Here is a 57671-nt window from a genome sequence, read left to right on the forward strand (position 1 = left end):
GTTGTAGGGAGGGAGATTCTTTCTTATATTACCTTAATGACAATAAGAATCATCCTACTTTGAAGTTCAAAAAGTCTCAGATGGTCTAATTTATAAGAACAGTCATTGTGTATTAATAGATTCCATTAGTACGAAGAAGACGAAAGACTATAATGTTTATGTTTATTATTATGATGTTAAAGATGTTGACGACGAAGAAGAATATTTGTTTTATAGAGATGATGTTGGGCTTTTAGCCATCTATAGTTTTAATTGGGATTTCTATTTTTTAATAAGCCAGAAAAATAAGCCAAGACTTTTCGACAATGAAATAATAGACTATATTAATAAAATGAATGAGGTCCCCATCCCGTAAAATAGTTTTTCATTCAGAAAAAAGTAATAAGTGCAAAACTGTCTAACTGTTTTTCTTTGATAAAAGTCCGGGCTTTTATGGAATCAGTTTAATAAGCTCCATGACTTCTTTATCGGTAAGATTTTCGATATCTGATTTGTCGTAAATAGATAACAGGTAAACGGTATCATCCTTAATAACCACGTGTGTTATAATTCGGGCGCCACCGGATTTGCCTTTTCCTTTGCTGGCAATGGCAAGACGTATTTTATAGCAATTGTGGCCAATAGAAGTGCCGTTTTGGGGTTCTTCCTTTAGGTTATTGATAAGTCCTTGGATTTCCTTTTTGAGAGAAGGGAATTTTTTAATCAGACGTTTGGCCTGTCGTTCAAAAACGGATATGGTTTTAATCCTAAAGCTCATTGAGGAAATCTTCAGCGTTACGGGCTTGTATTTTACCTTCCTTAATCAGCTTCATTTCTTCAACAGCTTCGGCTAACTCGGTCATGAACTGTTTTTTATTCCTTAAACGCTCCAGTTCCCCAAGGTCCTTTTGAATCTGTTCCCAATCTTTCAAGGGAAGTTGTACGGCACTTTTATGACCTTTTGTGTCCGTAATATAATGCAAGTTCATCGTGTAAGTTTTTATTCGGTTGCGTATGCCTGTCAATGCAACAAGTATTTACCTCAAAAATATCAAAAACAAGCACTATTAGCAAGTAGTTAAGTCCTCAATCGATTTTCGTAATGTGCTCATTGCGTTCGTCACGTTCGATTTCGCCATCGCGCAGGCGCAGGATGCGGTGGGCGTGCTGGGCGATGTCTTCTTCGTGGGTCACCAAGATGATGGTGTTGCCGCCGGCATGTATTTCATTGAAGAGGCGCATGATGTCGACGGAGGTTTTGGAGTCGAGGTTACCGGTAGGTTCATCTGCCAGAATGATGGAGGGGTTGTTGATCAGGGCGCGGGCGACAGCCACGCGTTGGCGTTGACCCCCAGAGAGTTCATTGGGTTTGTGGGTCATGCGGTCGGTCAATCCCACCTTGTCCAGAGCCATTTTTCCCCGTTCGTAGCGCTCTGCTTTTTGAACGCCGCCATAAACCAGCGGTAATACCACATTCTCTAAGGCTGAATACTGATGCAACAGGTTGAATGTCTGGAATACAAAACCAATTTCTTTGTTTCGGATTTCTGCCAGACGGTCGTCTGTCAGTCGGCTGACATCGGTGCCGTTGAGCACATAGGTACCGGCGGATGGTGTGTCCAGGGCGCCAATGATATTCATGAGGGTGGACTTTCCGGAACCTGAGGGTCCCATGATGGCCACGTAATCGCCTCGTATAATATTAGTCGTTACACCCCGCAGTGCTCTTACTACTTGGTTTCCTACCTGGTAATTTTTCTCTATGCGCTCAATTTCTATGACGTTTTTCGACATGCTTTTTTGTATTCAGATGAATCAATTGTTGGGTTAGACAGGCAAGGGGTGTTTTGGTTTAATATTTTATCACAAAATGTTCTTTTGGACTCTCTTTTCTGAAAAATACGATTCCCAGTCGCAACAAATCCACTGATACGGTGACTTGCGGATGCTGGATGATGGCCTTCCAGGCACGCTCCATACCGGGTGACCAGTGAATGTCGTCCAGCACAAACAGCGTGTCGTTGTGGATGTAGGGCAGGCATTGATGAAAATAGGCCAGCGTGCTTTCTTCCCGGTGATCGCCGTCGAAATAGACCAGATCGACCGATGGCAAGCGTTTCAGGGCTTCAGGCAAGTGATCCTGAAAGGAGCCTTGCAGCAATTCGATATGCCGGGCATTGAGCTGGTCAAAAGTGGCCTGGGCCACTTTGGCTGACTCGGGACAGCCTTCAATGGTGATGGTTGTTCCTTTTTTATGGGGCAGGGCCAAATATAGGGTGCTGATGCCCGTCGAGGTGCCCAACTCCAAAATGTTTTTCGCCTTGAAGCGCGTGACCAGTCTGTAAAGCAATTGGCCATATTTGCGGGGTAAGGCGCCGCTTCTGACAAGGTCGGCAATTTTGCGCTTTCGGGCCGGTGTTTTCACGGAGCCGGCTCCCAGGTCGGTCAGCTCAATGACCTGCCGACTGCGAAGCAGGGCCTGACGCCAGCCTTCAATGCGCTCAAAGTCGTAATAGGCATGCTTTTCCCGCATGAGGTGGCCTGCCAAATCAAAAACAAAGGGGGATTGTATGCCAAAGCCCTTCCAGTGGTTGGGGCGGGTGTAGTATTGAATGTAGCGTTTTGCCAGAAACCAGTTCACAGATTGTTGTTTTGCCAACAAATATAGTAATTATTGGCACTTGCTTCATCCAATCCTTTCTGCTATTTTTGGCCTTCAATCATGTCAGAGTTATCTACCTTAAATATTATGTATCTGCCGGGAGTCGGCCCCAAGCGGGCTGAGATTCTGAAGCAGGAACTTCGTGTGGTCTCCTACGAAGATTTGATTTACTATTTTCCCTATCGGTATGTGGACCGCAGCCGCATTTATACCATTAGTGAGATGCAGCCCGATATGCAGCACATTCAACTCAAGGGACACATTGCTTCTTTGCGCACGGTGGGAGAGGGCAGGGGGAAGCGTATGAGTGCTGTTTTTACCGATGGCACCGGCCAGGTAGAGTTGGTATGGTTCAAAGGGCTAAAGTTCGTTAAAGGAAGCATTCAGGCCAATGCCACCTATCTTGTTTTTGGTAAGCCTTCTGTTTTTAACGGCGCCATTAATATGGTACATCCGGAGCTGGAACTCTACGATGAGAACAAATCCCGTATCCAGTCGGGCCTGCAACCTCAATACAATACATCTGAGAAAATGAAAAGTCATTTTCTCAATTCCAAAGCCATTCAAAAGCTGGTTTTTAATCTTTTTCAAAGTTATCAGGGAAAGATTCCGGAGTCGCTGCCGGCCTGGATCATTGAGAAATACCGTTTGACGATATTGAATGATGCTTTGCGCACCATTCATTTCCCAAAGGATACCCAGTTATTGGAAAAAGCCCGGTTCAGGTTAAAACTGGAGGAGCTGTTTTATATTCAACTGAATATTTTGCGGCTAAAAAATCAGCGAACCTTCCATATCAAAGGGCATATTTTTAATACCGTTGGGTCTTACCTGAATCTCTTTTACAAGGAGCACATTCCCTTTGAACTGACCAATGCGCAAAAGCGGGTGATTCGTGAAATGCGACAGGATATGGGGAGTGGTCGACAAATGAATCGGCTTCTGCAGGGGGATGTGGGAAGCGGAAAAACCTTGGTGGCGCTGATGGTGATGCTGATTGCGCTGGACAATAGCTACCAGACTTGTCTGATGGCACCTACGGAGATTCTGGCGGGCCAGCATTTTGAAACCATTGCCGAACAGGTGGCTTCATTGGGCATTCAGGTGGCGCTGTTGACGGGGTCGACCAAAAAAGCGGAGCGTGAGCGCATCCATGCTGCCTTGCGCAATGGGGAGATGCAAATCCTGATTGGCACACACGCACTGATTGAAGATACGGTGGTGTTTAAGAATCTGGGACTGGTGGTTATTGACGAGCAGCACCGCTTTGGGGTTCAGCAGCGGGCGCGACTGTGGAAGAAAAATCTGAATCCGCCCCACGTATTGGTGATGACGGCCACGCCCATTCCACGTACCTTGGCCATGACGGTTTACGGCGATTTGGAGGTGTCGGTGATAGATGAGTTGCCCCCGGGGCGCAAGCCCATTCAGACGATGCATTACTTTCACAACCGCCGCAACCAACTCAACCGCTTTTTGCAGGAGGAGATGGATAAGGGGCGGCAGATCTATGTGGTCTATCCATTGATTGATGAGTCGGAGAAGCTGGATTTTAAAAACCTGACCGAAGGGTATGAATATATGCAAAAGTCCTTTCCCCACGCTCAGGTGGTCATGGTGCACGGCCGCATGAAGTCGGCCGAGAAAGAAGCCGCCATGCACATCTTTGCCTCGGGCCAGGCGCAAATAATGGTGGCCACGACGGTTATTGAAGTCGGCGTCAATGTACCCAACGCCTCGGTGATGGTCATTGAAAGCGCCGAGCGCTTTGGTTTGTCGCAGTTGCACCAGTTGCGCGGCAGAGTTGGACGGGGTGCTGAGCAAAGCCATTGTGTATTGATGACCTCCTTTAAACTGGCCGAAGAAACCCGCAAGCGCATGGAAATCATGACCCGCACCAACGATGGCTTTGAAATTGCTGAGGCGGATATGAAAATGCGTGGTCCGGGTGACTTGGAAGGTACGCAGCAGTCGGGCCTGCCCTTCGACCTTAAAATTGCGAATCTCACGCGCGACAGTCAGATACTGCAATTGGGGCGTGACATCGCGATGAACGTACTGGAGCAGGATCCCCTTTTGGAACAAGCCCCTAATCAAATACTGGTACGCCAGCTCAGGAAGCTGGCCCGGGCCAAAATCAATTGGGGCATGATTAGTTAAAAGCTAGCTATGAAAATTTATGTATATCGAACACAGTGACTTTTGCCTGAGAAGCATTACCAGCAATGATGCGGAGGCCTATTACCAAATATACAGTCACCCGGAAGTGGCCAGGTACGATGATTTTAAGCCCATTTCACGGGAAGACTTAGCAGTTGATATGGCGCGCATTGCGCTTTATACGACTGCCAGTGCCTACCGTGAACTGGCAGTGGCCACCACGGCCGATAATAAGATGATAGGTGTTCTTACCATTGATAAGAAAAAGCACTATGTCTATTTAGGTTATCACTTTCACCCCGATTATCAGCGAAAAGGCTATGCTTTTCGCTCCGTCAGTGCACTCCTGGAATGTTTTAGTCCACAGGAGCGCCATGTTTTGAGACTGGTTTCACATCCCGACAATCGGGCATCTATAGCCCTGGCCAGGAAGTTGGGTTTTGTCTTTGTGGCCCGCCGATACCAGAAGGGTGTCCGGGAGGAGGTGTTTCGTTTTGACGCGGAACAGTGGGCGTCCCGAGAGGCTCAATAATATGTCAGTTTTTATTTTGCCCAAAAATGCTTTTGGGGCATGTTTCGCAAAGTCTCTATTCGCTGATCCAGATTTTTTCAGCGACAAATACCTTGTTTTTCCACAGTTTTAAGATGTAATAGCCTGACGGTAGGGATGATGTGCTGATACTGTTGGTGTTTTCAACTGCTTGCAGCAACTGTCCCTGCATATTATACAACTGCATGCCATCGAATAGCTCACTGGTTCGAAGTTGCTTTTTATCCGTGTCCAGCCAGGCGTGCGACTGGTCTGAATGGACATCGACGATGGGTGTGGAGGCGGCTTTTAGATAAAAGGCATTCCTTTTAATCAGGGTTTTGTCGGTGATTAAAGTGGCATCAAAGGTGTCATTGATAATGGACAGAATATAATCGCCTGTCGGGTGGCCGTAGGATATGGTGAAATTGGCCATAAGAACTGTTTCTGATTGGGCTTCTGACGAATTCATCAGAATGGTGGTATCGTCCTGGGTTAATTTTACCAGGTTCGTTCCCTGGGAAAAGTCAATGTTTTCTCCGGTTATTTCCACATCGAGGGTGGCCCCCAGCATCAGAATATTGGGTGAAACAGAGCTTATATTTGGAATATTTTCTCCTTCTTCTACAGTAAATGCATCAGATAGCCAATTGGTGCCATCATAGGCATTGTAAAGATAGAGCGTGTAAAGACCCTTTGGATGGCCGTAGTCCAGATCAAATAAAGCAGAAATGGTGGTGTTGTCAACAACATCGGTTTGTATAGGGGTAATGGTTGTTCCATCCCTGAACAAATAGATTTTATTTTTTACGTCGTTTTTATTGAAATGGGTATTGACTCCATATATGGTGATTGAAACCTGTTCGCCCCGCTTTCCATGGACGGGTGTGCTTGACGCCAGAGATGGCGTGCTGGCTCCTGCTTCCAGAGTCAGGGCTCCTGAGCGGCTTAGTTCAATTCCCGTTTCATGTCTGAAAAGCAAGTCATATACCCCCGTAGGATAGTCGATGTTGAAGGAAAAGTTGGCATTAACCGTGTTAGGGTCAACGACGGTGTAGGAATTGCTTTCAATGATTGAATTTTCATGGGCCAGCCAAATGAGGTTGGTTCCCTGATACAAATCAATGCTATTGGTGGTGATTTCAATATCAATGGTTTCTCCCTGGCTTACGGTGGCGGGACTTGCCGAAACAATTTCCGGAGGGGTGTCTCCCGCCAGCAGGGTGAAAGCATCCGGTAAATATATCCAGCCATCGATCGCATTGAATAGCTTCAATGTGTATAAACCCGTTTCGTGGGCATAGTTAAACCTGAATTGCGCCACCAGTTCCTCATTTGTGTTGGTGGTGACCTGATGGGCGGATATGGTTTTGCCGGAATGATTACTGACGAGGGATACCATGGAGGATCCACTCATGAATTGGGTGTTGCTGCCGGTAATGGTCATGCTTACGTCCCCTCCCTGAGAAGCTTCTTCTATTGAAACCCCTGAGAGTTGAGGGCTGTTTTCCCTGGTTGTAATGGTAATGGCATCGTAACTCCAAAGTTCGGATGCATGGGCATCCATGGTCAATACAAGATCATAAGCACCGGTTGGGGCGGAGGCCGCTATATTAAAATTGGCTATGAGGGTATTCGTGCTGAACGAATGGGTTTGGTAACTGTAAATTTGGGTTGAACCCTGGCTGAGCCGGACCATATTGGTTCCCTGCGAAAAGTCAACATCGCTTGCGGTAATGGTGATGTCCAGATTTTTCCCCTGTTCTACGGTGCAGGTGAAACAGAGTTGATTTGCTGCGCTGCCAGCTCAAAAGACATGAGTGAAAGGACCAGAAGGCATAAATGAAACGTTTTCATAAGTTACGGTTAAAGGTTGTTATTAATCAGGCCATCCAGAAAAGTACCGGTATCGGCCTTGTGGTGCTGAAACTTTAATATCAGTGTTTTGTAAAAATAGGGATTTTCTTTGTTCTTTTGAAATTGCCGGCTGAAATTGTTGTCAGGAGAGACCTTGTTGTCAGACAGATACTGTTGGATGAATTGAGCAGCGACTATTTGCAAGGTTTGTTGGTATCTGTCCGACTCTTCATCTGGCTCTGTGTTGGCCATGATTTCAAAGGCCTTTGTGAGCCTGTTTTGGTTAAAATAAAGGGCGCAAAGATTGAGTCTGGAATCCAGATGCCCGGGGGCCAGCGCAATTACTTCCAGATATTTTTGAATGGCCTCATTGGTTTGGCCATTTTTAAATAGACTCCCGGCATAATCATTGGTCACAAATAGATGATAAGGGTTTAAACGGTAGGCCTTTTCGAAATGCCTCTCTGCTTTTTTGTGGTCTTTGAGCTGAAACCAGGCAGCGCCGGCATACCAGTCTATCGGTGTTGAAGTGGCATCTACATTGTAGAATGCTGATTGGGCCTTGTTAATGTGTCGGATGCAATCATGGGGTTGGTTGGTCTTCCGGTATTTCAGGGCCTTTTTGGTGTGGATTTCTCCATAAAGCCTGAAACTTCCGGAGATAAGCGCTACCGCCAAAAGGGTTAAAACCAGAAAATGGGCGGGTTTCACTTGTGCGGGATGGTTTGATGAAGGTTGGATGTTCCTATTTATTAACGCTCCGGTCATTGAAAAAAGCAGGATGTTGTGAAAAATAATTTCCTTTGGAAAACTTAGCATCGAAAAACAAGCATACAGCACCATGGTTGCGCCAACTACCAGAGCCAGATACCGGTCCTCCTTATTGGATGATCTGATATAGGTGACAAAAGCCAATACAAGCAGAGAGAGGAAGAAAAGAAGGTACAAACTGCCACCTATAATTCCTTGTTCAGCCAGGACCCACAGAAAATCGTTGTGCGGTCTTTGATAAAATACTTCGCCCTTTACAGCCTCATAATCTTTTGATCCGAATTTCAGCATTTCAATTTTCCATGTGTCCAGTCCATGCCCGAAAATTGGTTTTTCCGCGATTAGTTTCACACTTCTGTCCCACAACTTAAGCCGGTCTTTGGTGGATCCTTCCCCGGGATTGAACGAGGTGCTTATGTGGTGAATTAAAGAAGTTTTATCCGCGAAATAATAGGCCGTGGCACTGCCTGCAGCGACAGATATCAGGAGAACCATGGAGAGTTGTTTAAAACCTTTGGTTTTAAACAGGAAACGACGCTTGATGGCCATTAATGACACAATGGTCAGGGCTGCAGCGATAACAGCCAGCCAGGATGTTCGGTTCGAAAGGAGAATCAGCAAGATAAAAGTCAGGGAGAGGTTGATGGTGGTACCTGCTTTTAGCCATGATTTTTGCGTGGTGAAAAATTGATAAACCAGAAATGGCAGGGAAAAAGCGAGCGTTTCTGCCAACAGGTTTCTATGGGCAAAAATGGCCGTCAGATGGTAGGTGGAGTGAGGGATGGAAAGTTGTCCGTTTTTCAATAACGTGAGAACCTGAATGTAGCCTGTCACTAAAATGACAGATGATAGCAGATACCATACGATTGATATGTTTTTTAAAGTGTTGGGTCCTTTAATGCGCCAGGCAAAGGTGAGCAAAAGCACGAAATAGAGGCCTGTTTTAATGAAGACATAAAAGGCATCTGCGAGGTTGCCGGCCATAGCCACCGATACCATGGAATAGAGGAGGTAGCCTGAGAGACTAAGCAGCAGAATTTTGCTTACACGGTTGTTGAATGAGAAGCGAAGTTGTGGTTTGTTGAAAATCAGCCAATAGACAAAGAGGCCGGCACTTAAAAAGGTGAACTGCAAGTGTTGGGATGGGTCAAAGGTCAGTTTTGTTTGAAGGAGAGGTATTACCCCAAAAAGAAAGGCTGCCAAAAGCATCTCCTTAAGTGAGGCCAGTCGGTTCAAAACGGATTTTTGGGGTGCAGGTCTTTTCACAACAAAATGGTTCCAATGATACTTAGTTGCAATGGCGCGTTCTTTCTTACTGTTTAAATAGAAAAAAAATCAGAAATGGCAAATTGCAAAAAAGACAGCATCCAGTCAAGTAGAATCTATCTAAATAACCGGATGCTGTTGTTCTGGAATGCTTTTGTACGGACTATTGGACCACTATTTTTTGTGTGAAGGTGTTGGTGGCGGAGGCTACCTGTAAAAGGTACAGGCCGGGTGTCAGTTGGGTGTTGATTTCATTTTCGCCGGAAGAAATGGCTGCCTCAAAGACTTTTTGCCCCTGAAAGTTGAAGATATTTGCCGTGGCCTGGTTTTCATCAGAATGAATGGTAAAGGATCCATGCGAGGGATTGGGATACACCATCGTTTCGGAGGCCGTTTGGGTCTCCAGTCCGGTAGCCGAAAAATCAACCAGTCGGAAGGTTTGTTGCGGCGCAGTTTCAAAGCAGCCCCATTGCAGAATGTTGGTGCCATCGGCATTGGAGGCGTTGGCGACATCCAGACAGCGGTTGCTGTTTCTGTTGATGAGCGATAGCCTCCGCCTGGCGCTACCATAAATGAGAATTGCTGGGCATTGCCCCAATACTCCCAGAGGTTGATGTTGGCGCCATTTTCGGTTGATACTTCAAATACATCAAAGGAGAGGTTGGTGTTATTGGCAGGTTTGATCGAATGCCAGATGCCCTCTTCATTGGTGATGATGAATTTTTGCGTTTCGTCGCCCACATAGGTGTTCTGCATGATGTTGGTGCCATTCACTGGTGGGGTTGCGGCCATGGTGACGGCCTTGTCGCTATGAGAAGCAATGAGGGCATACTGGCCGTTGATCTCCGCCATTTCAACCCCCGTTGGTCCGGCCACCGGCCAGCCATCGACAAATTCAAGGGTGGTGGTGAATAATCTGGGATAGCCGTTGCTGAAACCATCGTAGTAGTGGTAGGACATCACCCCTTCGCCATAGCCAATGTGTCCCGGTCCCACAATATTACCTGTCTGAACCGGCAAAAATTCACGAACGCCGGAATAGGGACCAGTGATGCTGGTCGAACGGGATACTTCTACATAATAGGTGCTGTTCAACAGTTGACAGCAGCGTCCCCGATTGATAAAGAGGTAGTAGTAGCTGCCGTTTTTAAGGATGAAGGGTGCTTCGTAATCGCGGTGACTGCCACCGGCAATTTTGGTCAGGCTGCCCAGTGTTTTACCTGTGGAAGGGTCGATCTCTATGACGCCGATACCTCCAAAGTAAGAACCATACGACATCCATATTTTGCCATCCGTGTCGCGCATCAAGGCAGGGTCAATGGCATTGATGGCCGTGTTGCTGCCATTGGAAGAGACCACCAGTCCCTGATCCTCCCAGGTGGGGTTGGCCAAAGAGGGGGTTCGGGTAACCCCGATAACCGATCGGGAGGTCCCAAAACTGGAGGCGGAGTAGTAGAGGTAGTAATACCCTTCCATATAAATGAGGTCAGGCGCCCAAAAGTTTCCGCCAAAATCCGTTACATAGCTATCAATCCATGTGGGATGATTGTTGGGGTCAAGTGGTGTGGGCTCTTCCTGATGGTTGGTGAATTGCGGGTTGGACGACGAAAGGCCATAAATGCCATCCCCTGTGGAAAACACGTAATAGCGGTCATCATCCCCTTTTACGATGGTGGATGGATCGTGAACCGGTCCCTGAGCTGCCAGCTTCATAAAAACTGCTGCCAGAAAAAACAGACACAACAGGCCTGCTTTTAATAAACGACTGGTACTTTTTATACTTTTTCCGGTAGAGCTTGCTTGCATATCTTTCATGTTTTAGATGGATGATGATTTTTACCCTGCAAAGATGTCAATTACAAGCAACTATCGGGTGGACAGATGTTGATACTTGGTGGACAAAAAACACACCTCGCTTAACTGAACTCAGGCTCCTGAGATAAAAACTGACCCGTATAGCTCTTTTTGATTTTGGTGATTTGTTCCGGCGTGCCACAACCTACCAGTTCGCCACCGAGGCTGCCGCCTTCTGGCCCAATATCAATGATATAGTCTGCGGCTTTAACCACGTCCAGATTGTGCTCAATTACAATGACGGTGTTGCCTCTGTCCACCAGTTTGTTGAGCACCTCGAGTAAAACCCGTATGTCCTCGAAATGCAGACCTGTGGTGGGTTCATCCAGAATGTAAATGGTTTTGCCGGTATCTTTTTTAGCCAGTTCAGACGATAGTTTAACGCGTTGTGACTCACCCCCTGATAAGGTGGTGGAGGATTGTCCCAATTTGATATAGCCCAGACCTACCTGCTGCAGCATTTTAATTTTATGTTGCAGGTTGGGGATGTTTTCAAAAAATTCAACCGCCTGATTGATGGTCATATCCAACACATCGCTGATCGATTTGCCTTTGAAGCGAACCTCCAGCGTCTCACGGTTATAGCGCTTGCCACTACAATCGGGACATTCGACCATGACATCTGGTAGGAAGTTCATTTCAATGACTTGGACACCGCCTCCTTTGCATGTTTCACAACGACCGCCCACTACGTTGAAGGAGAAGCGACCGGGCTTGTAGGCACGAATTTTGGCTTCGGGCAGATCTGCGTATAGCTTGCGAATTTCGTCGAACATTTTGGTGTAGGTGGCGGGGTTCGATCGGGGCGTGCGACCCAGTGGCGATTGGTCCACATCAACAACCTTATCTACATGTTCGAGGCCCTTTACTTTTTTGTAGGGAAGGGGTTCTTTGACCCCTTTGTAAACGTGCTGATTCAATATGGGGTAGAGGGTCTCATTGACGAGGGTGGATTTACCACTGCCGGAAACCCCTGTCACGCAAATCAGTTTTCCCAAGGGAAATTTGACGGATATGTTTTTCAGGTTGTTGCCTGTGGCCCCAACCACTTCCACAATGTTTCCATTGCCTTCACGCCGCTTGGCCGGCATGGGAATGGATTTTTTGCCGGTCAGGTAGTCGGCCGTCAGCGACTGTGAATTCAATATCTGCTTTGGGGTTCCCTGGTTCACTACCTGGCCGCCAAAACGGCCGGCCAACGGCCCCATGTCAATCACATGGTCGGCAGCCATCATCATGTCCCGGTCGTGCTCCACCACCAGCACGGAGTTACCCGTATCACGCAGTTGCTTGAGCGATTCTATCAATCGGTGATTGTCGCGTTGGTGCAGGCCAATGGAGGGTTCATCTAATATGTAGAGCACATTGACCAATTGCGAGCCAATTTGAGTGGCCAGTCGGATGCGCTGACTCTCCCCGCCAGAGAGGGTCATGGCGCCCCGGTCCAGCGCCAGATAATTCAGCCCTACATCCACCATAAAGCCGAGCCGCGAACGGATTTCTTTCAATATTTCGGCCGCAATCAGGTTTTGCTTATCGCTCAATCGCTCCTCCAGATTAACGAACCACTGGCGCAGAACGGTCAGGTCCATTTGCGAAAGCTCAGCAATGTTTTTTCCATCCAATTTAAAGTGAAGCGCTTCTTTGTTGAGGCGCTGGCCGTTACATTCGGGGCACTTGGTGTCGGTTATGTATTGGTTGGCCCAACGGTTGGCTTTGGCCCCTGCTTCACTGTGCTGCTGGTCAATAATGTATTTTATCACACCATTAAAGCTCAAAAAGTAGTTGGAGTTGGTCCCCAGTGGTGTGTTTTTGAGGGTTAACGGCTCACTGGTCCCGTGAAGAATGGCTTCGAGGCCCTCTTCGGGAATGTTTTCAATACTGGTTTTAAGGGTAAAACCGAATTTTTCTGCCAGAGATTCCAGCTGCCAGAATATGAGTATGTTTCGGTATTTGCCCAAAGGGGCAATGCCGCCTCTGTAGATGCTGAGCTTGGGATCAGGAATGATTTTTTCCATATCCACCTCATCCATATTGCCCAGTCCCTTGCATTTGGGACAGGCCCCTGCGGGGAATTGAAGGAGAAGGAGTGAGGGGCCGGCTCGTTGTAGGATATGCCGGTGGTGGGACACATCAGCAGGCGGCTGAAATAGCGGGGTTCCTCTTCCTTGCCTTTTTCAATGATCATGATGGTATTATGGCCCTGTTTCATGGCTACTTTGACCGATTCTTCCAGGCGCTTCCGGTCCTTAGCTTCCACTTTAAGCTTGTCTACCACCACCTCTATGAAGTGGTTTTTGTAACGGTCGACCTTCATGTTGTGGCGAATTTCTTTGATTTCGCCATCAACCTTACATGGATGAAGCCTTTTTTTCTAATCTGCTCGAATAATTCTTTGTAATGGCCTTTACGGCCTTTGATCATGGGGGATAAAATGTAAACACTCTTGCCTTCAAATTTGGACAGTATCAAATCCAATATTTGGGCGTCGGTGTATTTGACCATTTTCTCACCCGACAGGTAGGAATAGGCATCAGCGGCACGGGCGTAAAGCAGGCGCAGAAAATCGTATATTTCGGTGATGGTGCCAACAGTGGAACGGGGATTTTTTCCGGTGGTTTTTTGCTCGATGGAAATCACCGGGCTCAGACCGGTGATTTTGTCCACATCCGGCCGCTCCATGCCACCTAAAAACTGGCGGGCATAGGCCGAAAAAGTCTCGATGTACCGACGTTGTCCTTCCGCATAAATGGTGTCGAAGGCCAAAGAGGATTTGCCGCTGCCGCTTAAGCCGGTAATCACTACTAGTTGGTTCCGGGGGATGGTGACGTCTATATTTTGAAGATTGTGAACCCGGGCACCCAGTACCTCTATTTGTGCCGTTTCGTTAATGTCTGATGGTATGTTGGATGTGACCTTCTCTTGCATAGTGCTCTTTCCGTAAAAATGTAATTCGCAAAGATAAAAAAAGAATATGAGTATAGTTTGTAATGGGATAATCAATTCGTTGAGAACAAGGTTGGATTAAAACGCTTAACTTTGTGGGATGCTTACAGAGATAACCATACAGGAATATTATCAAACAAAGGAATCGTGGCCGCTGATTGATGTCCGTTCGCCCGGAGAATTTGAAAAGGGACACATTCCTGGTGCCATAAATATTCCATTGTTTTCCAATGAGGAACGGGCCCATGTGGGCACGGTGTACAAACAACGCTCCAAAGAAAAAGCCCTTGAGCTGGGATATGTCTATGTGACGCCTAAGTTGCAATGGTTTTTGGATGAAGCGCGGAAGCATGCACCGGATGGACAAGCCATTGTTCACTGCTGGCGGGGTGGTATGCGCAGCCAGTCGTTCGCTCAGCATTTGCGCGACAACGGATTTCAACAGGTTTTAACCATTGTTGGTGGCTATAAATCCTATCGGCGTTTTTTGCTTGGTGCCATGTCGCAATCCTGCCAACTGCAAATCATTGGGGGTTATACCGGAAGCGGAAAAACCCATGTGATTGAACAGTTGATGGCTGGCGGACATCAGGCCATTGATCTGGAAGGCCTGGCCAACCACAAAGGCTCGGCCTTTGGGGCCATTGGACAAAAACAACAACCCACCTCCGAACAGTTTGAAAACAATTTATTTGAGCAGTGGCGACGCTTTGATCGGGACCAACCCATTTGGCTGGAAGATGAGAGTTGCAACATTGGCAAAGTGAATCTGCCCCTGGCTTTGTTTCAGAAAATGCGTCAATCAACGGTTTTTTTTCTGAATATTCCGCGTGAAAAGCGGGCCGAATTGTTGGCCCGTGAATATGCCTTTGAGGATGTTGGCCCCCTGCAAATGGCCGTTCAACGCATTTCAAAAAGATTGGGCGGATTGGTCACCCAGCAGTGTCTGGATTTTTTGGAACAGCGTCAGTTTTATGAAGTCGCCTTGCTGACCTTGCACTACTATGACAAGACTTATTTAAAAGGCCTGAGTTTTAGAGATCAGGAAAAAGTCCGTATCATTGAGGGCAGCGATACAGATGCTGAGCACAACACCCTTTTGCTGCTTAACGCCGCAAAAGAGTGTTTAATTCCATAGGGTTTTCTTTCCACCTCAAGGAAACGATCGTTCTTTGATACCTTAAAAGGAAAATAATGAAATCAAAAATTTTCGTTTAAAAAATCAAGTTGATTATCGTTAAAAAATCCGGGCTGTTTGAGTGTAGCGAGTTCCCGGAAGATTTGTTCTGTTTTTTTAAAATAACAAAAAATTATGACACCTATACAATTAACCAAATACAGCCATGGAGCAGGCTGTGGATGCAAAATATCTCCCAAAGTATTATCCACTATTCTGCAAAGCAGCATTCAGCCCATGGTTGATCCGCTCTTATTGGTCGGTAATGACAGTCGCGATGATGCCGCTGTTTATGACATGGGCAATGGGGAGGCGATTATCAGCACGACCGATTTTTTTATGCCCATTGTGGATGATCCCTTTACTTTTGGGCGCATTGCGGCGGTCAATGCCATCAGTGATGTTTATGCCATGGGGGGAAGCCCTTTTCTGGCCATCGCTATTTTGGGTTGGCCGCTCGATAAACTGGCTCCGGAAGTGGCACAACAGGTATTGGAGGGGGGGCGTCAGGCCTGCAAAGAGGCAGGTATTCTGTTGGCCGGTGGCCACAGTATTGACAACCCGGAACCCATTTTTGGTCTGGCCGTTACCGGTCGCGTACCCATTGAAAAACTGAAGCGCAACGATACCGCCACGGAGGGTTGTCGGCTCTATTTAACCAAGCCCCTGGGGGTTGGTGTGTTGAGTACGGCCCAAAAACAGGGGAAATTGAAGCCCGAACATGCGCATATAGCATCCGATTCGATGTCGCAGCTCAATAAAATAGGGGAAGATATGGCTGCTGTGACAGGGGTCAGAGCCATGACGGATGTGACCGGGTTCGGATTGCTGGGGCATTTGACGGAGATGTGCGATGGCAGTCGCTTGTCGGCACAAGTGTACCGCGATAAACTGCCCAAGTTTCCTGAAGTGGATGAATATATTGCGCTTGACTGCATTCCGGGTGGCACCCATCGCAACTGGGACAGCTACGGGGAACATATTGACCTGAAATCTGAAAGCGACAAACTCTTGTTGTGTGACCCGCAGACCAGCGGGGGCCTGCTTATTGCCGTGGATGCCTCAGGTATTGATGAGGTAGAGCGCCTTCTGGCGAGCCATGGTTTTTCCACCGAACCCATTGGCGTTCTTGTTGCGCAAAAGGATCGCCTGATTCAGGTGGTTTGATTATTTAACTTCAAAAGCGCCTGGCTTTGGTATTTTGATGGTATAGGTTTTTTGGGATGGATTCAATAAGAAGGTTTCCCGCAGCCAGGGGTTTAAGTCTTTTAGCTCGCGGTAAGTGGTGCCGTGCTCCAGAGCGAAGTCTGCAAAGTCGGCTATTGCACCGGTAACCACCAAATCATTGGTGGGGATAACCGGATACAGGTCGTCTTCGCCCAAATGAAAACCAAATTTTTGCGGATCCGCCATGATAGATTTAATGGCCAATATGCGGAATACATACCTGCCGGTTTCTTCGTTTAAAAGCAGATCATAGTAGGAGGTGATTTTCTGGCGGTCAACCTGGCGCTCCATTCCTCTGGGGCCTGCGTTGTAAGCAGCAGCGGCCATGGTCCATGAGCCAAAGCGCTCATAGGCTTTTTTGAGATAGCGACAGGCGGCAACGGTGCTTTTTTCGATGTGGTAGCGCTCATCTACTTCCTTGTTAACTTCCAGGTTGTAATCCTTGGCAGCACCTTCCAGAAACTGCCAGACTCCTGCGGCACCTGCAGGTGATACTACGCGTTCCTGAAAACCGCTTTCAATAAGGGGTAAAAACTTAAAATCCGATGGGACGCCTTCTGCTTCCAGTATGGGTTCAATTATCGGGAAATAACGATTGGCCCGTTTGATCAACAACAGGGTTTGTGATTGCCAGTAGGTGTTGACCAGCAATTCGCGGTCGTAGCTCTCACGTACATAAGTTTTGTTCATGGGTACCGCTTCACCGGCAAAGTTCAGCTCAGACGGCATGGGTAAGGCATGAATGCTGTAGTTTTGCTGAAACAGGCTGAGTTCAGCCGGGTCCTCTTCTGGCGTCGGTTCAGGGACAGAGGAATGGACAAACAAATTAAATACCAAAACAATGGCTATAATGGACGTGGCTACGGAAAGGATCTTTACAACGGGAAATGAATGATTGTGCTTCATAAGTTATTGGAGATGAAAAGGGGGTGAATGATTTTTTAGGTTGTTTAGGTCAATAGGTCATTAGGTTATTAGGTCAATAGGTCATTAGGTTATTGGGTTGATGGGGTTGATGGGGTTGATGGGGTATTAGGTTAAGAGGTTATTGGGTTGATAGGGGTATTGGGTGTTTGTTATGGTGGTACGTTGAATGTCCGGGGATGTTACAAAAAACCATGGCTTCTCAGAAATGTTTCAGGGGATAATGCGTAGATTTGTAAACAAATGTAAGGAAGATTCTACGATTAATAAAGGTTTAAATGGAGAAAGAAGAATTCGTTCGGATAAATAAATATTTGAGTGAGGCCGGCTTTTGTTCACGCGAAAGGCCGATGAGTTGATTGAGGCGGGGAAGGTGACCATTAATGGAAAATTTCCTGAAAAGGGAACCAAAATTACGGCCAGTGATGAGGTGCGGGTCAATGGGCGCTTAATTAAGGAGCCAAAGGAGCAACCGGTTTATCTGGCCTTTAACAAACCCATTGGCATTGTTTGTACAACGGATACCAAACGAGAGAAGGATAACATCATCGATTATATAAAATATCCCAGACGCATTTTTCCCATCGGTCGACTGGACAAGCCCAGTGAAGGTCTGATTTTGCTGACGAGCGATGGGGATATTGTCAATAAAGTGCTGAGAGCACGTAATAACCATGAAAAGGAATATATTGTAACGGTGAACAAGCCCATTACCAGGGAGTTTATCCGAAGAATGGGCGATGGCGTTCCCGTTTTGGACACCGTTTCACGCAAATGTCTGGTAGAGCAAATGGACCGGGCTACTTTTCGAATTATTTTGACCCAGGGACTGAACCGTCAGATTCGCCGGATGTGCGAATACCTGGGCTATGAAGTGGTGGCGCTTAAGCGCATCCGTATCATGAATATTCTTCTGGATATTCCGGTAGGCAAATGGCGTCACCTGACCGATGCTGAATTGTCTGAGCTAAATAAACTGGTCGCTTCTTCTGCCAAAACGTATGACGCTTAAGTGGGGGTTGGAATATTAAGCAGGGGTTGGAATATCAATTGTTTTGCCTGCTTTTGATACGGGCGGTGCGCAGCTTTCTGATGATGACAAACAGAAACAGCAATTTAAGAGAGGCGCCGACAACGGTCGCGGTCATGGCCAATACCATTGGCACATCGTTGTTGCGTAACTGGGCGCCCAGTATAATAAAGCCCAGTCCAAACAGTAAAAACAGCATTTCATAACCGGGCCGGACTTTGGCCTGGCGTAAAGTCAGGGTCAGAAAAATGATTTTTGTAACACCGCCTATGGATATGAGAATGCCCGGCAAGGGAGAGTCCAGGGATAAAGCCTGGGCCAGTATTCCTGAAAAAATGAAGGCCAATCCTGTATATAGTAACCAGATGTATTTGCGCATGGGGTGATGATTTTTAATAAGGTAAATATATACTTATTATTTATTTCTGCGGTCAAATGCTCGGCTTGTTTTTTTTTAATGAAAACTCCCCTGACATCAGATTTGTCAGAGGAGCTTAGTTATTTGTTCTTCAGTTCCTGAAAATGACCGGATGTTTTAACGCATTAATCGAATAAAATAGACGCCTCCGGCAATGGAGTTGTCGTGGGCTTTGAAGGTGAGCTTCATTTTTCCGTTCTGATTCAATGCTTTGATGTTTTCCGGTATGGTATAGTCCACCTCATAAAAGGTGTTGCCTTTGGAGCCATCCAGCTGTACAGCAGCTAAAACCTCATCGTTTAAAAGGATGTCGAAACTTCTGTTGGCATCTCCTCCGAAATACGTGATACGCAATTTGGCCGCTTCTGCCTGCGGGTCGTTTAAATCGTAAGAGAACCATCCGCTTGCATGGCGCCAGTGGCGGTTTTGGTGAATGCCTGCTTCCGACTTTTCACTTTGGAAATTATGATCCGATTCCGGCTGTTGTTGCCCGGTATCAATCCGGTCAATGGTCTCGGCTTCCAACGCCATGGCCGCTTCTTCCTGTTCCTTTAATAGCTGTTGTTGCAGGGCAAGCTCTTCGGTTGAGGTGGTGTTCCAATAGAGGATGTACCGCTGATCATGGATCTTGTAAAAGGGAATAAGTTTTAAATCCCGGGCTGATTCGGGATAAAGCAAATCTCCGGTCGAAAAGGTTAAAGCCTCACCATCTATGGCTAGAACCTGGTCGGACCAGTTCTGGTCATCCGTTATGAGTACCGGTGCTTCTTTCCGTGAAATGAGCTTTCCGTGAGCGATGTGTCCCATGCGACTGTCATCGGCAATGAGGCCATCGGTGTCTTCATTTCCAACAGGGGCAGCCAATACCAATGGTCCGTGCATTAAAGCCAGGTAAGGCGACTCGTCGGGCAGGTACTCCCCATAAGTATAGGTGTCCAGCGTCACTTCAACCTGATCATTGTTTTGCCACTCACGGTTAAGGGCCAGATAAGTGCCGGGCTCGCTTTTAGCTTTTACTGTTTCGCCGTTGATTGTCACCGAGAGCGCTTTGTGGTCGTTCCATTTCGGGTGACGAATAAATAGCGTCATTTGAGTTGGCGCGGTTGTATTTACGGTGAATAAAGTTTGGTTGTTTTCTGGAAAGAGGGTCGACTGGGTAAGCGTCAAGCCTTTTTCTTCCCATCTGACTTCAGAAGGAATGAAGAGATTGACATAAAGGTTATTCGCATCGTGGGCATAAATCAGTTCACCATATTTGGCATGGTTTTCAATGCCCGAACCAACGCAGCACCAGAAAGTCTCCTCGGGATTGGAATAAACGCGGTAGTGCTGGGGGCGCATGGGGGTAAAATAGACCAGTCCGCCATGTGTCGGGTGCTGAGACGACAAAATGTGGTTGTACATGGCCCGCTCATAGTAGTCGATGTATTGTAGGTCATTGCTGTTGTGGTACAGCTGCTTGGATAGTTTCATCATGTTGTAGGTGTTACAGGTCTCGGGACCTTCCCTGGTTTCAATCATGGATGAAAAATCATCGGCCGGATGAAAGTACTCATGGGTGGAATTACCACCAATGGCTACACTGCGGTTTTTAACCACGGTCTCCCAGAAAAATTGAGCGGCACTGTGCCAGGCGCTGTCGCCAGTCAATTCCGCAATGCGCATAAAACCAATAACCTTCGGTATTTGGGTGTTGGCATGCATGCCCGTTAGCTGGTCTTTGTGTTCCAATAAGGGATTCAGCAGGGTATGGTGTGACATTCTTCTTGCCAATTCAAGATGTTTGGGATTGTTGGTGACCGCGTAAACATTGGCCAATGCATCGTTCATGCCACCATGTTCCGAAATGAGCATTTGCTGCATTTGCTCATCTGTCAGTTGACTGCAGACTTCCACAAAATAATCACTCAGGTCGGTAAGGATATCCAGTGCCTGTTGATGACCGGTATAAAACCAGGCGTCATACAGCCCGGCAAATAACTTATGAATATTGTAGAGGGGTACCCATTTACCATTCAAGGAGAAGCCGCCGGCATTGATTTGGCCTTTGGCAATTTCTTCCCACATGGCTTTGCCACCCGGTATTCCGCCAACATAGCCGTTGCCATTGGCTGCCTGACAAAGGGCCAGTTCTTCTATCATATAGTCGAGACGCTCACGGGCTTCCTCGTGGTCTTCCGAGGCCACCATCAGCGCGAGCGAGGTGAGGTAATGGCCGGCCGTATGGCCATCCAGTCCGGTATTCTCCCAGTTGCCATAACGCGGTGCTTTGGGCTCCAGTCCGGCATCAATTAAAAAGGGAGCCAGCAAACGGTCGGGGTCGTGCGCCATGACATATTCTGAGTTGACTTTGCTGGCGTGTAAAAAGGGACTGTCGAGCAATTTCACGGCTGACAAGGGAAAGGCCTGGGGAGAACTGGAAGTCTCGGTGGTTTTATCGTTGCATCCTGCCAGAGACTGCAGGAGTATGGAAAAAACGATTGGTGTAAAAAAGGATTTTTTCATAGGTTTTGTTTTGACTGAATTGACTGTTTTAGAGCTGCTAAAATAATCAATAATATGCGTTGGCTTGAGGATTTTTGTGGAAAAATGGCAGACAAACCGTGATGTTCTTTGAAACAAATACGCAACCGCTACCCAAGGTAACGATTGCGCCATTCTATTATCGTGTGGAAGACCATCAACTTTATCAATCAAAGGAAGATTAAACCTACTCCAGCCAGATCTCCTGAAGATAATATTCCAAAGGTTCCGGTTGATAGTCATCGGTAGCCGGTACTAAACTGATTTGGAGCGTTTCAATAGCTTCCGTTTCCAGTGAATCACTTGGCCAATAAGGGGCCAGCCACGACATGAAGCCAGGATAGGGTCGGGGAACAATGGCAAATTGAGTCGGTGATAACTGGTCGATAGGGATTTTGTATATGCCATTTTCCTGATGGAGGGTTATACGGTGGCCATAGGACATCCCTCTGCTATCTATTAATGCCACCTCAAGGGTTGGTTTGGCACTATTGAGACTTTGACCTTTAATCACCAACTTCGATTTCTCGCCCAAATTTTCTTTTCTTCCCTTTATTTTATCTCTGAAGCTGTACTTAAAGGTGTAAATACGAATGCTTTTTTCGCCCATCTCATTTAAGGGGATTTCATCTAAATGGTGAAGTAGTTGACTTTGACCCGCTTCATAAGTCGGTTTTAGCTGAATGCCAGGCAGCCATGGCCGCATCGTATTTTTCCAATCAGATGCTGCATTCCATAGCACAATAGGCGCTTCGGCCGGCAATAGGTTGAGCGCGTATGTGCTTCGGTCGTAATAATCCCATTGTCCCGGACGCCCATCGAGACCTGCCGGGAATGTTTTTTGGCCATCCTCCATTCAGGGATGATGTTGTACTCTATGGTGCCGTGTGCGCTCAACTCCTCAGGTATTATTAGTTCGTACCTATCCTGGCCCACATATTCGGCTTTCAGGGTTTGATGTTTTCCTGGCAGTAACAGGCGTACTTCAACTTGCCGGGGCAATTGCGGGGCAATGAGCTCAAAGGCGATTTTGTTGTTTTTACCGGCCGATTGGATGAGCGCTGTTTCGTTTTTGACCAGGGTGATATTGAGGTTTTGTTGGGGGGCCACAAACTCATTGATGCGTATGTTTTTGTATTCGGTATCGGTTGAAATCTGCCGCTTACTTCCTGCTTTTTGCAGTAGGTAAACGCCCGGTTCAATCTCAAAACTCCCATTTTTGGCCAATGCTGAATGCTTGTTTTGGTCATTGATGCCCAAAATGGAAAAGTCCATGCCCAAAACCGGCAGGTCAATTTGCATGTCTCTTTTGTTATAACTGACGGCAGCCACTTGTCTTTTGGGACTGATGGGGGCGTAGGGGTCCGACAGCCAATGGGCATCTGGCATGACCTCCAGTCGCCAGGTGTTTTCGTCCAGCTTGTCGAGAAAGTAAGCACCCTTGCCGTCGTACCTGACGATGGGGGAGTTGCCATATCCGGCAATTTCCTGTAATTTATCCGCTGCCGGAGGATGGGTTAAGGTGTGGTTTGAATAGAAAAAGCGGGTGTTGGTCACCATTTCTGTCAGGTCATTGCTATAGTCTATTCTGAAGTTTTCAAAGCTGTTGTTTTCCGGATAGGAGCCATAGCTTTTATGCAAGGGCACCTGATGAAAAACAGCCGAGGCTATTTTCAGACTCAGCGCCTTTTGCGGCGCATAGGGCAGACTCATGTAATGGGTGCCGTAATTGCTGTTGTAGGGTGCCAGAAACATGGCGTCGTAGTCGAATTGCGTAGCTACCTGCATGCCTGCCGTTCTGAAGCTTCTGGCCATGGCCGGATACATGTAATTGCCTTCCACATCGGCGGCATCAAACTCATACACCAATTTGGCTTTTTTCTTGAATCGGGCATCCTCTGCAAAGGGTATCTCATATTCATTGACATGGGGAAGGAAGTTGCCGTTGATTTGTTGGTTGGCCACCAGATTGGTGGGGTACCATTGAAAGGTGCCACCTTGCACATCGGCGTCGAGGTAGGCATCCATGAGGTGGATGCTGTGACTCATGTTATAAAAAACGGGCTTCTTGGTACCGGTGCCCCGCATGGCTGCTACCATACGGTTGATAAAGGTTTTAACCTCGTCATAAGTCCCGCCGTGATGGGGCTCATTGCTTATTTCAAAGGCAATGATGTCGGGGTCGTCTTTATAGGCAATGCCCGTATGGGGATTTACATGATGGAGGAACTGCGCCAGATAGTTTTCCTGAGCTTTGATGGCCTCCGAATGGGTTAAGCAAGCGCCTTTACCATATTTGGTAGCGAATCCGGGTGTGTCGAAATCCCTTTCGGGCCAGCCATTGCCCCAATAGGCAATGGGGGTAATGACGAACTTCATGCCGCGTTTTTTCATTTCGTTCACGGCGTAGTCAAACAGTCTGAGGTGGTCGTTTTGTAATAAATTTCCCACCGAATCAGAAATTTCCGTATCCCAAACATGCACCCGATAGAGGTCAAAATCGAGTCGGGCAAAATGATAAATGTCCTGTTGAATGGCCTCCTCATGAGAAATGCCCAAACGTTGGGCCATGCGGTAAGCATGGGCAAAGGGAACAGAGTAGTTAACCCCGAAGCCCTGCACTTCAGACTGGTCTTTATGCCATCTGATGATCCCATCTTTATCTACGTAGGTTCCTTCTGCTTTTGGTGCCTGCGCGAAGGCTGCCATTGAAGACAGCCAAAAGGCTAAGCCTATAATCCCTCCAAATATCTGTCTCATAATTCTTGTTTCTTATTTATATCCAGTCGATAAACAGCCCGGTTTTTTTGTTAAAACAAATGTCGTCAAGGTATTGATGGCCGGATAATGGTCAAAGAAAATGCCGGGGCAGGGTTTTATACCTACCCCGGCATTTTTGTCTTAATTATTCAGCAAGCTCAAAAGAGCAGGTGTTGGTGATAAAGTTAATGGTAACATTGTAAGTGCCTGCCGCCAGACTTTGATCGTCGGTCAGGTTGTTTCCCAAATAGTCCAGTGATTCAAACGAGCCACCATAGTATCTGTTCCACGATTGATCCAGTTGAATTCTGAACCCGTCGGGCGAAGCAGTAGAAACGGTGGCCGTGCCGGTGTAAATACCTGTTTCTGCTTTGGTGAGCACTACACTGGTATAGTCCCATACGTTATTCAGCCCTGTAATATACACTTCATTTCCCAAAAAGACATAGGATGATTGGGTTAAGTTGGCAATCAAGTCATAGGTGCCGGCAGCTACACTGGCATCATCGGTGATGCCTTCAGCAGAATAAGCCAGAGTGCCTTCACTTCCACCGAAAAACAGATCCCAGTTATTGTTCAGGTATATTTTAATGCCCCACTCTGACGGCTGTTCGATGCTTACTGAAGCTGCAAAAGTACCCACAGAACTGGTTTCCGTCATTGGCATTAAATCCCATTGATCATTTAGTCCGCTATAGTGCACTTCGCTGACTGCTGTGTGACTGTAGGTCAGATTTTTAAGGTCGGCCTGCATCAGATAGAGTCCCGGATCAGGGGCCGTGATGTTGTTGGCACCTTTAAACTCAAGCGTTCCTTCTGTAGCCCCCATTTTATAAACCTCCGTCCACTCATTTAACTCAAGCGACATGTTGTACCCCCATTTAGAGTCTATATTCACAACTCCGGCAAAGGTAGAGTCCATGTCGCTCACCAGGCGCAGGTAATTGTTGAAGGTCCAGTCGTCACCATTGTCAATACCCGGCAGATAAAGGTATTCGCTGATGGGGTCCTCAATAACGACAGCGCCGGAGGTGATGGTATAATTGAGGTTGGTGGGATTCGCCAAAAATATTTCCAGCGTGTATTCCCCGGCTGTGGGTACAGTGAATGCAGTGGCTTCATCGCTAAAACTATAATCGATAGAATTTTCGTCACCCGGAATTATCGCGAAATCTTTGTCGATGGCTGCCGCGTCAACTGTTCCGGTAGTCCGGTCGTAAAATTTTGCAGGACCGCTCACTGTAAATTGGGCATGGTCGGCTGTGGTCGTAAAGGAAATCAGCCACGAGACCTCCGTTCTGTTAAAGGTCATTTCGCCTGTCACATCCCCTTCTACGGTAAGGGTTGGGATGTAAGTCGCTGTCCATTCTCCGTTGTTGGTACTCAGGGTGGTATAATAGGCACCCCCCAGGCCTGGAAACCACATATTCCAATGGTTTTCTTCATCGTTGAACAAAACAAACTCATTGCCATCCACATTCAGATTTCCCCAGGTAGTGGCATCTCCTTCGCGAAGGTACCAGCCCATCCATCCGGTGGCGTTCATAAAGCCATGGTATTCTCCGTCGCTCTCGGGTGAATAAAGGAAATGGCCCGTTTCTTCTTTGTCGCCATTCAGGATGAAGCCTTTCGACATGTCAATGGCAAAGGGTGTCACATCAACCGATATTACCTCGCTGTATTTGGGTGCTGTGTTTTGACCCAGTGCGGCCTTGGACCGGAAGTAGATAGGGGCACTTTCCCAGGGAGCCATGTTCATGTTTTTGGCCAGCGTGTTCAAGGTCAGGCCCGTCATGATGTGTGGATTGGCCGACGGATTGATGCTAATAATGTTTTCGAAATCAGCACTTGTTGAGGCTTCGATTATCACTGAGGGAATGGAGGCGGGCGCTTCATGGTGCCATCACTCAGACTCAGCGTGCTTTCTGTCCATGAAAAGGCCAGGACCGGCGTCTCCTGATTGTCGGCCGTTAGAATAATGTCTGTAACGTCGCTGGATAGCTGTGAGGTCTCAAAACCTGACACAACTATCAGGCCTCCTTCTTTTTCGCACGACCACATGGCCAGCAAAATCAGGAGAGCACCTATATAGGATTGAATTGTTCTCATAGTATTACATAATTAAATGGTGTCAAAAAACTGGTGTCAAAAAACAGCATATTTTTCAGTCTTTGTAAGAAAGCGTCAAAGACTAATTAATAGTTGTCATTCCATAGATTTGGATTGGCCGAAAGTTCGGTAGCAGGAATCGGGTAAAGGTTGTACTTATTGTCAACCGCCTTACCATCCTGTACACCACCTTTCCACTGCCAGACATACTTGTCGGTGGTGAAACTGTCGAAACGTACCAGATCGGTGCGACGCACCGCTTCCCAGTAGAGTTCACGAGCCCGTTCATCCAGGAAGAATTTGTATGGAATGGCCCCCACCGTGGCTGTCAGGTCCTCCTGAGCCACCTGAGCCGCATTTCTATGGTTGCGCAGTTCATTCACATAGCTTAGGGCTTCCGTTAAGTTGGTGTTGGTTCGTGCTGCTGCTTCAGCGTACATCAGGTAGGCATCGGCTAAACGAAAGAGGGGGAAGTCTATATCCACACCATCATTTTCGGTGTTGGAGGCTACAGAACCATCGTCGGTCAGGTTGCTCCACTTGGTAACAAAATAGCCACCGGTGCGGTCGCTGACTCCGCCATCCATGTACTGATCCTGACCATCGGTATAGAACATGGCCCTGTCATCGTTGTCCATATCGAACAAAGCAGGCACTTCACCTCTGATGCGGAACATGCTCCAGGCATTGGCAATGCCTGTTGTTGCGGCAGCCGGACCGTAGTCGGTATCTACCTGTCCACATGCCAGATAGGTCGTGGCGCCCCAGGATACAACGTTGCGACTGTCCACCACCAGGGGGAAGATGATTTCCTGGCCTTTTCCTACCCGCTGGTGATTGTCGGCGTTGAATAATTTGGCATATTCCGGCTCCAGCATATAGCTTCATCCATTACCTTTTGCGAATAGGTCATACATTCGCTGTAGTGATCACCGGCATTGTAGGTTGCTGCGTTCAAATACATGCGGGCCAGCAGCATCCAGGCCGCTGCCCTGGGGGCACGTCCGTAGTCCGTATGATCGGCATCGGTCATTTCGGCACTGCATTCAATGAGTTCTGTCTCAATGAATTCAAATATCTCAGCAGCCTCCCATCTTTCAGGAAGCGCAGCACTGCCAATCAGATTTTCATCGGCAAAGGGTACGCTACCAAATAAATCCATGGCATGGAAATAGGCCAGAGCTCTTAAAAAGCGCGCTTCTGCCCGAAAGGTTCTGATGGCCGTTTGTTGCGCTTCTGTAAAGCCGGCAATTTTGCTGTCGGTGCTGTTTTTAAGAAATTCGTTACACAAGGAAATGGAATAGTAAGAACGGTAGTACATATCGGCCACCCAAGGATCCTGTGCATCCCAGGTCAGGAAGGTAAGGTTACCGATATTGTCACCTTCGATCCAGGTAGAGCCGATTTCGTCGGTGCCGGCCTCCTGCATGTTAAAGTAGCAGCGCATATAATCGTAGCCGTTGTTACTGCTCAGATCCGGGTCTTCACCCCCTTTCCCCTGTCCGGCCGTTACAAAAGAAGCGTAACATTTGGCCAGGGCGGATATGTAATTGTCGGGATTGGCGTAAACGGATTCCGAAGTCTCTTCGATGTTCGGATATTGATTCAGGTCGTCCGTGCAAGCTGAAAAGCTGGCCATCCCTACCACCAATAATGTATATAGTATCTTTTTCATCTTTACATGATTTTTTGGTAAGTTGTTTGTTTAGAATTCCATTCCCAGACTCAGTGAAAAAATTCTTGGGCGGGGATAAAATGAGGCGTCCATTCCATTGGGAACTTCCGGATCAACACCTGTATAGTTGGTGATGGTGAAAATGTTTTGCACCATGGCCGTGGCATTCAGGCTCATAAAATGGGTGATTTGCCCGAAATTGTAATTCAATGTCAGGTTATCCATTTTCAGAAAAGAAGCGTTTTCTACATAGTAGTCCGACAGATACTGACGGCTTTTAAAGCCTGTCTCCAGATAGCTTTTGTTCAGATTGTTCAACTGGTAGGAGTTGTAGGACATGGTGCCGAGGGCACCTGTGTTCATCGACATGCCGTTGTAGACATAGTTGCCGATGTTGGCACGCAGACTGGTGCCCATTGTCCACTCTTTATACCGCACAGATGTGCTGAATCCCAAAATGTAATCCGGAGCAGGGGAGTTGTAGCGGTACAAATCATCTGAATTAATGAGTCCGTTGCCATCCACATCAGCGTAAGCGCCTTCAATTGGTTGGCCGCTCTCATCGTAGAGTTGATGGTAGACATAAAACATGTTGGGCGCATAACCTTCGGTCAATACCTGGAAGTAGTAACTGTCGATGGTGGGTCCAGCCGATGAGTTGGTAATTTCGGTACCCTCAATAATGGACAGGTTTTTAATGGTTTGGGTTAGCCAGGAGGCGTTTAAACTAAGGTCCCAGGTCCAGTTGTTGTTGGCAACTGGCGTGGCATTCAATTCAAATTCAATCCCTTCGCTGTCCACGTTGCCGACATTGGTCAGGATGGTTTTGTCGAAGTTGGTTCCGGCAGGTGAGGGAACTGTGGCCAATAAATCTTCCGTCTGGCGGGTGTAGTATTCAATGGCTCCCGACAAGCGGTTATTGAATAAGCCGAAATCCAATCCGTAATTATAGGATTTTGTGGTCTCCCATTTGAGGTTGGATACGTAGGCTTCTGGTCGGTAGGTGTTGATGGGCGTGTTGCCAAAAATGTACTGGGCGCCGGTCTGGCTAATCGTATAAACCGGCAGGTAGCCATAGTTGCCGATGCCTTCTTGCTGACCGGTAATTCCGTAACTGGCACGTAGCTTTAAGTTGCTTAATACATCGAGACCTTTTAAAAAGGACTCCTCAGACAGTCGCCATGCCAGGGCCAGCGACGGAAAGGTTCCCCATCGGTTGCCTTCGTTAAAACGTGAGGTGCCATCCTTCCGGACGGTGGCTGTCACCATGTAACGGGAAGCCAGGGCGTAATTGATTCGACCGTAGTAAGATAACAATGTGTGGCGCTGGTCTTGAGCAGCCACCGGGTTTTGAACCTGACCATCGACATTGAGCACTTCATAATAGGCCGAGGTGCTTTTCCACGATTGAAAATCATAACCAGCTGTGATGTCCAGTGTGCTGTTGAGCTTGTCTAGTTGGTTGTTGTAATTGAAATAAGTTGTCAGCAATTGATTGTCCTTTTTCTGAGGTCCGTATTGGTAATCCCGGCCCCCCGAAACAAAGAACTGGGCGGCAGAGGCTGGCACAAAAACCGCTCCTTTTCCCTCGGCGTAATCATATCCTAAAGTGGTATGAAATCTGAGCTCGGGTAAAAAGTGAAATTTATAATCGAGGTCGAAGTTGGAAATTACCCTGTTCACGTCACTGGAAGAATGGTATTGCTTGAGTAATCCCACGGGATTAATGACCGCTGAGGTCACCGGAGTACCATCCGATGCAATGGCTTCTGTGTAGCCGCCAAAGTCGGGGGAGCCAGAAGATACAGGTATGGTTGGGTTGAAAGTGGCACCACCCCAAATGGCTCCAGCGGCAAATTGGTTTCTGTTCAACGAGCCTTTAATACCCATATTCAATTTCAGGTGTTCATCAAAAAAGGTAGGTGAAACGGAAAGATTTCCGGTAAAACGTTCGGCATTGTCCGTTTTAAGAATGCCATCCTGAGAATAATAGCCCAATGATAGGCGGTATGGCAAGTTTTGGACTTGTCCCGATAGACTCAGGTTGTTGTCTGTACCAAAGGCCACCTGGAAAATTTCGTCGTTCCAGTTGGTATTGGATGAACCCAGAAGATCGCGTTGAGCGGGAGTCCCTTCATTGTTCACCACATTTCTGAATTCTTGGGTAGAAAGCATGTCGGCCAGTTTTGTTTTAACCTGCAAAGAGTTGGTGGAGCTAAAACTGACCCTTGTTCTGGCAGAGCTTCCCTTTTTAGTAGTGATGATGATGACACCATTAGAGGCCCGTGAACCATAGATGGCCGTTGACGAAGCATCTTTTAGAACCGTCATGCTTTCGATGTCGTTGGGATTAATCAAACTTAGGAAGTTGTTATTGTTTCCACTAATCCCGCCCTGTTCCAAGGGGACGCCGTCCAGCACAATGAGTGGATCGTTACTGGCGTTAAGAGAGGCGCCACCACGAATACGAATGGACGAACCTGCCGTGGGCGAGCCGCTGTTGGACATGATTTGTACACCTGAAACTTTTCCGTTGATGAGTTGTTCGGGTGAGCTGATGATACCTTTGTTGAAATCTTTGCTGTTCACATTGGAAATGGCGCCCGTCAGGTCGCCCTTTCTTTGCATACCGTAGCCAATGACCACCACTTCATCGAAACTGATAATTTCTGATTCTAAGCGAATGAGGAAGGAACTTTGTCCGCTTACCGGTATTCTTAAGGTTTTATATCCCAAATAAGAAATGACCAGGGTTTCATTATCCGAAACCGGGATGGAGAAATCACCATTGATATCGGAAATAACTCCCCGTTGCGTACCTTCTATTATGATGGTGGCACCCGGAATGGATTCCCCGCTGGAGGCTTCAATAATTTTTCCGCTCACCTCTTTTTGTTGGGCCGATAACAGCAGGGCTATGCTCCACATCAAAAGAAGCATTCCCAACCGTCTGCCATTACTTGTTATTTTTTTCATAGGACTTGAATTGAGTTTGTTTTTATTTAAGGTTGATGCTTAATGAGTTTTCAGAAAGGTTAGGGCTTGAAGCGCTAACTGTCAGGGTGCTGTCTTTCCCGGATTTTAACAGAACGGTGGCAATCCCGGCTTCGGCAGAAATTGGATTGGTACCGATTATTTGGGCGTCACCTGTCACTTTGAAGCGTATCATTTGGTCCGCATCCGGTAGAATGGTGCCCGCCTGATCGATAATGGCCGCATAGAGAAAAACCATATCGCCATTACTCTCCAGAGGGCGTCCGCTTTCATCGATCCAAAGTTTTAAAGAAGCAGCTTCTTTAGGCGTTTTTTGGGTAGAAGAAGTGACTTCCTTTCCATTCACAAATCCTTTGGCGGTGATTTCGCCAGCAGCAAATTCTTCCAGCCGGAAAGTGAAAGGCGGCTGAACCAAATGGGTGCTGTTGACGTCTGTATCGGGCTTTTGTCTCCCAACACTGGCGCCGTTTACCAGTAACTCGACTTCCTCGCAGTTGCTGTAAATTTTTACATCCAGAAATGTCGGGTCGTTATAGAAGTTGGCCAGGTGGACAAAAGGCTGGTTGAAAGCCTCCTGGGCAAATTCGCCTATACGTGCCTGACTCTTATAGAAGTAAAAGGCAAATTTGGGCAGTCTGAAAATATCCATGATGCCTGATGCTTCCAGATCGGGCGCATAGCCCCGGTTGTAATCAAACATGAGCCAATTGGCATCTCCGGCAGGGCTTCCCTTTCGGTTGCTGTTGTGGGCTTCCTGGTAGTTGAGGGCTTGCTGTGCCAATCGTTTCTGCCCATATCCCCTTAACTGACGGGAGTTTCTTTCGTCGGAGGTCAGGTCTTCAAAGGCCGTCTGGTTAAAACCGGCATTTTGTGCATAGTATTCCCAGTCGCCATACTCAGCAATGAAAATGGGTTTTTTGTCGTAATGGTTCCAGTAATGAGGGGGTTGGCCATGCTGACGGGCAGGAATAAACACATCGTAGGTGGCTTCTATCCAGCCGCAGGTATAGACGTCCTGACTGGGATACTCTTCTTTAACTGCCTGGTGGGCTCCCTCGATGAAGGATTTTGGCATGCGGGTTTCGTTGAGCGCCGCTTCCCAAAGAATAATGGAGGCATGGTTTCTGTCGCGACGCATCATTTTACGCACATCTGATAGGGCGTTAGCTCGAAAACATCATCGCCAAAGAATTGCCAGCCTGGTATGGCGTCCATGACCAATAGTCCCAATTCGTCACAGGCCTCTAAAAAAGATTTGGAGTGGGGGTAATGAGATAGTCGGACGAAGTTAAAGCCAGCTTTACGAATTTTATAGGCATCCCGGTAGTTGGCATTATCGGATAAGGCATAACCAATGTAGGGGTATTCCTGGTGACGATTGGTGCCTCTTAAGAAGAGCGGCTCTCCATTCAACTCAAAGCCACTGTTGTGAAATCCAAAGGTTTTTATGCCAATACGTTCTGTTGTGCGATCCACCAGTGAATCGCCCCTGTAAACCGCTACCTCCATGGTATATAAATAGGGGGAGGAGGGCGACCACAATCGGGGCTTTTCAATGGAAAAGTCCAGTTTGAAAAGTCGATGGTCGTTTTGGTTAATTTCCGTAACGGGTGTTTGTTGAGTGGCGATGGTTTTTCCGTCCCGGTCTTTCAGCAATGCTTTTACAACGGCCCTGGCCGGCGAAGCCGACGTGTTTTCAAGGTCTGCCTGTACCTGAATATTGGCGCTGGCTTCCGAAACCTCGGAATAAGTAATCATGATCCCCCTGCCGCCACTCTGTCGGCCCCAATGGGATCCGAGATATGTAAGGGGTCCTTGACCACCAGCCATACATTCCGGTAGATGCCACTGAATAGGTTGAAATCCAGTTGATCGATGGGTTTTCCGGGTGGCACCTGGGGGTTGTCTTCGTTGTTGAGGTGTACCAGAATGGTATTTTCCTGGTCCATTAGGATATGAGGGGTTATGTTCACATAAAATGGGAGGTAGCCCCCGTAGTTGGTGGCTATTTTTTGGCCATTGATAAAGACTTCAGCCACTTGCATGGCGCCCTCAAAATGTAAGGCGATGTGCTTGTTATTAAGTTCAGGCGCCGGGGTAAAAGTTTTTCGGTAAAGCGCATTTCCTTGCCACTGTTGGTCTTCGATGACCAAAGGTTCAAGGTGCGCAGTGTGGGGAAGATCAACCGTTTCCCATGTCAGGTGGGTGCTGTCAGAAATCATTTCCGGCGTAGCGTCTTTCACAAATTCCCACGAATCATTAAAGAGGGTTTCTCTCGTATGTTTGAGGGTTTCTGGTTTCTTTTCAGAACAAGCCGATAGAATTAAAGCCATGAATACAAGTAGTGTGCTATTTCTCATTTATCGTGTTTTTTATTTGGTTGATAAAGCAAGACCTTGGTAGGTCGCCGTCGTTTAATTATAGCAGTCAAAGATAGATGCCTATTAAAAAATGTTATTTTCCGTATCATGCAATAGTTTGTCTAAATCTTACATTTTTGTAAGGCGGTTTTTTGTTTATTTGATATATTGCAGTCGATTAGGGTTTTAAGTTGTTGTTGTTTTCTGTCCTCGAATGAACATGATGAAAATGGTCTTGGATTTAGTGTTAAAAAAAGTTTTGGTTTTTGCCTGTTGTTGCCTGTCAGTTAAACGACTGAATGTGCTATGGGTGATTTGGATTTTATCGTGGAACTTCCAAGTGACAGCTTCAACGGTCCAGCCCTTTTTCTTTTTCAATTTAACGGTGAAGGATGGGCTGAGTTCCAATATGACCAACTCTATTGTGCAGGATCAATATGGCTTTATGTGGATAGGCACTCAGGAAGGTTTGTGCCGGCATGATGGTTATAAAATGTTGTATTTCCAAAGTGGTGCCGATCCCAACAGCCTTTCATCTAATAATATGAGTGCTCTGTTGTTAGATGGCGATCAGTTATGGATTGGAACCTGGGATGGCTTAAATGTGATGGATGTGCAGTCGTTTGAGAATAAGCGGCTGGACACAGGTAAAGCAAGAGTTATACGGACCATCTATAAAGATGATGCAGGCCATATTTGGGTGGGAACCTCCGAGGGCATTCTGATTTTTGAAAAAGGGACCTCTTCCTATCATCAAATCACCACAGCCAACAGTGGTTTAAGTCATAATATGATTCGATCGTTTCACCAGACCCCGGATGGCGATATATGGATTGGTACCTATGACGGACTCAACAGGTACCGAAAAGGAGTGATAACTTCCTATGATTTAAAAGGTGACTATAAGCCTTTGTTGCAAAATAATTTGATTTGTACAATAGTTCCTTCTTTTGGCGATCAGGATAGTGTGTTGTGGGTGGGCACGGAGACAGGCTTGGTTCGTTTTAATGTGAATAGTTTGGATTACAGTCTTTACAATTCTACCAATACCAGTTTTAGTAATGAAGTCATCAAAACCATTTACACCCCAAACGATTCGCTGTTGATACTGGGAACCGATTTTGGATTAAATATTTACAATAGGACCACGGGCTCTAATGATATTTACTACCACGATCCGCTCATTGATAATACCATTGTCAGTAACGTGATTTGGGAGATTTTTGAAGACCGGCAAAATCGACTTTGGTTAATTACCTCCAATGGTGTGAGTATTGTGGACCATTCAGTGCCTTTGTATCAATTTCACGAAGCGTATTTTTTCAATGATCATCCAAGGATAGGCAATCAGGTTCGGGACATTCTAATCGCTTCTGACCAGACGGTTTGGCTGGCAACCATTCATGGTGTGGTTCACCACGACCGGGAAAGTGGCACAACACGAATGTTCTCTTCCACATCCAAACCCCGGCACAGGATTTTGCTGGATAATGTTTATTCCCTGCAGGAAGACCATTTGGGGAGAATATGGATGGGTACCGCCGGGGGGATGAATGTATGGGATGAGAAGCGTCAGAAGATGTATGCCATTACTGCCCATCCACAAAATGGATTAACCAGTAATTATATCAGCCATTTTTATTTGGAAGAGGATGGGACGGTTTGGCTCACTGCCTGGAAGGTGGCCTTTTTAAGGGTGGTAGTGACTCAAATGATCCCATGGATCTCAAATTTGTACGTGTAGATGAAGATGGCAATGGACGGATGATCATGGCTGATTCTGTTATTTATTATGGAAGCAGCAATGAATTGTGGCGGTTTAATACGTCATCGTTAGAAAAGAAAAGGGTGGGTTTGGTTAATGAAGCCATTGGCAGTCATTCTATTTCGGGGCTGACATTGGGTGAAAGCGGGGCATTGTGGATTGGAATTGAAAATCGCTTAATTCAGTATTTTCCCGATAAGGATAGTTTAGCCAGCATCATTATTGATACCGGGAGTCCACAAAAACTGATGAACTTACAAGTGGATGCGAGGGGGGATATCTGGGCCACCACGCAACAATCCATTATTAGGGCCAGGGCCCGGACGAATACGTACACCACCATTCCCTTATATAATAATTTGCCCATGAAGAGCTTTTATGGCTACGCTTCAGCTCGGTTGCCAACTGGTCATTTGTTGTTTGGCGGGGACAACGGATATATTGAAATGGATCCCGAGCAAATTAAATTTTCAGATGAACGTCCGGAAATATTTATAACAGGATTGAGTATCAATAACGAGGTAGCCCTGCCTGCTGATTCAGTGGGGGTGTTGGAAATAGATATGGCTTTTAATGAGCGTTTAAAACTCAAATACAACCAAAACTCGGTTTCCTTTGAGTTTTCCACCCTCGATTATTTATTTCCAAATGTCAGCCAATATTCCTATCGCTTACGACCTGTCCAGGAAAATTGGTTGAATACGTCGGGCGATAAAAATTTTGCCGTTTTTGCCAATCTCAAGCCCGGAACCTATTCCTTTGAATTGCGGGGCACCAATCATCTGGGTGTCTGGAGCGAAGTGAAGCAGGTGGATATACAAATTTCGCCTTCCATATGGTTGAGCAAAGGGTTCTTAACCTTTTATATTCTGTTGATTGTTTTAATGACTTATGGTGTGTTCCGCATTTATTCTTACCGCCAGCGATTAAGGGGTGAACTACAGCTGGTCCGCTTGGAGCAGCAGCACAGTGAGGCCATGTATCAATCAAAAATACAGTTTTTTACCAATATATCACATGAGTTTCGGACACCCTTAAGCCTGATTATTCCGCCCATTCAGGAATTGTTGAACCACCATACCCTTAGTCAAAGTCAGTCGAGGATGTTGAACATGGCCCACCGAAATGCACAGCGGCTTTTCAAACTGGTTAACCAATTGCTTGATTTCAGGAAAATTGAGTCTTCGGGATTGGAATTGCTGAAGGTAAAAGTTGAATTGATGGTCTTTCTTAAAAGGGTTTTTCATTCCTTTGACGATATGGCCTCCCGCCATGAAGTTGATTACCGGCTAGAATTGCCTGAAGAGCCGGTGATTGTGGATGTGGACGATGAAAAATTAGAAACCATTGTGTTTAATTTATTGTCCAATGCCTTTAAATACACCCCTTTTGGAGGGCAAATTATATTGCGACTGGGCATAGAGGGACAACAAGTGAAAATCGTTGTAAAGGACAATGGTCCGGGTATTCCACTTGAGGATCAGGCCCATATTTTTGACCGGTTTTATCAGTCCGGCACCGGTAAGTCACAGAAAGTCGGATCAGGCATAGGCTTAACGCTTTCAAAAGAATATGCCCGACTGCTCGGGGGGACTGTGAGTGTTGATAGTGCGCCTGAAAAGGGCTGTGAATTTGTATTGTGGTTTCCTCATCATAATCAACCCCATGTTGAGTGGCTCGAGAATCCCGAAAGAATAGTTCCACAGGTAAGCATTGGTGCTGAAAAATTACCTGTGGAAGATATGGGGACAAAGGATGCGCAACGCATTGTTTTGATCGATGATAACGAAGATATCCTTGATTTTATGGAATTGAATCTCAGGGGAAGATACCAGGTGCATTGTGCCGGTAACGGACAGCAAGGACTGGATTTGGTGGCCAAAGTACATCCGCATTTAATCATCAGTGATGTGATGATGCCGGTGATGGATGGTTTCGTGTTTTGTTCATTGGTGAAGCAAAACAAAGCCACTGCGCACATTCCCGTTATTCTGTTAACAGCCAAAAGTCTGGACCTCTATAAAACGGAAGGCATGGAAAAAGGGGCAGACATGTATATTACCAAACCCTTTGACATGGATTATTTAAAATCCTGCATCGCCAGTGTTTTTCGGCGCGATAAGCAGTTGGAGGATTTTTTTACGCGCAGTTTGGTATTGAATCCTTCCACGGATGGGGAGCGAACGGGTGGAGAGGAGGAATTGTTTTTAAAAAAGGTGATGGCCGTTATTCAAAACAATATTTCAAATCCCGACTTATCGGTTGAAATGATCAGTCGTGAAATAGGCCTGAGTGCCACCCATCTATATAGAAAATTAAAGCAGTTCACGGGGTATTCGACCAAGGAAATCATCACCAACTACCGCATGCAAAAGGCCGCAGATATGCTGCAAAACAAGCATGGCAATGTTACGGAGATCATGTATGCAGTTGGCTTTTCAAGTCTGGCCAGTTTTTCACGAAATTTTAAAGGCCGGTTTGGGGTGGCTCCCTCGGCTTATGTCGCCGGAGAGCAACCCGATACGCTTATACCATCCCCGCAAAACCCATAAAGGCCAGTGCCAAAATGCCGGCAACCACCAAGGCGATGGGAGCACCCTGCATGCCTTTTGGAATTTTCATCAAATCCAATTGTTCCCGAATACCGGCAAAGGTTATTAAGGCCAGTCCAAAGCCAACGGCAGATGCCGTGGAGAAAACCACCGCTTCCAGAATGTTGAATTCTTTACTGACCGTCATGATGGCCACACCCAATATGGCACAGTTGGTGGTGATCAATGGCAAAAATACGCCCAGGGCCTGATAGAGTGGGGGGCTTACCTTCTTCAGAACGATTTCAACGAGCTGAACCAGAGAGGCAATGATCAGAATAAAGGAGATGGTTTGTAAATACGTGATGCCAAAGGGGATGAGGATGAGATCCTGAACCAGCCAAGTGACTATGGTGGCTATGACCATCACAAAGGTGACAGCGCCGGTCATTCCGATACCCGTAGAAATGCGTTTGGATACACCCAGGAAGGGACAAATTCCCAGAAATTGGGCCAATACAATGTTGTTGACAAAGATGGCCGATATGATAATCAGAAAATAGCTCATAATATAAACTCCTTATGCTTTTTTGAAACGGTTGATGATAGCTATGAGATATCCCAGTGCGATAAAGGCACCCGGCGCCAAAACAAATACCAGCATGCCGTAATCTTCCGGATAAATGGCCCATCCAAAGAAGTGACCACTGCCCAATAGTTCACGCACACCACCCAGCATGGTTAAGGCCATGGCGAAACCAAGTCCCATTCCGGCACCATCTATCACAGATGAGCCAACGGTGTTTTTAGAGGCAAATGCCTCGGCTCTTCCCAGAACAAGGCAGTTGACCACAATCAGGGGAATAAAGAGCCCCAGTGATTCAAACAATGAAGGCATGTAGGCTTGCATGACCATTTCCACAACGGTTACAAAGGCGGCAATGATCACAATGAACGCCGGAATACGCACTTTGTCGGGAATGAAATTTTTTACCATGGAAACCACGATGTTGGCCATTACCAATACAAAGGTCGTAGCCAATCCCATTCCCAGTCCGTTAATGGCCGATGAGGTTACCCCCAGTGCGGGACACATACCCAATAGCAGGGTAAATACGGCATTCTCTTTAAAGAAACCTTTTGAAAAGTTTTTCCATTGATTCATTCTGCGCCTCCTTCCTCTTGTTTGGTTGCTGAACTGGCGGCATCCGCCTTTTCGGTAAATGTTTTGTAGGCCACTTCAACCGCGTGTAAAAATGCCCGTGAGGTGATGGTTGCCGCAGTGATGGCATCCACTTCACCACCATCCTGTCTGACTGTTAGCCGGCTGGTTCCCGGATTTTTCCCGATGATGCTTTTGGTGTCTTCGCCACCCTCGGCTTTGGCTTTAATTCCATAAAACGCATCGAAAAAAGCACTGCGGCTTTTTTCTTCTGCTCCGGCTTCAGCAGGCTTAAACCAATCGTCCATTTGTGTTCCCAGACCCGGTGTTTCTTTGTGCTCTAAAATCTGGTAGTTGACGATGTCACCATTGGGTTTCATGCCAACCATTATTCTTATTTCTCCGCTGAATCCTTTGTTGGTCACACTCTCAATGGCAGCACCAATAAATTCACCCTCTTTTTTTGCCGGGAATACTTTAAGGACGAAGCCTTCGTCTGATTGAATTTCATACATTTCAGCTGCCGGATCGTTGTCAAACCCGGGCATTACCAACTCAATAGCTTCTTGCTGCTTGGCCGTAGCTGCCGCTTCAATGGGAGCCTTGGTCAACTGGTAGATAAATCCCAAAGAACTGCCTGCTATCGCTGTTACAATAAGCAATGTCAGTACCATATTTGGGAGTGTAGATGCGCTTTTACCCATTTTATTGATGTTTTTATGTTTTATGCTTTTTGAGTGGCTACTTTTTCGCCAAAGCGTTTGGGTTTCATGTATTTGTCGATGAGCGGCGTAAAGGCGTTCATGATCAGTATGGCAAATGCGATGCCTTCCGGATAGGCACCGTAAATACGGATGGATACGGTAATGACACCAATGCCAACGCCATATAGCAACATGCCGTTGACAGACATAGGCGAACTGGAATAATCAGTGGCCATGAAGAAGGCCCCTAACAGTAATCCTCCGTATAGTACATGAAACATTGGGGTGGCATTTGTTGTGGGGTCAATTAAATACAATATGCCGGTAAAAATGGCCACAGATCCGACAACTGCTACAGGAATGTGCCAGGTGATAATTTTTTTGACCAGCATATAAACCAAGCCAATGAAAAAGGCGAAACCTGTTATTTCTCCTACCGATGCTTCCATAAATCCCCGAAAGAGATCCAGATAGGAAGGTATTTCTGTTATCAATTCTGAAAAGGGTTTACCTGAGCCCAGTCCCTCTTTAATAATCGAGAGCGGCGTGGCACCTGTGGTGGCATCCAGATAACTGGTGCGGGAAACGACTGGAACCGGCCAGCTGGTCATTTGCACCGGAAAGGAAATCAATAAAAAGACCCTTCCACCAATGCCGGATTGAAGGGGTTTTGCCCCAGGCCGCCAAAGGACATTTTTCCTATGCCAATGGCTACAGCAGCGCCAATTATAATGAGTCCGATGGGAATGTTGGTGGGCAGGTTGAAGGCCAATAACAAACCTGTAACGGCCGCTGAGCCGTCCATGATGGTGCTGGGCTGTTTTAACAGATATTTTTGAATCAAATGCTCAAACAGCACGCAGGCCAGAATGGATGTCACTGTGACTATTAAAGCCCCTATCCCGAAAAACCACAGCGAGGCTGCCAACGCCGGCAGCAAGGCGATGATGACCCCGTACATGTTTTTTTTCACTGAGTCTCCACTGTGAACATGGGGGGATGGTGATACAATTAATCTCTCCATAATATTTTTTATCAAATATCAGATCTTGTGCTTACTCTATTTATTTTATTCGGCTTCGCATGATTTGTCCCACCTTGCCTTTTCCCAAGCGGATGTAATCCAGCAGAGGACGTGAGGACGGGCAGGTGAAACTGCATGAACCGCATTCGATGCAATCCATTATTTTTTCTTCCTCGGCGCGATCCCAGATGGCTTTTTCGGCCAGGGTCATCAGCAGGTAAGGCGACAGTCCCATGGGGCAAACCGACACGCACTTGGAGCAGCGTATGCAATTTTCGACCGGTTTTCGGCCGGCTATCTCTTGCGGCATGATGAGGATGCCTGAGGAGCCTTTGGTAATAGGAATGTCTGTGGAAGTCAGGGCTTTTCCCATCATGGGGCCACCACCGATGATTTTGCCGGTATCTTCCGGTAAGCCGCCGGCTGCTTCAATTAAGTCGGCAACAGGGGTACCTATTCTTGCCAGATAGTTGCCTGGTTTTTTAACCGACAGTCCGGTAACCGTCACTATGCGCTCAATCAGGGGCTTATTCTTTTGCACGGCTTCGTATACCGCATAAGCTGTACCTACATTTTGCACCACCGCACCTACCTCAATGGGAAGTTTTCCGGAGGGGATCTGGCGACCGATACACGCGTCGATGAGTTGCTTTTCACCGCCCTGTGGGTATTGCACTTTTAATGGTTGTACGCTTATGCCCGGGGTGGCTTCGCAGAGTTGAGACAGATGCTTGATGGCATCTGGCTTATTGTTTTCAATGCCAATGATGGCTTTATCTACCTTGAGGGCGCGCATTAGGAGTTGAACCCCAATGAGCATCTCTTCACCTTTTTCCAACATCAGACGATGATCGCTGGTCAGGTAAGGTTCACACTCGACGCCATTGATGATTAAAATGTCGCAGGTTTTTCCAGGAGGGGGGGACAGCTTGACATGCGCCGGGAAAGTGGCTCCTCCTAAACCAACAATGCCGGCTGCTCCAATGCGTTGAAGAATTTCTTGAGCAGTGGCACTTATCTCTTTTTTGATGTCGGGAGAGCGGTCGATGCCTTCTTCCCATTCATCGCCCTCGGTTTTTATGATGATGGCCGTGCGCCTGTAGCCTGAAGCATCTATTACATTATCGACCTTATCTACTTTGCCGGATACTGGCGAGTGAATGTTGGCCGATACAAAACCGGATGATTGGGCGATGATCTGTCCCACCTTCACTTCATCGCCTTTTTTGACGATAGGGCTGGCAGGGGCGCCGATATGTTGTGCAATAGGTATGGTGACCACCGGAGGTGCCGGCAATATTTCAACGGGACGGTCGGCAGAGCGTTTATTCTCTGCCGGATGTATGCCCCCAAGTGAAAAAGTTTTTAACACGTTTTGTCCTCCTATATTTTGTTGCAATTAGTTGGCTTGTTTATGTCTGATGAGCTGAGTCTCTCTATTCAGCCGGCGCCTGTTCGGGCGTTTCTTTCTCCACCTTTGGTTTTCTGGGTGGAAAATTGAGTTCGTGAATGGAGTTGGTGGGACACACTTCAACACATTTACGGCACAACTTACATTTTTCGTAATCGATGTAAGCCAGGTTGTTATCCATGGTGATGGCGTCGTAGGGACAAACTTTCTGGCACTTGCTGCAACCGATACAGGCAACGGCGCAAGCTTTTTTAGCCACAGCGCCCTTGTCGTGGTTGACGCAGCTGACAAATATCCTTCGGCTCTTGGGTCCCTTGTTGCGCAGTTCAATGATGTCTTTGGGACAAGCCTCAACGCAAGCGCCACAGGCTACACAGCTGTCCTCAATGATGACTGGCAGGCCGGTTGCCTCGTCCATGTACATGGCGTCAAATTGGCAGGATTGCACACAGTCGCCACAACCATAACAGCCATAGGAACACCCCGTTTCTCCACCGTATAAGGCGGCAGCCACGGCGCAGGAAGTGGCTCCCTGATAGTCGGTTAATTTGGGTCGGTGCTCACAAGAGCCGTTACACCTGAGTACGGCTACCTGTGGTTTGGCTGAACCTGCTTCCTTTCCCAGAATGGCGGCTACATCCGACATGGTGTCGGCTCCGCCCACGGGGCAGTTCATGGAAGATATGTCGTCGGCTTTAACCAAAGCTTCCGCAAAAGCCCTGCAACCCGGAAAACCACAGCCACCGCAATTGGTAGCGGGAAGGGCCTCTTCAACCTGATCAATCCTTGGGTCTTCAAATACCTGAAATTTCTTCGATGCCAGGTAAAGTATCACCGCAGCAATTGCCCCTAATCCGGCAAGCGTAACTATTGTAATCAGAACTACGCTCATAATGGTTATTCGTTTATTGATTTAATGGTAAATTGGAATCTTCTTTTCATGGCCTTGTCGGCACTCCTTATAATAAGATAGTAGGGAAGCAGTATCAGTAAGGACATTAAACCGGCCAGGCTTTCATTGTTGGTCAGTTCAAAGGTGACAAACAGAGCAGCCATAATGAGGACTACCGGCAATATATATGCCCACCATGCGGCCTGTAAGCTTGAGCACTGGAGCCAACAACCATCACCTGGTCGCCCGGTTGAAAGTTACCCGAAGGTGCCACATTCACTTCCTTCTCTTCCATGTCTGAAACGGAACAGGCTCCCTTGGCGTGACAAGAGGCACAAGCGGAGAGACTGATGATCTTCACTTTTATGCCTTTGTCTGTCACTTCATCGACAATCCCCTGATGTTCTATTTTTTGCATCTGTCTTTATGTTTTCTAAGGCTTTTGCGACCTTTCAATCTGATTAAATGATAGAGCAGGGTGAAGCAAAAGTATGTAATCTGTACGTAATCCTGAATGTAAAGATATCAGTTATAGGTAGTTTCTATTTAGAATAAATAAAAATAACAAGATGTTAAATTGTGTTTCTTGCTGACAACAAGCAGATTGTATTGCAATCTTGACATTGCAAAATAGGTTTAATAATGTCAGTTAAAGTGACCGTTTTATTTAACGGGGAAAGGGTCAGGTCTATTTTAGATGATGGAATTCAATTCTTCAGAATTTCCGACATTATGATTATATTGCAAGATGAATTACTGGTGGCTGGCCCGTGGGGCCTTTTTTACTGAACCCTTTTGAAAGAAACTATACAAGATAACCGATATGCCTAAACTGATTAAAATTAAATGTTTAAACACCAATAAAGTGATTGAGGCCCCCCGGGGCATAAATTTGATGGAAGTCGCCGAACGTTGTGAGGTTCAATTGCCCAACCCCATTTTGGGAGCCATGGTCAATAATCGGGTTCGTGAAAGCTCCTATGAATTTTTCCATCCCAAAACCGTCCGCTTTTTTGATATTACCCAGGTCGATGGCATGCGAATGTATATTCGCAGTCTGTCATTTGTTCTGTATGCCGCTGTAGAGGCTTTGTTTCCGGGGGCAAAATTGAGAATTGAACATTCGGTGAGCAAGGGGTTTTATTGTGAGTTGGATAATCTGAGGGGGGAACTGACCGTACAGGACACCATTAACCTGGCAGAGAAAATGCGAGAGCTGGTGGCACAGGATCTGCCCTTTATTCAGGAAAAGGAGGAAACGGAAGCTGTTATCAGGATGTTTGAAGAAAGAGGGCTCACTGATAAGTCGGATTTGATCCGGCACCGGGGGCAATATTATACCACTTATTATCGCATGGGTAATGATGTGGGTATGTTTTATGGTTTTTTGGTGCCATCCACCGGCTACCTGCAAGTATTTGATGTCAATAAATACTACAATGGTATGTTGCTTCGGGTTCCACGGTATAGTGATCCTTCCATGGTGGAAGATTTGGTCATTCAAAATCAGCTTTTTGAGATTTTTAGGGAGTTTAGCCAGTGGAGCAAGATTTTGAATGTGACCAAGATCAGTGATTTGAACAAGTCGGCCGGTAATGGAAAGGCCGACACCCTGATCAAGGTAACCGAAGCGCTGCATGAAAAGAAGATCGCCAATATTGCGGACCGGATTGCTGCCCGAAAAGATAAGATAAAAGTGGTGCTGATTAGCGGACCTTCGTCCAGCGGAAAAACCACCTTTGGGAAACGATTGGCCATTCAGTTGCTGGTAGCCGGCATGAAGCCACTGAATTTGTCGCTCGACAATTACTTTATCGATCGGGAGCACACGCCCAGGGATGAAAGTGGTGAGTATGATTTCGAGGCCCTGGAAGCCATTGACCTGAAATTATTCAATCAGCATCTGGTCCAACTGCTGGAGGGACAGGAGGTGGCCATTCCCAAGTTTTCGTTTGAAACCGGGGAACGTTTTTACGACGGGGAAACCATGAAAATGGGACCACAGAACATTCTGATAATAGAAGGTATACATGGTCTGAACCCCGGATTAACGCCATCCGTGCCCGATGCCGCTAAGTATAAAGTATATGTGTCCGCCTTGACTTCGATAAATATCGATGACCACACCCGAATTGCCACCACTGATAACCGACTGATCAGGCGCATTATTCGGGATTACAAATACCGAAAGTACTCTGCGCAGGAAACCATCGGCCGCTGGGCCAGCGTTCGCAGGGGGGAGGAGAAGCATATTTTTCCCTATCAGGAGGAAGCAGACGTCATGTTTAATACCGCGCTGTTGTATGAATTTTCCGTTCTAAAACCTTTGCCGAGCCCATTTTGCTGGAAGTCCAGCCCAATCAGCCTGAATTTGCCGAAGCCAACCGCTTGTTGAAGTTTTTCAACTATTTTAAACCCATGCTGCCACGCGAAATTCCACCGACTTCTATTCTGCGGGAGTTTTTAGGGGGCAGCAGTTTTAATTATTGAGGAACAAGTTACACTGAGGTTCACGGAGAATTTATGGAGAAGCACAGAGGAAATGTTTTTTGTATAAGCGCTTATGCCGTTCAAGTTAATAAATCGATTGTAAATGTCATTTTGAGAAGAATGAGGGTTTGTTAATGTAATTAGTAGAAAAAGAAAAAGCGACAAAAAATACATTTTTACTTGACAGTATTGATTTTTTATGATAATTTGGTGACTCATTATGAATCCTTAATTATAAACCCAAAAATCATTAACCTTATGTTTAAATTGATTTTGTCAGGCGTGTTAGGAAATGACGCCGAAGTAAAAGATGTAGGAAACAGTAAAGTAATTAATTTCAATGTCGCCATCTCTATGGATTACAAAGACAAAGAGGGCAACAAAGTGGAAAAGACCGAATGGGTGAGAGCCAATATGTGGCGGGACCAGAATTCAAAAGTCGCTGATTATCTAAAAAAAGGAAAGCGGGTTTTGATTGAAGGGGTACCTGAAGCGGAAGGCTATAAGAGCAAACATGGGGAGATTCGCTCCTCATTGAGTGTCAAAGTGAGAGAGTTAGAGTTTGTCAATTAGTTTATTTTCGTTTTCTTAAAAAAATGCCCCGTCTTGCGGGGCATTTTTTTTGTGCCAATCTGTTATTTGAAGCAATCGTTTGTCTATTTTTGGTCTCAGGGGCTTTTAATAGGTTTTAACTGGAAGCATTGGATACAATTTACCACGAAATATTACGGAAGTACTGGGGGTACGAAGATTTTCGTCCCATGCAACTCGACATTATTCAATCGGTTGGGGAGGGGCGGGATACGCTTGGCCTGCTGCCAACCGGTGGCGGAAAGTCGCTGACTTTTCAGGTTCCGGCTTTGGCCCAGTCTGGTATTTGTCTGGTGGTGACACCGCTCATTGCTTTGATGAAAGATCAGGTGGAGCATCTCAACCGCAAGGGAATCAAGGCATACGCCATTCATAGTGGCTTAAATTATGGAGAGATAGAACGGGCTTATGATAATTGTATTTTTGGGGATTACAAATTCATGTACTTATCGCCCGAACGATTGTCGACCCGCTTATTCCTTGAAAAACTGGCCCATTTAAAAGTGAGCCTGCTGGCCATTGATGAGGCCCATTGTATTTCGCAGTGGGGGTATGATTTCAGACCCAGCTATCTGAAGATTGCCGATGTGCGGGAGCACCTGCCGGTGTGCCGGTGCTGGCATTAACCGCCACGGCTACACCTGAGGTGGTTGAAGATATCCAAACCCAGTTGAAGTTTCCCAAACGCAATGTTTTTCAAAAGAGTTTTGAGCGCAGCAACCTGGCTTATGTGGTGCGTCGTTCTGAGGATAAGGAAAAACAGCTGTTGAAGATTTTAGATGGGGTGCCAGGTTCGGCCGTTGTGTATGTACGTAATCGAAAAAAAACCAAAGAATATGCGGAGCTGATTCAGAATCATGGAATCAGTGCCGATTTTTTTCATGCAGGCCTGCCGCAGAAAGTGAAAGATGCCCGACAAGCCAGGTGGATGCTGGGGGATTGCCGGGTGATTGTTTCTACCAACGCTTTTGGTATGGGTATCGACAAGGCGGATGTGCGGATGGTGGTTCACATGGACTCTCCCAATTCGCTGGAAGCCTATTTCCAGGAGGCCGGCCGGGCCGGTCGGGATGAGAAAAAAGCCTTTGCGGTTTTGCTCTGGTCGCCTCAGGACAAGGCTCAGCTGACCCGCAGTATCTCGACGACCTTTCCCGAGGTCGATGTCATTCGGCGGGTGTATGATGCATTGGGCAATTTTTTTCAGTTGGCAGTAGGCTTTGGAGAGCATCAGGTACTGGATTTTAACATCGGGCGATTTTGTGCCGCCTTTGGTTTTAATGTGCTTACACTGGTCAGCAGTCTTAAAATTCTTCAGCGGGCCGGGTATCTTTATTTTACTGAGATGGCAGACATTCCCTCTACGGTCAAGATGCTCATGAACGATTATGAATTGTATAAGTTTCAGGTGGCCAATGCCCGCTTAGATCCTTTTTTAAAAGTGCTGTTGCGCAGTTACACGGGTTTGTTTACCGATTATGCCAGCATTGATGAAGACTTGCTGGCCAAAAGGCTTAATGTCTCCCGAGATGAGGTTTACCAGGCGTTTCTGTTGCTGAGTCGCCTAAAAGTTTTACATTATAATCCGCAGCGCAGAACGCCTTTAATCACTTATCTTCAACACCGTTTTGAACCCCGTCACCTGAAATTTCCAGCCGAAGTCTACCAAGACCGTCTGGTGCAATACAAGGATCGGGTCGAATCTGTGATTGATTATGCTACTTCGGTGCATATATGCCGTAGTCGCTTATTACTGCGTTATTTTGGTGAGACATCTTCGGCCAATTGCGGGCATTGCGACGTATGCCTGGAACGGAAGAAATCCCAATTGTCGGACGAGGAATTTGAATCCATTGAAGTCGCCATTCAAAAAGAATTGCTTAAATCACCCCAATCGGCCGAAGATTTGGTAAGCAGCCTGACTTTTAATGCCGATAAAGTCTGGAAAGTGCTCCGCTGGCTCGAGGAGGCGGATGTGGTGACCGAAAATGAAGCGGGTTTGCTGGAATGGCTGGTAAAGACCTGATTGGCTGTCGAAACTCTCTGAGATTGAGCCCGTGATACTTGCATGGATTTTACGTGGTTTTTGTTACCTTTGCCTTCCTATTAGTTGTGATTATGGAAGAAAGCTTTGAACACCCTGTATATGCGCCCAACGTCATTGAGTTTGTAACGGTTGGTAATGAATTTTGTAAATGGTTGGAAGATGTGGAGGCCCAATCGCGGGCCGATTTTATATCCACAGCCCTTAAAATATTGCCCTTATTGTATTTGAAAGCCACCATGCTGCCCAAAACGGATACCATGCTTGAAGATTTTCTGGAAAAGCATGTCATGGAGGAAGATTATGAGTTTATTCGCTTTCAGGTCCAAAGCAAGACCGGGCGGTTTGATGACTATCTGGAGGTGTTTACGGCCGATATGCAGCGCAGTGATTTACCTTTAACATCAACTGTATCTGAGAATATGGCCGATATCTACCAGGATGTCAAGGATTTTTTGATGGGCTATCGAACGGCCGTTACAGAAATCATGAATGATGCTTTAGTTGAGTTGGTTACGCAATTTGAATCCTATTGGGGTCAGCGTTTGGTCAATGTGTTGAGAGCGCTGCACATGGTTTACTATGGAGGTGAAAGTCTGGAAGATGAGGAGGAAGAAGCTTTGCCGGAAGACGATTTGGAAGAAAAAAACACCGATCATTGGATCATTTCGCGTCGGCAGCGTGACTTTCAGGATGGCACGCCCGATTAAAGTAAAGCATTGAACGAACAATTATTTTTAGATGGATAGTAGTATAAGTAAAGAAGCCATAGGAGAATTACCCTTGTGTCAATTTGAGGGAGTGATTACTGTGGTTGAAGACCCTGATGTCGTTCAGGAAATTGTTGATAAACTTTCTCAGGAGAAAGTTTTGGGTTTTGATACAGAGACAAAACCGGCCTTTAAGAAGGGCACTTCCAATCAAGTATCTCTTTTACAACTTTCAACCAATAAAGAAGCCTATTTGTTCAGATTGAATAAGGTCGGGCTCTGTGCACCATTGATTCAATTGTTTGAAAATCCTAAAGTCTATAAAGTAGGTGTGGGTATCCGGGATGATCTTCGGGGTTTGAACCAACTGGCGACTTTTAAGCCTGCCAAATTTGTGGAACTTCAGGAGATGGTAAAGGATTTTGGTATTGACGTCTTCAGTCTCAAAGCTTTGGCAGGTTTGGTGTTGAACGTGCGTGTTTCAAAACGTCAACGCCTTAGTAACTGGGAAACGGAGGTGTTAACTCCTGGCCAGATTGACTATGCAGCCATTGATGCCTGGATAGGCCTGCGCATATTTGAAGAATTGATGTTGATTCAACCTGATTTTAAAGTTAAAAGTGTCATCTATCGTAACCAAAACTCATAATGATGCAATTACCCATTATTTACCTTAAACCTGGTAAAGAACAAAGTTTAAAGCGCTTCCATCCCTGGATTTTTTCAGGGGCGATTAAAAATGTGGGTGGAGATATTGAAGAGGGGGATTTGGTGCGCATACATGATGCCCATGATAATTTTCTGGCCATTGGTCATTATCAGATTGGCTCCATCGCTGTTCGGGTGCTGACTTTTGAAGATGAGGTGGTTGACCACGCCTTCTGGGTCAGGAAGATTTCTGTAGCCTGGGAGTTGCGTAAAACCCTGGGACTGGCAGCTTCAGAAACGACCAATGCCTATCGCCTGATTCATGGTGAAGGGGATGGGATGCCCGGTTTGATTGTGGATATGTATGATACAACGGCCGTCATGCAAATGCATACCGTGGCCATGTATCTGATGCGGGACAGCCTTGTGAAAGCCTTTCAGGAGGTGTTGGGGGCTCACCTGGAAGCCATTTATGAGAAATCGGAAGGGACCCTTCCTTTTAAGGCGGATGTGGAACCCGAAAATGGCTATGTTATGGGACGCAGTAAAACGCATGTGGCTCAAGAGAATGGATTACGTTTTAATGTAGATTGGGAAAAGGGTCAGAAAACAGGCTTCTTTGTCGACCAGCGCGATAACCGTGCCTTGCTGGAAAAATACAGTGCCGGCCGCAAAGTTTTAAACACTTTCTGTTATACCGGCGGTTTCTCCTTTTATGCCTGCGCGGGGGGCCACTTTGGTGCACTCGGTGGACAGTTCTGAACGGGCCATTGTGCTGACCAATGAAAACGTGGCCCTTAATTTTCCGGATGAGTCGCGACATGAAGCCTTTGCCATGGATACCTTTAAGTTCATGGAAGCGGCTCAGCAAAAATATGATTTAATTGTGTTGGATCCTCCTGCCTTTGCCAAACATATGAAGGTAGTGAACAATGCCCTTCAAGGCTATAAGCGACTGAATACGAAAGCCATCGAGCAAATAGCACCGGGTGGAATTTTGTTTACCTTTTCGTGTTCGCAGGTAATTTCCCGGGACGCTTTTCGTACCATGATTTTTTCGGCGGCTGCGCGCAGTGGGCGGAATGTTCGCATACTTCACCAGCTGGAGCAACCCGCAGACCATCCCGTAAGCATCTATCATCCTGAAGGTGAGTATCTGAAAGGTTTGGTGCTTTATGTGGAATAGACAGAAGATTATAAACTTATTTAGAAGAAGATATTTTGAAGTTTAAAGAATTTGGATTCGAAGCAGAAATCCTGGAAGGATTAGATGCTATGCGATTTGAAGAAGCAACACCTGTACAGCAGGATACCATTCCCATTATAATGACCGGTAAGGATTTGATCGCTTGTGCACAAACCGGAACCGGAAAAACAGCCGCTTATCTGCTGCCTGTTTTGAATGAATTGGTGCAACGCAAGGATGAAAATACCACCACGCTTGTTTTGGTGCCTACCAGAGAGCTGGCCATTCAAATAGATCAACAGTTGCAGGGTTTTTCTTACTTTTTGCCGGTGACCTCTATTGCGGTTTACGGAGGTAATGACGCCGGTCTGTGGGAGCAACAAAAGCGGGCTCTTATCAGTGGTGCCAATGTTATTGTAGCTACTCCGGGCCGATTGATTCAGCACCTCACCATGGATTACTTTAAGTTTACCACGCTGAAGCATTTGATACTGGATGAGGCCGATCGGATGTTGGATATGGGCTTTCATGATGACATCATGCAGATTGTTAAGACCTTGCCCTCAGAGCGACAAACGCTCTTGTTTTCGGCCACCATGCCCTCAAAAATCCGCACCTTATCGAAAAAGTTGCTGAATCATCCGGAGGAGATCAACATTGCCATGTCCAAACCTGCGGAGGGAATTTTGCAGGCGGCCTATCTGGTGTATGATAATCAGAAAATCCCGCTGATTACTTCCTTATTGAAGAATAAGGAGTTGACCAGCATTGTGATTTTTTCATCCACAAAAATTAAAGTAAAAGAGATTCACAGAGCCCTTCGTCAGGCCGGCTTTCCGGCCGAAGCCATTCACTCGGATCTGGAGCAGGCCGAACGTGAATCGGTCATGCTGGGTTTTCGCAACCGGAAGACGCAGATTCTTGTGGCCACCGACATCATTGCCAGAGGCATTGATGTGGATGGTATTGATCTGGTCATCAACTATGATGTGCCGGGTGATGCGGAAGATTACGTCCACCGGGTGGGGCGTACAGCCAGGGCTAAATCTACGGGCGTGGCGTTGACTTTTATCAATGAAAATGAGATGGATAAGTTTGGCATGATCGAGAAGCTGATTGATACCACCATCTTTAAATCACCCTTGCCCGATGGTTTTGAGCCAGGACCGGTCTATGACCAATGCGCCAAAGGCCAAGCGTTTTTTTAAGAAACCAGGTGGTGGCAGCAAGGGCGGCTTTAAGGGAAAGGGCAAGCGGGATTATAAAAAGAAGGCCTAGTGATTGTCTGACTGCTGAATTCTCATCCTCTAACATTTAAGCAATGTACGTTCAGTTAATATCTTCAGAAACCAATATAGCTCAAAAACAGGTAGCCAATACCATTGCCCTTCTCGATGAGGGAGCCACGATTCCTTTTATCAGTCGTTACCGCAAAGAACTCACCGGCAGTCTGGATGAAGTCGAAGTCGGCACCATCAAAGAGCGCTACGAGAAACTGCAGGAAATACAAAAAAGAAGGGAAAGCATTCTCAAGACCATTGATGAACATGGGCTTTTGACGGATGAGTTAAAGCAGCAAATCTCCGCTACCTGGAATGCCACAGAACTGGAAGACCTGTATCTGCCCTATAAACCCAAACGCAAAACCCGTGCTGTAAAGGCTAAGGAGTTGGGACTGGAACCTTTGGCCAATATACTGATGCTTCAGCAGGAACGCGATGTGGAAGGAAGGGCCACCGCTTTTTTATCGGATGATGTACTCGATACGGATGCCGCCCTGCAGGCGCGCGCGATATCATTGCCGAACGGATCAATGAGGACATGAAGGCCCGGGAGGTGATTCGGAATTTGTTCGACCGGGAGGCCGTTATTGTCTCCAAGCTGGTCAAGGGTAAGGAGGAAGCGGCTGCCAAGTACCGCGATTATTTTGAATTCTCAGAACCTCTAAAGCGCTGCCCGTCTCATCGGGTATTGGCCATGCGGCGCGCTGAAAAAGAGGGCTTTTTAAAAATATCTGTTGCGCCCGAGAGTGAGCATGCCCTGGAGTGTCTGAATCGTCTTTTTTTAAGGGGCAGGAATGCGGCAGCCGAGCAGGTAGAGAAGGCCGTGGAGGATGCCTATAAGCGTTTGCTGGCGCCGTCCATTGAAAATGAGTTTGCTGCCTTATCGCGCGAAAAGGCAGAACTGGGAGCGATCCAGGTTTTTGCTTCCAATCTGCGCCAGTTATTGCTTTCTTCCCCTTTGGGTCAGAAGCGCGTTTTGGCCATTGATCCCGGCTACCGTTCCGGTTGCAAGGTGGTTTGTCTGGATGCGCAGGGCAATCTTTTGCACAATGAGACCATTTACCCGCATGCCCCGCAAAATGAAACCAAACAGGCGTATAAAAAAATTGATACACTGGTCGAGGCTTATAAAATCGATGCCATAGCCATAGGCAACGGCACCGCTTCGCGTGAGACCGAATCCTTTATCCGCAACATGCGATTTAATAAGGATATTCTCGTGTTTGTGGTCAGTGAGGACGGCGCTTCGGTATACAGTGCCAGCAAAACAGCCCGGGAAGAGTTTCCCGAGTACGATGTCACCGTAAGGGGAGCTGTGTCCATTGGCCGGCGACTGATGGATCCGCTGGCAGAGCTGGTTAAAATTGATCCCAAATCGATTGGTGTGGGACAATATCAGCACGATGTGGATCAAGGCAGGTTGCGCTCATCGTTGGATCAGGTGGTGGAGTCGTGTGTGAACATGGTGGGTGTGGAGCTGAATACCGCCAGTCACCATTTACTGACTTACGTATCAGGATTAGGCCCGCAGTTGGCAAAGAACATTGTGGAGTACCGTTCTGAAATAGGCGCTTTTAGTTCGCGCAAAGAACTTAAAAAAGTCCCCCGTTTGGGAGCCAGAGCCTTTGAACAGAGTGCCGGATTTTTGCGGATCAGCGGCGGCAAGCATCCCCTGGATAATTCAGCGGTTCATCCGGAAGCCTATGGCATCGTAGAGAAAATGGCGGCCGACCTGAATTGCCGTGTGGATGATTTGATTAAGGAAAAGGATTTGCGTCAACAAATCGACCTGAAACGCTATGTGACCGATAAGGTTGGGATGCCCACGCTGACCGACATTATGGCTGAACTGGAAAAGCCCGGTCGCGACCCCCGTAGCGTGATAAAAGTGTTTGAGTTTTCGCCAGATGTACGTTCCATAGAAGATTTGCGCCCCGGCATGAAACTGCCGGGCATTGTGACCAATATTACCAACTTTGGTGCCTTCGTGGATGTCGGGGTTAAGCAGGATGGCTTGGTTCATATCAGTCAGTTGGCCAATCGGTTTGTGTCTGATCCCAATGACGTTGTGGCCTTACACCAGCATGTAGAAGTGACGGTTGTGGAAGTGGACGCCGCCCGAAAAAGGATTCAATTGAGCATGAAGGAATAAAGGAATATCAGATGCCGGATGCGTCGTTTACAAATGAGGGGCTGAAACGAAAAATAGGTGCCTGGGGGCTCAGTGCCAACCTGGTGAATATTGTGGTGGGTGCCGGCATTTTTGTTTTACCGGCTATTGTGGCAGAAGGTTTGGGTCCTGCCAGTATCTTGGCTTATTTACTCTGCGGTGTTTTACTTTTCCTTATTATGCTTTGTTTTGCGGAAGCGGGGAGTAAAGTGACTTCTTCAGGAGGTGCCTATGCATACATTGAAGCGGCCTTTGGCAAATACCCCGGGTTTATTACTTCCGTTCTTTTCCTGTTATCATGTATGACCGCTGATGCAGCTGTGGCCAATGCCTGATGGGGGTTTTGGGAACGGTGCATCCTTTGTTTCAGAACCCGATTTATGAGCTTTTGTTTTTTGTGCTTCTCTTTGGGGGCTTGGCTCTTGTCAATATTATTGGCGTTCAGCAAGGTATTGGCCTCGTAAAAATCCTGACAGTTGTTAAGCTGCTGCCACTTGTCTTGCTGGTGTCCGTGGGTTGGAAGGAGGTGGAATGGACCTACTTTATATGGACCGATACGCCGGATGCCCATAGTCTGGGTCAGATGGCCCTGGTGCTGTTTTTTGCCTTTCAGGGTGCCGAGTCCGGACTCGCTGTAAGCGGAGAAGTGTCTAACCCTCGAAAGAATGTACCCAAAGGTATTTTTATGGGTTTGTCGGCCGTACTGGTACTTTATGTCTTCATTCAGTATGTTTCCTTAGGTGTGCTGGGGACTTCCTTGATGGATTATAAAGAAGCGCCGCTGGCAGAGGTCGCGCACCGGGTTTTCGGTCGATGGGGATTGTTTATTATGACCGCCGTGGCTGCTTTTTCGATGTTTGGCAATTTGAGTGGTGAAGTGCTGAGCATGCCCCGCGTTTTATTTGGAGCTGCGCATGACCGGGTCATTCCTGTTCGACTTTTGGCAAGGGTTCACCCGCGGTTTTCAACGCCGTATGTAGCTATCATGGTTTACGCCTTGCTGGGTCTTGGTTTGGCTGTTTTTGGCGGTTTTCGGCAATTGGCTGTTATTTCCGGTGCCTCTATTTTACTCGTTTATCTGGGGGTAGCCCTGACGGTGCTACGCTTGCGAAAATCACACCCGTCCACGGTCAAGGCCTTCAGAATTCTGGGAGGCGCTTTGATTCCCCTGGCATCTGTTGCTATTATATTCTGGTTTCTGACCAATCTGGAAAAACAGGAAACCCTTGGACTTATGGGGTTCATCCTGCTACTTTCTTTTCTGTATTTGTGGATACGCCGGTTTAGAAAGTGATTATTATTCTACTCAAATAAATCAAATTCCGGGAAAGGCCTGTGGAGGGAATGGGCAGAACGCTTTCCCACCCTATGGCGTCCAAATTTCAGAAAACAATGAAGGAAAAATTGAAGTCGGATTTGTGTTTGGGCATTTCCGGATAAAGCGGCTTATGTTTGAGCGGTAAATTGCTATATTGGTTCAGGAAGGTCGTGGAATCGAAATCCATCGCCTGCTGATGGTTCTTCAGAAGGGGGGAAGGCCGGTATGAAATGATATTCTCATAATCCGCCTCATTGGGCAATTGGGGCTTACTTCCGCTGGTAATTTTGGCAATGGCCAAAATTATTATCAGGTATATGGATATTCTTAACAATTTCATTCGATAATATTTATGTTACAATATGCTTCTTCTCTTTCTTCTTTTCCTTCTGCTAAAGAATATTGTTTTCCTTTAAGCCGGGTTTACCCTTAAGACGTTAAGATCTTGTAATAGTTGCGTTTTTTGGGTAAATAAAATTGTAAAAACCTTAAAAAGTGGGTTGATGCTGCGCTCAGTCCTCCATACAGGTTAAATATTTGGCAGGCAATGTAATCATAGGCACATGAAGAAATGGTGAAGAAAAGATTTTTCAAAAGTATACCCGTTTTTTTTAAGAAGTTAATGGAATGGCCAATGGCATCGGATAACCTTTCGTGGCTATTCCGTATCTTCGCGTTATTGTAAACAGAAAATCAAAATAATGGATATTCTTTTTGTTATTGGGTTCTTTTTGGTGGGGATTTTTTTGGGTCGCTTGTTCCATACCAGACATCGCGTTAAGCTGGCCAGTGAGAAGGGAATGATGTGGGCCGTCTATTTGCTTCTGTTTCTTTTAGGTGTTTCTGTTGGCAATAATCCGCAGATTGTTGAGAATTTTCACACTTTGGGCTGGCAGGCATTTCTTTTGTCTCTCGGATCCCTGGGCGGTAGCCTGGTCCTGGGTAAGTTGTTAATGGTCCTTTATGGAACAAGGATGGATTTAAAAAAGCGAACCCATGAAAAGTAGTTTAATTATTCTATCCTTTTTTGCAGCTGGCATCTTTTTCTCCATGGCTGATTTTTTACCTGCATGGCTCCTCGATGAAAAGCTCTCTTCGTATGCCCTTTATCTTTTAATGTTCATTGTTGGGGTAGGAGTGGGGAGCGACAAAGCCATTGTGGGCATTTGGCGCCAGCTAAATTTTCGGATCATTCTGATTCCGCTGGTGGTGATTCTCGGTAGTTTGGGAGGCGCAGGACTTCTGTCCTATTTTATTCACCAGATTAACCTGCAGGAGGCCATGGCTGTGGGGGCCGGTTTTGGCTACTATTCTTTATCGGCGGTTATCATTGCCGGAATAAAAGGTCAGGAATTAGGCGTAGTGGCTCTTTTGGCCAACATTATAAGGGAGGTCATCACCCTGGTTATGGCTCCCCTTTTGGTTCGTTTTTTTGGCAAATTGGCCGTAATTGTGTCAGGCGGCGCAACGGCCATGGACACCACGCTTCCTGTGGTGGTGAAATTTTCAGGCAAAGAGATGGCGGTGGTAGCTATTTTTTCAGGTATCGTGCTTTCGTTGTTGGTCCCCTTGCTGGTCCCCTTTATTTTGTCTTTTTCTTAAAACCAGTCAACGCTACTGCCGTGTGGCTTAAATGGTAGATAATGCCTGTTCAATATCCGCTTTAATGTCGGATAGGTCTTCCAGTCCCACCGATAGGCGCAACATGCCCTCGCTGATGCACATTTTTTGTTTGTCTTCCCGACTAAAATCCCAATAGATGGTAGAGGCCGGATGAATAATCATGGATTTATTGTCGCAAAAATTGGTGCCGCGACGAATCATCTCCAGTGCATTCATGAATTGGAAGCACGCTGTTTTATCTTTTAACGCCATATTAATAAGACAGCCGGCTTTGCCTTGGCTCAATTGTTTGGTTAAGTTATAGCCCGGATCGTTTTCCAATGCCCCATAACGGACCGTTTCTACCTTCGGCTGGTCTTGAAGGAAACGGGCGATTTCAAGGGTGTTGTCCATGATCCGGTCGATGCGCAGGGTTAGGGTCTCAAGACCCAATAGTTGCAGATAGGCATTGTTGGGTGATAAACAGGCCCCGATATTTCTGTAAATTTCTTTAAACAGCCGTTTGTAAAAAGCGTCCCGGCCAAATTTTTGGCAGTCGGCCTCTAGTTTTGGGTTGTTGGCCCATTTGTCCGATGGGTACACCAATATGGTACCACCTATGGAGGTTGCCCCGCCCGAAACAAATTTGGTGTTTGAGAATATTTCAATGTCCACGTTGTGCTGGTCGCAGGGGAACAGATAAGGGGTTAACACGGTGTTGTCTACAATAAGTGGTATGTTTTTCTCCCTGGCTATTTGCGAAATAGCCGGTACATCAAAAACAATGAGCTGCGGATTGGTGGGAAGTTCCAGAAAAATAGCCCGTGTATTATCATCTATGTTTTCGATGATGGATGAAGGTTGCTCAAGATTGGAGAAACGTGCTTCAATTCCAAATGAACGCAGGGTTTTTGAGAAAAAG

At 46.7% G+C, this 57671-nt stretch carries 50 protein-coding genes and 4 pseudogenes (1 of these 54 running past the window's edge); 21 read left to right on the forward strand and 33 right to left on the reverse strand.

Features of this window, described 5'->3' with window-relative positions:
• Positions 1–430: 430 nt before the first annotated feature.
• The 4 genes from JCM15548_RS10360 to JCM15548_RS10375 form a co-directional block, all read right to left on the reverse strand.
• Positions 431–757, reverse strand: coding sequence for a type II toxin-antitoxin system RelE/ParE family toxin (locus JCM15548_RS10360; RefSeq protein ID WP_062125013.1), 327 nt, complete (start codon positions 755–757; stop codon positions 431–433).
• Entirely contained in the window at positions 747–968 is a 222-nt protein-coding gene (locus JCM15548_RS10365; protein ID WP_062125015.1) for a hypothetical protein, read from the reverse strand. The genes JCM15548_RS10360 and JCM15548_RS10365 overlap by 11 nt, the downstream gene beginning before the upstream one ends.
• 97 nt (positions 969–1065) lie before the next feature.
• The gene (locus JCM15548_RS10370; protein WP_062125017.1) at positions 1066–1773 is read right to left on the reverse strand and encodes an ABC transporter ATP-binding protein; all 708 of its coding nucleotides are present in this window, start codon (positions 1771–1773) and stop codon (positions 1066–1068) included.
• Between the two features lie 58 nt (positions 1774–1831).
• Positions 1832–2620: an O-methyltransferase gene (locus tag JCM15548_RS10375; protein ID WP_062125019.1), complete on the reverse strand. Its 789-nt coding sequence runs from the start codon at positions 2618–2620 to the stop codon at positions 1832–1834.
• Between the two features lie 81 nt (positions 2621–2701).
• Here JCM15548_RS10375 and recG point away from each other — a divergent pair, with 81 nt between their 5' ends.
• Positions 2702–4801, forward strand: a complete 2100-nt coding sequence (recG, locus tag JCM15548_RS10380) for an ATP-dependent DNA helicase RecG (protein WP_062125099.1) — start codon at positions 2702–2704, stop codon at positions 4799–4801.
• 19 nt (positions 4802–4820) lie between these two features.
• Positions 4821–5333 (forward strand): GNAT family N-acetyltransferase, encoded by a 513-nt coding sequence (locus JCM15548_RS10385; protein ID WP_062125021.1) that lies wholly within the window; start codon positions 4821–4823, stop codon positions 5331–5333.
• Between the two features lie 55 nt (positions 5334–5388).
• On the opposite strand, the gene JCM15548_RS10390 is transcribed toward JCM15548_RS10385, so the two are convergent.
• The 6 genes and pseudogenes from JCM15548_RS10390 to JCM15548_RS25420 all read right to left on the reverse strand — a co-directional run.
• Positions 5389–7029, reverse strand: a complete 1641-nt coding sequence (locus JCM15548_RS10390) for a T9SS type A sorting domain-containing protein (RefSeq protein WP_062125023.1) — start codon at positions 7027–7029, stop codon at positions 5389–5391.
• A 167-nt stretch (positions 7030–7196) separates the two neighbouring features.
• Positions 7197–9224 (reverse strand): O-antigen ligase family protein, encoded by a 2028-nt coding sequence (locus JCM15548_RS10395; protein ID WP_157482650.1) that lies wholly within the window; start codon positions 9222–9224, stop codon positions 7197–7199.
• A gap of 163 nt (positions 9225–9387) precedes the next feature.
• Positions 9388–9822 (reverse strand): T9SS type A sorting domain-containing protein, encoded by a 435-nt coding sequence (locus JCM15548_RS26310; protein WP_227625710.1) that lies wholly within the window; start codon positions 9820–9822, stop codon positions 9388–9390.
• Between the two features lie 17 nt (positions 9823–9839).
• Positions 9840–11039 (reverse strand): annotated as a pseudogene (locus JCM15548_RS10400) (family 43 glycosylhydrolase); the annotation flags it as partial.
• A gap of 101 nt (positions 11040–11140) precedes the next feature.
• On the reverse strand, positions 11141–13210 hold the full coding sequence (uvrA, locus tag JCM15548_RS10405; RefSeq protein WP_083985082.1) for an excinuclease ABC subunit UvrA: 2070 nt from the start codon (positions 13208–13210) through the stop codon (positions 11141–11143).
• Positions 13211–13317: 107 nt separating this feature from the next.
• A pseudogene (locus tag JCM15548_RS25420) lies at positions 13318–14006 on the reverse strand (excinuclease ABC subunit UvrA); the annotation flags it as partial.
• A 118-nt stretch (positions 14007–14124) separates the two neighbouring features.
• Here JCM15548_RS25420 and mnmH point away from each other — a divergent pair.
• Together mnmH and selD are read left to right on the forward strand one after the other, a co-directional pair.
• On the forward strand, positions 14125–15162 hold the full coding sequence (gene mnmH, locus JCM15548_RS10410) for a tRNA 2-selenouridine(34) synthase MnmH (protein ID WP_062125030.1): 1038 nt from the start codon (positions 14125–14127) through the stop codon (positions 15160–15162).
• Between the two features lie 174 nt (positions 15163–15336).
• Positions 15337–16368, forward strand: coding sequence for a selenide, water dikinase SelD (gene selD, locus JCM15548_RS10415; protein ID WP_062125038.1), 1032 nt, complete (start codon positions 15337–15339; stop codon positions 16366–16368).
• Here selD and JCM15548_RS10420 read toward each other — a convergent pair whose 3' ends face one another.
• The gene (locus tag JCM15548_RS10420) at positions 16369–17334 is read right to left on the reverse strand and encodes a lytic transglycosylase domain-containing protein (RefSeq protein WP_062125040.1); all 966 of its coding nucleotides are present in this window, start codon (positions 17332–17334) and stop codon (positions 16369–16371) included. It lies immediately after the preceding gene.
• A gap of 349 nt (positions 17335–17683) precedes the next feature.
• Between JCM15548_RS10420 and JCM15548_RS10425 the strand changes: the two genes are divergently transcribed.
• Positions 17684–18364 carry a pseudouridine synthase gene (locus JCM15548_RS10425; RefSeq protein ID WP_227625697.1) on the forward strand — a complete coding sequence of 227 codons (681 nt, stop codon included), beginning with the start codon at positions 17684–17686 and terminating at the stop codon, positions 18362–18364.
• A 34-nt stretch (positions 18365–18398) separates the two neighbouring features.
• Here the strand turns inward: JCM15548_RS10425 and JCM15548_RS10430 are convergent, their stop codons facing one another.
• The 12 genes from JCM15548_RS10430 to JCM15548_RS23815 all read right to left on the reverse strand — a co-directional run bounded on the left by JCM15548_RS10430 (position 18399) and on the right by JCM15548_RS23815 (position 33221).
• The gene (locus JCM15548_RS10430) at positions 18399–18761 is read right to left on the reverse strand and encodes a hypothetical protein (RefSeq protein ID WP_062125042.1); all 363 of its coding nucleotides are present in this window, start codon (positions 18759–18761) and stop codon (positions 18399–18401) included.
• A 156-nt stretch (positions 18762–18917) separates the two neighbouring features.
• Positions 18918–21305: a glycoside hydrolase family 127 protein gene (locus JCM15548_RS10435; RefSeq protein WP_062125044.1), complete on the reverse strand. Its 2388-nt coding sequence runs from the start codon at positions 21303–21305 to the stop codon at positions 18918–18920.
• 205 nt (positions 21306–21510) lie between these two features.
• Positions 21511–22029 (reverse strand): hypothetical protein, encoded by a 519-nt coding sequence (locus JCM15548_RS21945; RefSeq protein ID WP_062125046.1) that lies wholly within the window; start codon positions 22027–22029, stop codon positions 21511–21513.
• The gene (locus tag JCM15548_RS10445) at positions 21999–24083 is read right to left on the reverse strand and encodes a cellulase family glycosylhydrolase (protein ID WP_062125054.1); all 2085 of its coding nucleotides are present in this window, start codon (positions 24081–24083) and stop codon (positions 21999–22001) included. Before JCM15548_RS10445 ends, JCM15548_RS21945 begins: the two co-directional genes overlap by 31 nt.
• 145 nt (positions 24084–24228) lie before the next feature.
• Positions 24229–25953 (reverse strand): DUF5114 domain-containing protein, encoded by a 1725-nt coding sequence (locus JCM15548_RS10450; RefSeq protein ID WP_062125056.1) that lies wholly within the window; start codon positions 25951–25953, stop codon positions 24229–24231.
• Positions 25950–26192 (reverse strand): hypothetical protein, encoded by a 243-nt coding sequence (locus JCM15548_RS10455; protein ID WP_062125058.1) that lies wholly within the window; start codon positions 26190–26192, stop codon positions 25950–25952. Before JCM15548_RS10455 ends, JCM15548_RS10450 begins: the two co-directional genes overlap by 4 nt.
• Positions 26193–26278: 86 nt before the next feature.
• The gene (locus JCM15548_RS23795) at positions 26279–27070 is read right to left on the reverse strand and encodes a RagB/SusD family nutrient uptake outer membrane protein (protein WP_227625698.1); all 792 of its coding nucleotides are present in this window, start codon (positions 27068–27070) and stop codon (positions 26279–26281) included.
• On the reverse strand, positions 27016–27867 hold the full coding sequence (locus tag JCM15548_RS23800) for a RagB/SusD family nutrient uptake outer membrane protein (RefSeq protein WP_227625699.1): 852 nt from the start codon (positions 27865–27867) through the stop codon (positions 27016–27018). The genes JCM15548_RS23795 and JCM15548_RS23800 overlap by 55 nt, the downstream gene beginning before the upstream one ends.
• Positions 27868–27897: 30 nt before the next feature.
• Positions 27898–30843 carry a SusC/RagA family TonB-linked outer membrane protein gene (locus JCM15548_RS10465; protein WP_062125060.1) on the reverse strand — a complete coding sequence of 982 codons (2946 nt, stop codon included), beginning with the start codon at positions 30841–30843 and terminating at the stop codon, positions 27898–27900.
• A gap of 22 nt (positions 30844–30865) precedes the next feature.
• Complete coding sequence (locus tag JCM15548_RS23805; RefSeq protein WP_227625700.1) at positions 30866–32002, reverse strand: DUF4982 domain-containing protein; 1137 nt, start codon at positions 32000–32002, stop codon at positions 30866–30868.
• Positions 31999–32619 (reverse strand): glycoside hydrolase family 2 protein, encoded by a 621-nt coding sequence (locus JCM15548_RS23810; protein ID WP_062125064.1) that lies wholly within the window; start codon positions 32617–32619, stop codon positions 31999–32001. Before JCM15548_RS23810 ends, JCM15548_RS23805 begins: the two co-directional genes overlap by 4 nt.
• Complete coding sequence (locus JCM15548_RS23815) at positions 32616–33221, reverse strand: sugar-binding domain-containing protein (protein ID WP_062125066.1); 606 nt, start codon at positions 33219–33221, stop codon at positions 32616–32618. Before JCM15548_RS23815 ends, JCM15548_RS23810 begins: the two co-directional genes overlap by 4 nt.
• Before the next feature lie 310 nt (positions 33222–33531).
• On the opposite strand from JCM15548_RS23815, the gene JCM15548_RS21635 reads away from it, so the two are divergent.
• Positions 33532–34965, forward strand: a complete 1434-nt coding sequence (locus tag JCM15548_RS21635) for a ligand-binding sensor domain-containing protein (protein ID WP_162198215.1) — start codon at positions 33532–33534, stop codon at positions 34963–34965.
• Entirely contained in the window at positions 34941–37538 is a 2598-nt protein-coding gene (locus tag JCM15548_RS21640; protein ID WP_157482655.1) for a hybrid sensor histidine kinase/response regulator transcription factor, read from the forward strand. The genes JCM15548_RS21635 and JCM15548_RS21640 overlap by 25 nt, the downstream gene beginning before the upstream one ends.
• Here JCM15548_RS21640 and JCM15548_RS10490 read toward each other — a convergent pair.
• From JCM15548_RS10490 to JCM15548_RS26720, 8 genes and pseudogenes are all read right to left on the reverse strand, one after another.
• Positions 37513–38085 (reverse strand): electron transport complex protein RnfA, encoded by a 573-nt coding sequence (locus tag JCM15548_RS10490; protein ID WP_062125069.1) that lies wholly within the window; start codon positions 38083–38085, stop codon positions 37513–37515. The two genes, JCM15548_RS21640 and JCM15548_RS10490, sit on opposite strands and share 26 nt — an antisense overlap.
• A 12-nt stretch (positions 38086–38097) precedes the next feature.
• The gene (locus tag JCM15548_RS10495) at positions 38098–38682 is read right to left on the reverse strand and encodes an RnfABCDGE type electron transport complex subunit E (RefSeq protein WP_062125071.1); all 585 of its coding nucleotides are present in this window, start codon (positions 38680–38682) and stop codon (positions 38098–38100) included.
• The gene (locus tag JCM15548_RS10500; protein WP_227625701.1) at positions 38679–39353 is read right to left on the reverse strand and encodes an RnfABCDGE type electron transport complex subunit G; all 675 of its coding nucleotides are present in this window, start codon (positions 39351–39353) and stop codon (positions 38679–38681) included. The genes JCM15548_RS10495 and JCM15548_RS10500 overlap by 4 nt, the downstream gene beginning before the upstream one ends.
• 50 nt (positions 39354–39403) lie before the next feature.
• Positions 39404–40407 (reverse strand): annotated as a pseudogene (locus JCM15548_RS26315) (RnfABCDGE type electron transport complex subunit D).
• Positions 40408–40447: 40 nt separating this feature from the next.
• Positions 40448–41806 (reverse strand): electron transport complex subunit RsxC, encoded by a 1359-nt coding sequence (gene rsxC / locus JCM15548_RS10510; protein WP_227625702.1) that lies wholly within the window; start codon positions 41804–41806, stop codon positions 40448–40450.
• Between the two features lie 37 nt (positions 41807–41843).
• The gene (locus JCM15548_RS10515) at positions 41844–42710 is read right to left on the reverse strand and encodes a Fe-S cluster domain-containing protein (protein WP_062125073.1); all 867 of its coding nucleotides are present in this window, start codon (positions 42708–42710) and stop codon (positions 41844–41846) included.
• A gap of 5 nt (positions 42711–42715) precedes the next feature.
• Positions 42716–42874, reverse strand: coding sequence for a SoxR reducing system RseC family protein (locus tag JCM15548_RS26715; RefSeq protein ID WP_262487002.1), 159 nt, complete (start codon positions 42872–42874; stop codon positions 42716–42718).
• 8 nt (positions 42875–42882) lie between these two features.
• Positions 42883–43128 (reverse strand): SoxR reducing system RseC family protein, encoded by a 246-nt coding sequence (locus JCM15548_RS26720; protein WP_062125074.1) that lies wholly within the window; start codon positions 43126–43128, stop codon positions 42883–42885.
• 447 nt (positions 43129–43575) lie between these two features.
• On the opposite strand from JCM15548_RS26720, the gene JCM15548_RS10525 reads away from it, so the two are divergent.
• The 12 genes and pseudogenes from JCM15548_RS10525 (at position 43576) to JCM15548_RS10565 (ending at position 55123) form a co-directional block, all read left to right on the forward strand.
• Entirely contained in the window at positions 43576–45105 is a 1530-nt protein-coding gene (locus JCM15548_RS10525) for a nucleoside kinase (protein WP_227625703.1), read from the forward strand.
• 353 nt (positions 45106–45458) lie between these two features.
• Positions 45459–45773 (forward strand): single-stranded DNA-binding protein, encoded by a 315-nt coding sequence (locus JCM15548_RS10530; RefSeq protein ID WP_062125108.1) that lies wholly within the window; start codon positions 45459–45461, stop codon positions 45771–45773.
• Positions 45774–45901: 128 nt separating this feature from the next.
• A complete protein-coding gene (locus JCM15548_RS23825; RefSeq protein WP_227625704.1) occupies positions 45902–46417 on the forward strand; it encodes a DEAD/DEAH box helicase in 516 nt (171 codons plus the stop codon).
• Positions 46399–47814 carry a RecQ family ATP-dependent DNA helicase gene (locus JCM15548_RS10535; protein WP_227625705.1) on the forward strand — a complete coding sequence of 472 codons (1416 nt, stop codon included), beginning with the start codon at positions 46399–46401 and terminating at the stop codon, positions 47812–47814. The genes JCM15548_RS23825 and JCM15548_RS10535 overlap by 19 nt, the downstream gene beginning before the upstream one ends.
• A 92-nt stretch (positions 47815–47906) precedes the next feature.
• A complete protein-coding gene (locus tag JCM15548_RS10540; protein ID WP_062125112.1) occupies positions 47907–48542 on the forward strand; it encodes a DUF5063 domain-containing protein in 636 nt (211 codons plus the stop codon).
• A gap of 31 nt (positions 48543–48573) precedes the next feature.
• Complete coding sequence (locus tag JCM15548_RS10545) at positions 48574–49191, forward strand: 3'-5' exonuclease (protein ID WP_062125075.1); 618 nt, start codon at positions 48574–48576, stop codon at positions 49189–49191.
• A gap of 2 nt (positions 49192–49193) precedes the next feature.
• Positions 49194–50376, forward strand: a pseudogene (locus JCM15548_RS10550) (class I SAM-dependent rRNA methyltransferase).
• Positions 50377–50411: 35 nt separating this feature from the next.
• Positions 50412–51584 carry a DEAD/DEAH box helicase gene (locus JCM15548_RS10555; RefSeq protein WP_062125076.1) on the forward strand — a complete coding sequence of 391 codons (1173 nt, stop codon included), beginning with the start codon at positions 50412–50414 and terminating at the stop codon, positions 51582–51584.
• A 113-nt stretch (positions 51585–51697) separates the two neighbouring features.
• Complete coding sequence (locus JCM15548_RS23830; RefSeq protein ID WP_227625706.1) at positions 51698–52201, forward strand: Tex-like N-terminal domain-containing protein; 504 nt, start codon at positions 51698–51700, stop codon at positions 52199–52201.
• Positions 52198–53811 carry a Tex family protein gene (locus tag JCM15548_RS10560; protein WP_227625707.1) on the forward strand — a complete coding sequence of 538 codons (1614 nt, stop codon included), beginning with the start codon at positions 52198–52200 and terminating at the stop codon, positions 53809–53811. Before JCM15548_RS23830 ends, JCM15548_RS10560 begins: the two co-directional genes overlap by 4 nt.
• An 11-nt stretch (positions 53812–53822) precedes the next feature.
• Positions 53823–54164, forward strand: coding sequence for an amino acid permease (locus JCM15548_RS25445; RefSeq protein ID WP_157482657.1), 342 nt, complete (start codon positions 53823–53825; stop codon positions 54162–54164).
• Positions 54164–55123: an APC family permease gene (locus tag JCM15548_RS10565; RefSeq protein ID WP_157482659.1), complete on the forward strand. Its 960-nt coding sequence runs from the start codon at positions 54164–54166 to the stop codon at positions 55121–55123. Before JCM15548_RS25445 ends, JCM15548_RS10565 begins: the two co-directional genes overlap by 1 nt.
• Before the next feature lie 88 nt (positions 55124–55211).
• On the opposite strand, the gene JCM15548_RS10570 is transcribed toward JCM15548_RS10565, so the two are convergent.
• Positions 55212–55487 (reverse strand): hypothetical protein, encoded by a 276-nt coding sequence (locus tag JCM15548_RS10570; protein ID WP_062125077.1) that lies wholly within the window; start codon positions 55485–55487, stop codon positions 55212–55214.
• Positions 55488–55848: 361 nt separating this feature from the next.
• Here JCM15548_RS10570 and JCM15548_RS10575 point away from each other — a divergent pair, with 361 nt between their 5' ends.
• Both JCM15548_RS10575 and JCM15548_RS10580 read left to right on the forward strand, forming a co-directional pair.
• Positions 55849–56154, forward strand: a complete 306-nt coding sequence (locus JCM15548_RS10575) for a LysO family transporter (RefSeq protein ID WP_062125078.1) — start codon at positions 55849–55851, stop codon at positions 56152–56154.
• Positions 56144–56749, forward strand: coding sequence for a LysO family transporter (locus tag JCM15548_RS10580; protein ID WP_062125080.1), 606 nt, complete (start codon positions 56144–56146; stop codon positions 56747–56749). Before JCM15548_RS10575 ends, JCM15548_RS10580 begins: the two co-directional genes overlap by 11 nt.
• Before the next feature lie 27 nt (positions 56750–56776).
• On the opposite strand, the gene JCM15548_RS10585 is transcribed toward JCM15548_RS10580, so the two are convergent.
• Positions 56777–57671, reverse strand: the 3' portion of a protein-coding gene (locus tag JCM15548_RS10585; RefSeq protein WP_062125082.1) for a PLP-dependent transferase. It continues 344 nt past the right edge of the window; only the last 895 of its 1239 coding nucleotides appear in the window; the start codon falls outside the window, past its right edge; the stop codon is at positions 56777–56779.

The organism is Geofilum rubicundum JCM 15548, assembly GCF_000974365.1.
Lineage (GTDB): Bacteria > Bacteroidota > Bacteroidia > Bacteroidales > Marinilabiliaceae > Geofilum > Geofilum rubicundum.

Excerpts from the sequence above, each read along its gene's own strand:
- JCM15548_RS10360 (WP_062125013.1), bottom strand. The coding sequence starts at position 757 with ATGAGCTTTAGGATTAAAACCATATCCGTTTTTGAACGACAGGCCAAA.
- JCM15548_RS10365 (WP_062125015.1), bottom strand. The coding sequence starts at position 968 with ATGAACTTGCATTATATTACGGACACAAAAGGTCATAAAAGTGCCGTA.
- JCM15548_RS10370 (WP_062125017.1), bottom strand. The coding sequence starts at position 1,773 with ATGTCGAAAAACGTCATAGAAATTGAGCGCATAGAGAAAAATTACCAG.
- recG (WP_062125099.1), top strand. The coding sequence starts at position 2,702 with ATGTCAGAGTTATCTACCTTAAATATTATGTATCTGCCGGGAGTCGGC.
- JCM15548_RS10385 (WP_062125021.1), top strand. The coding sequence starts at position 4,821 with ATGTATATCGAACACAGTGACTTTTGCCTGAGAAGCATTACCAGCAAT.
- JCM15548_RS10390 (WP_062125023.1), bottom strand. The coding sequence starts at position 7,029 with ATGGTCCGGCTCAGCCAGGGTTCAACCCAAATTTACAGTTACCAAACC.
- mnmH (WP_062125030.1), top strand. The coding sequence starts at position 14,125 with ATGCTTACAGAGATAACCATACAGGAATATTATCAAACAAAGGAATCG.
- selD (WP_062125038.1), top strand. The coding sequence starts at position 15,337 with ATGACACCTATACAATTAACCAAATACAGCCATGGAGCAGGCTGTGGA.
- JCM15548_RS10420 (WP_062125040.1), bottom strand. The coding sequence starts at position 17,334 with ATGAAGCACAATCATTCATTTCCCGTTGTAAAGATCCTTTCCGTAGCC.
- JCM15548_RS10430 (WP_062125042.1), bottom strand. The coding sequence starts at position 18,761 with ATGCGCAAATACATCTGGTTACTATATACAGGATTGGCCTTCATTTTT.
- JCM15548_RS10435 (WP_062125044.1), bottom strand. The coding sequence starts at position 21,305 with ATGAAAAAATCCTTTTTTACACCAATCGTTTTTTCCATACTCCTGCAG.
- JCM15548_RS21945 (WP_062125046.1), bottom strand. The coding sequence starts at position 22,029 with ATGCGGCCATGGCTGCCTGGCATTCAGCTAAAACCGACTTATGAAGCG.
- JCM15548_RS10445 (WP_062125054.1), bottom strand. The coding sequence starts at position 24,083 with ATGAGACAGATATTTGGAGGGATTATAGGCTTAGCCTTTTGGCTGTCT.
- JCM15548_RS10455 (WP_062125058.1), bottom strand. The coding sequence starts at position 26,192 with ATGAGAACAATTCAATCCTATATAGGTGCTCTCCTGATTTTGCTGGCC.
- JCM15548_RS23795 (WP_227625698.1), bottom strand. The coding sequence starts at position 27,070 with ATGCTGGAGCCGGAATATGCCAAATTATTCAACGCCGACAATCACCAG.
- JCM15548_RS23800 (WP_227625699.1), bottom strand. The coding sequence starts at position 27,867 with ATGAAAAAGATACTATATACATTATTGGTGGTAGGGATGGCCAGCTTT.
- JCM15548_RS10465 (WP_062125060.1), bottom strand. The coding sequence starts at position 30,843 with ATGAAAAAAATAACAAGTAATGGCAGACGGTTGGGAATGCTTCTTTTG.
- JCM15548_RS23805 (WP_227625700.1), bottom strand. The coding sequence starts at position 32,002 with ATGATGCGTCGCGACAGAAACCATGCCTCCATTATTCTTTGGGAAGCG.
- JCM15548_RS23810 (WP_062125064.1), bottom strand. The coding sequence starts at position 32,619 with ATGATTACTTATTCCGAGGTTTCGGAAGCCAGCGCCAATATTCAGGTA.
- JCM15548_RS23815 (WP_062125066.1), bottom strand. The coding sequence starts at position 33,221 with ATGAGAAATAGCACACTACTTGTATTCATGGCTTTAATTCTATCGGCT.
- JCM15548_RS21640 (WP_157482655.1), top strand. The coding sequence starts at position 34,941 with ATGGATCTCAAATTTGTACGTGTAGATGAAGATGGCAATGGACGGATG.
- JCM15548_RS10490 (WP_062125069.1), bottom strand. The coding sequence starts at position 38,085 with ATGAGCTATTTTCTGATTATCATATCGGCCATCTTTGTCAACAACATT.
- JCM15548_RS10495 (WP_062125071.1), bottom strand. The coding sequence starts at position 38,682 with ATGAATCAATGGAAAAACTTTTCAAAAGGTTTCTTTAAAGAGAATGCC.
- JCM15548_RS10500 (WP_227625701.1), bottom strand. The coding sequence starts at position 39,353 with ATGGTACTGACATTGCTTATTGTAACAGCGATAGCAGGCAGTTCTTTG.
- JCM15548_RS10515 (WP_062125073.1), bottom strand. The coding sequence starts at position 42,710 with ATGAGCGTAGTTCTGATTACAATAGTTACGCTTGCCGGATTAGGGGCA.
- JCM15548_RS26715 (WP_262487002.1), bottom strand. The coding sequence starts at position 42,874 with ATGGCTGCTCTGTTTGTCACCTTTGAACTGACCAACAATGAAAGCCTG.
- JCM15548_RS26720 (WP_062125074.1), bottom strand. The coding sequence starts at position 43,128 with ATGCAAAAAATAGAACATCAGGGGATTGTCGATGAAGTGACAGACAAA.
- JCM15548_RS10530 (WP_062125108.1), top strand. The coding sequence starts at position 45,459 with ATGTTTAAATTGATTTTGTCAGGCGTGTTAGGAAATGACGCCGAAGTA.
- JCM15548_RS10540 (WP_062125112.1), top strand. The coding sequence starts at position 47,907 with ATGGAAGAAAGCTTTGAACACCCTGTATATGCGCCCAACGTCATTGAG.
- JCM15548_RS10545 (WP_062125075.1), top strand. The coding sequence starts at position 48,574 with ATGGATAGTAGTATAAGTAAAGAAGCCATAGGAGAATTACCCTTGTGT.
- JCM15548_RS23830 (WP_227625706.1), top strand. The coding sequence starts at position 51,698 with ATGTACGTTCAGTTAATATCTTCAGAAACCAATATAGCTCAAAAACAG.
- JCM15548_RS10560 (WP_227625707.1), top strand. The coding sequence starts at position 52,198 with ATGAAGGCCCGGGAGGTGATTCGGAATTTGTTCGACCGGGAGGCCGTT.
- JCM15548_RS25445 (WP_157482657.1), top strand. The coding sequence starts at position 53,823 with ATGCCGGATGCGTCGTTTACAAATGAGGGGCTGAAACGAAAAATAGGT.
- JCM15548_RS10565 (WP_157482659.1), top strand. The coding sequence starts at position 54,164 with ATGGGGGTTTTGGGAACGGTGCATCCTTTGTTTCAGAACCCGATTTAT.
- JCM15548_RS10570 (WP_062125077.1), bottom strand. The coding sequence starts at position 55,487 with ATGAAATTGTTAAGAATATCCATATACCTGATAATAATTTTGGCCATT.
- JCM15548_RS10575 (WP_062125078.1), top strand. The coding sequence starts at position 55,849 with ATGGATATTCTTTTTGTTATTGGGTTCTTTTTGGTGGGGATTTTTTTG.
- JCM15548_RS10580 (WP_062125080.1), top strand. The coding sequence starts at position 56,144 with ATGAAAAGTAGTTTAATTATTCTATCCTTTTTTGCAGCTGGCATCTTT.